The sequence below is a fragment of the Streptacidiphilus sp. EB103A genome (assembly GCF_041261405.1).
GTDB lineage: Bacteria > Actinomycetota > Actinomycetes > Streptomycetales > Streptomycetaceae > Streptacidiphilus.
Genome location: NZ_JBGCAQ010000005.1, coordinates 1 through 57,671, shown reverse-complemented (window position 1 = coordinate 57,671; position 57,671 = coordinate 1). Strand labels below are relative to the sequence as shown.

Annotated in this window: 41 protein-coding genes and 1 pseudogene (1 of these 42 running past the window's edge); 20 read left to right on the top strand and 22 right to left on the bottom strand. The window is 70.3% G+C overall.

Going from position 1 to position 57,671, the window contains the following annotated elements; translation table 11 throughout:
- Positions 1-80: the 3' portion of an SHOCT domain-containing protein gene (locus ABH941_RS09400; RefSeq protein ID WP_370128196.1), read on the top strand. 331 nt of this gene lie to the left of the window's left edge; the window shows 80 of its 411 coding nt (coding positions 332-411); the start codon falls outside the window, past its left edge; it ends in the stop codon at positions 78-80.
- Positions 81-107: 27 nt separating this feature from the next.
- Here the strand turns inward: ABH941_RS09400 and ABH941_RS09395 are convergent, their stop codons facing one another.
- The 3 genes from ABH941_RS09395 to ABH941_RS09385 form a co-directional block, all read right to left on the bottom strand.
- Positions 108-989 (bottom strand): SGNH/GDSL hydrolase family protein, encoded by an 882-nt coding sequence (locus ABH941_RS09395; protein WP_370128195.1) that lies wholly within the window; start codon positions 987-989, stop codon positions 108-110.
- A 162-nt stretch (positions 990-1,151) separates the two neighbouring features.
- Positions 1,152-1,859: a ribonuclease H gene (locus ABH941_RS09390; RefSeq protein WP_370128194.1), complete on the bottom strand. Its 708-nt coding sequence runs from the start codon at positions 1,857-1,859 to the stop codon at positions 1,152-1,154.
- Positions 1,856-3,151, bottom strand: a complete 1,296-nt coding sequence (locus tag ABH941_RS09385) for a PucR family transcriptional regulator (RefSeq protein ID WP_370128193.1) — start codon at positions 3,149-3,151, stop codon at positions 1,856-1,858. The genes ABH941_RS09390 and ABH941_RS09385 overlap by 4 nt, the downstream gene beginning before the upstream one ends.
- A 270-nt stretch (positions 3,152-3,421) precedes the next feature.
- On the opposite strand from ABH941_RS09385, the gene ABH941_RS09380 reads away from it, so the two are divergent.
- The 3 genes from ABH941_RS09380 to ABH941_RS09370 all read left to right on the top strand — a co-directional run bounded on the left by ABH941_RS09380 (position 3,422) and on the right by ABH941_RS09370 (position 6,918).
- A complete protein-coding gene (locus tag ABH941_RS09380; protein WP_370128192.1) occupies positions 3,422-4,645 on the top strand; it encodes a lipase family protein in 1,224 nt (407 codons plus the stop codon).
- Between the two features lie 75 nt (positions 4,646-4,720).
- Complete coding sequence (locus tag ABH941_RS09375; protein ID WP_370128191.1) at positions 4,721-5,704, top strand: aldo/keto reductase; 984 nt, start codon at positions 4,721-4,723, stop codon at positions 5,702-5,704.
- Positions 5,705-5,817: 113 nt separating this feature from the next.
- Positions 5,818-6,918, top strand: coding sequence for a LacI family DNA-binding transcriptional regulator (locus ABH941_RS09370; protein WP_370128190.1), 1,101 nt, complete (start codon positions 5,818-5,820; stop codon positions 6,916-6,918).
- Here the strand turns inward: ABH941_RS09370 and ABH941_RS09365 are convergent.
- From ABH941_RS09365 to ABH941_RS09335, 7 genes are all read right to left on the bottom strand, one after another.
- Positions 6,915-8,141 carry an alpha-L-fucosidase gene (locus ABH941_RS09365; RefSeq protein WP_370128189.1) on the bottom strand — a complete coding sequence of 409 codons (1,227 nt, stop codon included), beginning with the start codon at positions 8,139-8,141 and terminating at the stop codon, positions 6,915-6,917. The two genes, ABH941_RS09370 and ABH941_RS09365, sit on opposite strands and share 4 nt — an antisense overlap.
- Positions 8,142-8,152: 11 nt before the next feature.
- Positions 8,153-9,181: a hydroxyacid dehydrogenase gene (locus tag ABH941_RS09360; protein ID WP_370128188.1), complete on the bottom strand. Its 1,029-nt coding sequence runs from the start codon at positions 9,179-9,181 to the stop codon at positions 8,153-8,155.
- Positions 9,182-9,210: 29 nt separating this feature from the next.
- Positions 9,211-10,128, bottom strand: a complete 918-nt coding sequence (locus ABH941_RS09355) for a carbohydrate ABC transporter permease (RefSeq protein ID WP_370128187.1) — start codon at positions 10,126-10,128, stop codon at positions 9,211-9,213.
- Positions 10,125-11,021 carry a carbohydrate ABC transporter permease gene (locus ABH941_RS09350; protein WP_370128679.1) on the bottom strand — a complete coding sequence of 299 codons (897 nt, stop codon included), beginning with the start codon at positions 11,019-11,021 and terminating at the stop codon, positions 10,125-10,127. Before ABH941_RS09350 ends, ABH941_RS09355 begins: the two co-directional genes overlap by 4 nt.
- A gap of 53 nt (positions 11,022-11,074) precedes the next feature.
- Entirely contained in the window at positions 11,075-12,397 is a 1,323-nt protein-coding gene (locus ABH941_RS09345) for an ABC transporter substrate-binding protein (RefSeq protein ID WP_370128186.1), read from the bottom strand.
- 88 nt (positions 12,398-12,485) lie between these two features.
- The gene (locus tag ABH941_RS09340; protein ID WP_370128185.1) at positions 12,486-13,586 is read right to left on the bottom strand and encodes a LacI family DNA-binding transcriptional regulator; all 1,101 of its coding nucleotides are present in this window, start codon (positions 13,584-13,586) and stop codon (positions 12,486-12,488) included.
- A gap of 126 nt (positions 13,587-13,712) precedes the next feature.
- The gene (locus ABH941_RS09335; RefSeq protein ID WP_370128184.1) at positions 13,713-15,491 is read right to left on the bottom strand and encodes a DUF2264 domain-containing protein; all 1,779 of its coding nucleotides are present in this window, start codon (positions 15,489-15,491) and stop codon (positions 13,713-13,715) included.
- 187 nt (positions 15,492-15,678) lie between these two features.
- Between ABH941_RS09335 and ABH941_RS09330 the strand changes: the two genes are divergently transcribed.
- Complete coding sequence (locus tag ABH941_RS09330; RefSeq protein ID WP_370128183.1) at positions 15,679-17,739, top strand: carbohydrate binding domain-containing protein; 2,061 nt, start codon at positions 15,679-15,681, stop codon at positions 17,737-17,739.
- A gap of 34 nt (positions 17,740-17,773) precedes the next feature.
- Here ABH941_RS09330 and ispG read toward each other — a convergent pair whose 3' ends face one another.
- From ispG to ABH941_RS09310, 4 genes are all read right to left on the bottom strand, one after another.
- Positions 17,774-18,979 (bottom strand): flavodoxin-dependent (E)-4-hydroxy-3-methylbut-2-enyl-diphosphate synthase, encoded by a 1,206-nt coding sequence (gene ispG / locus ABH941_RS09325; protein WP_370128182.1) that lies wholly within the window; start codon positions 18,977-18,979, stop codon positions 17,774-17,776.
- Positions 18,976-20,859, bottom strand: coding sequence for a 1-deoxy-D-xylulose-5-phosphate synthase (locus ABH941_RS09320; protein WP_370128181.1), 1,884 nt, complete (start codon positions 20,857-20,859; stop codon positions 18,976-18,978). Before ABH941_RS09320 ends, ispG begins: the two co-directional genes overlap by 4 nt.
- A complete protein-coding gene (locus ABH941_RS09315) occupies positions 20,856-21,005 on the bottom strand; it encodes a hypothetical protein (RefSeq protein ID WP_370128180.1) in 150 nt (49 codons plus the stop codon). The genes ABH941_RS09320 and ABH941_RS09315 overlap by 4 nt, the downstream gene beginning before the upstream one ends.
- A 197-nt stretch (positions 21,006-21,202) precedes the next feature.
- Positions 21,203-22,522 carry a hypothetical protein gene (locus ABH941_RS09310; RefSeq protein ID WP_370128179.1) on the bottom strand — a complete coding sequence of 440 codons (1,320 nt, stop codon included), beginning with the start codon at positions 22,520-22,522 and terminating at the stop codon, positions 21,203-21,205.
- A gap of 424 nt (positions 22,523-22,946) precedes the next feature.
- Between ABH941_RS09310 and ABH941_RS09305 the strand changes: the two genes are divergently transcribed.
- Positions 22,947-23,696: a ScbR family autoregulator-binding transcription factor gene (locus ABH941_RS09305; RefSeq protein WP_370128178.1), complete on the top strand. Its 750-nt coding sequence runs from the start codon at positions 22,947-22,949 to the stop codon at positions 23,694-23,696.
- On the opposite strand, the gene ABH941_RS09300 is transcribed toward ABH941_RS09305, so the two are convergent.
- The 3 genes from ABH941_RS09300 to ABH941_RS09290 all read right to left on the bottom strand — a co-directional run bounded on the left by ABH941_RS09300 (position 23,644) and on the right by ABH941_RS09290 (position 26,733).
- On the bottom strand, positions 23,644-24,543 hold the full coding sequence (locus ABH941_RS09300) for a ScbA/BarX family gamma-butyrolactone biosynthesis protein (RefSeq protein WP_370128177.1): 900 nt from the start codon (positions 24,541-24,543) through the stop codon (positions 23,644-23,646). The two genes, ABH941_RS09305 and ABH941_RS09300, sit on opposite strands and share 53 nt — an antisense overlap.
- Positions 24,544-24,644: 101 nt before the next feature.
- On the bottom strand, positions 24,645-25,901 hold the full coding sequence (locus tag ABH941_RS09295; RefSeq protein ID WP_370128176.1) for an FAD-binding oxidoreductase: 1,257 nt from the start codon (positions 25,899-25,901) through the stop codon (positions 24,645-24,647).
- A 142-nt stretch (positions 25,902-26,043) separates the two neighbouring features.
- The gene (locus ABH941_RS09290; protein WP_370128175.1) at positions 26,044-26,733 is read right to left on the bottom strand and encodes an HAD family hydrolase; all 690 of its coding nucleotides are present in this window, start codon (positions 26,731-26,733) and stop codon (positions 26,044-26,046) included.
- Between the two features lie 230 nt (positions 26,734-26,963).
- On the opposite strand from ABH941_RS09290, the gene ABH941_RS09285 reads away from it, so the two are divergent.
- From ABH941_RS09285 to ABH941_RS09260, 6 genes are all read left to right on the top strand, one after another.
- The gene (locus tag ABH941_RS09285) at positions 26,964-29,675 is read left to right on the top strand and encodes a PKD domain-containing protein (protein ID WP_370128174.1); all 2,712 of its coding nucleotides are present in this window, start codon (positions 26,964-26,966) and stop codon (positions 29,673-29,675) included.
- Positions 29,676-29,988: 313 nt separating this feature from the next.
- The gene (locus ABH941_RS09280) at positions 29,989-30,933 is read left to right on the top strand and encodes a polyprenyl synthetase family protein (RefSeq protein WP_370128173.1); all 945 of its coding nucleotides are present in this window, start codon (positions 29,989-29,991) and stop codon (positions 30,931-30,933) included.
- A complete protein-coding gene (locus ABH941_RS09275) occupies positions 30,930-32,258 on the top strand; it encodes a cytochrome P450 (RefSeq protein WP_370128172.1) in 1,329 nt (442 codons plus the stop codon). Before ABH941_RS09280 ends, ABH941_RS09275 begins: the two co-directional genes overlap by 4 nt.
- Positions 32,259-32,365: 107 nt before the next feature.
- On the top strand, positions 32,366-33,340 hold the full coding sequence (locus tag ABH941_RS09270) for a pentalenene synthase (protein ID WP_370128171.1): 975 nt from the start codon (positions 32,366-32,368) through the stop codon (positions 33,338-33,340).
- Between the two features lie 27 nt (positions 33,341-33,367).
- A complete protein-coding gene (locus ABH941_RS09265) occupies positions 33,368-34,726 on the top strand; it encodes a cytochrome P450 (protein ID WP_370128170.1) in 1,359 nt (452 codons plus the stop codon).
- Positions 34,727-34,744: 18 nt separating this feature from the next.
- Complete coding sequence (locus tag ABH941_RS09260; RefSeq protein WP_370128169.1) at positions 34,745-35,707, top strand: SDR family NAD(P)-dependent oxidoreductase; 963 nt, start codon at positions 34,745-34,747, stop codon at positions 35,705-35,707.
- Between the two features lie 139 nt (positions 35,708-35,846).
- Here ABH941_RS09260 and ABH941_RS09255 read toward each other — a convergent pair whose 3' ends face one another.
- Positions 35,847-36,809 carry an NADP-dependent oxidoreductase gene (locus ABH941_RS09255; protein WP_370128168.1) on the bottom strand — a complete coding sequence of 321 codons (963 nt, stop codon included), beginning with the start codon at positions 36,807-36,809 and terminating at the stop codon, positions 35,847-35,849.
- Positions 36,810-36,879: 70 nt separating this feature from the next.
- Between ABH941_RS09255 and ABH941_RS09250 the strand changes: the two genes are divergently transcribed.
- Positions 36,880-37,881, top strand: a complete 1,002-nt coding sequence (locus ABH941_RS09250; protein WP_370128167.1) for a GlxA family transcriptional regulator — start codon at positions 36,880-36,882, stop codon at positions 37,879-37,881.
- 16 nt (positions 37,882-37,897) lie between these two features.
- On the opposite strand, the gene ABH941_RS09245 is transcribed toward ABH941_RS09250, so the two are convergent.
- Positions 37,898-38,122 (bottom strand): hypothetical protein, encoded by a 225-nt coding sequence (locus ABH941_RS09245; protein WP_370128166.1) that lies wholly within the window; start codon positions 38,120-38,122, stop codon positions 37,898-37,900.
- Positions 38,123-38,451: 329 nt separating this feature from the next.
- On the opposite strand from ABH941_RS09245, the gene ABH941_RS09240 reads away from it, so the two are divergent.
- Entirely contained in the window at positions 38,452-38,952 is a 501-nt protein-coding gene (locus ABH941_RS09240; RefSeq protein ID WP_370128165.1) for a GNAT family N-acetyltransferase, read from the top strand.
- Between the two features lie 67 nt (positions 38,953-39,019).
- Here the strand turns inward: ABH941_RS09240 and ABH941_RS09235 are convergent, their stop codons facing one another.
- On the bottom strand, positions 39,020-40,675 hold the full coding sequence (locus ABH941_RS09235; RefSeq protein WP_370128164.1) for a hypothetical protein: 1,656 nt from the start codon (positions 40,673-40,675) through the stop codon (positions 39,020-39,022).
- Between the two features lie 359 nt (positions 40,676-41,034).
- On the opposite strand from ABH941_RS09235, the gene ABH941_RS09230 reads away from it, so the two are divergent.
- The 5 genes from ABH941_RS09230 to ABH941_RS09210 all read left to right on the top strand — a co-directional run bounded on the left by ABH941_RS09230 (position 41,035) and on the right by ABH941_RS09210 (position 48,287).
- A complete protein-coding gene (locus ABH941_RS09230) occupies positions 41,035-41,577 on the top strand; it encodes a DUF6542 domain-containing protein (RefSeq protein WP_370128163.1) in 543 nt (180 codons plus the stop codon).
- Entirely contained in the window at positions 41,570-43,234 is a 1,665-nt protein-coding gene (locus tag ABH941_RS09225) for an LCP family protein (protein WP_370128162.1), read from the top strand. Before ABH941_RS09230 ends, ABH941_RS09225 begins: the two co-directional genes overlap by 8 nt.
- 97 nt (positions 43,235-43,331) lie before the next feature.
- Complete coding sequence (locus tag ABH941_RS09220; RefSeq protein ID WP_370128161.1) at positions 43,332-43,685, top strand: ArsR/SmtB family transcription factor; 354 nt, start codon at positions 43,332-43,334, stop codon at positions 43,683-43,685.
- Entirely contained in the window at positions 43,669-46,413 is a 2,745-nt protein-coding gene (gene mgtA, locus ABH941_RS09215) for a magnesium-translocating P-type ATPase (protein ID WP_370128160.1), read from the top strand. Before ABH941_RS09220 ends, mgtA begins: the two co-directional genes overlap by 17 nt.
- A 209-nt stretch (positions 46,414-46,622) precedes the next feature.
- Positions 46,623-48,287, top strand: a complete 1,665-nt coding sequence (locus tag ABH941_RS09210; RefSeq protein WP_370128159.1) for a protease pro-enzyme activation domain-containing protein — start codon at positions 46,623-46,625, stop codon at positions 48,285-48,287.
- Positions 48,288-48,807: 520 nt separating this feature from the next.
- Here ABH941_RS09210 and ABH941_RS09205 read toward each other — a convergent pair.
- Complete coding sequence (locus tag ABH941_RS09205) at positions 48,808-49,203, bottom strand: hypothetical protein (protein WP_370128158.1); 396 nt, start codon at positions 49,201-49,203, stop codon at positions 48,808-48,810.
- Between the two features lie 89 nt (positions 49,204-49,292).
- Positions 49,293-56,240, bottom strand: coding sequence for a polymorphic toxin-type HINT domain-containing protein (locus ABH941_RS09200; RefSeq protein WP_370128157.1), 6,948 nt, complete (start codon positions 56,238-56,240; stop codon positions 49,293-49,295).
- Between the two features lie 529 nt (positions 56,241-56,769).
- On the opposite strand from ABH941_RS09200, the pseudogene ABH941_RS09195 reads away from it, so the two are divergent.
- Positions 56,770-57,671 (top strand): annotated as a pseudogene (locus ABH941_RS09195) (LamG domain-containing protein); the annotation flags it as partial.

The window sequence follows — 57,671 nt, the reverse complement described above, 5'->3', positions numbered from 1 at the left end:
CCAGGCTCGCCGACCTCAGGTCCTCCGGGGCGCTCAGCGACGAGGAGTTCCAGAAGGCCAAGGACAAGCTGCTGGCCTGACGGCCTCCTGACCTGACGCCGATCGGCTCACACGCTGACGCACTCACCGGGGATCGAGGGCTGCGACTCCTCGGCGTCCCGCTGCCCGCCGTGCAGGCCCTCCCCCGGCCAGATGCCCAGGGCCGTGCACATGGTCGGCATCAGCGTCATCGCGGCGGCCAGGTAGCCCCGGTCGGAGGGGTGGTAGCGGTCCGAGGCGAACATCTCCGGACGGCCGGCGAACTCCGGGCCGAGCAGGGCGCCGAGCAGGACGCTGTGCCCGCGAGCCTCGGTGACGGCTTGGTCCTGCGCCGCCGCGAGCCTGCGGCTGGCCTGCCGGGCCAGCCACCGCAGCGGTCGCATGATGCCGCCGACCGCCCCCAGATCGGGGCAGGTGCCGACGACGACCTCGGCCCCGGCCGCACGCAGCCGCCGTACGGCGTCGCCGAGCTGCCGCGCCGCCTCGGCGGGCTTGACCTGCTGGGCGACGTCATTGGCCCCGACCATGATCAGCGCGAGGTCCGGGGCCGGCTCCCGCTCCAGCACCAGCCGGGTCTGCCGCTCCAGGTCCGCGGAGACGGCCCCGTTCGCCGCGACGACGGTGAGCCGCACCGGCCGTTCGGCGATGGCGGCTATACCCCCGGCGAGCAGCACCCCCGGGGTTCGGTCGGCGCGGTCCACCCCGAACCCGGCGGCAGTGGAGTCCCCCAGCACCACCAGGGTCAGGGGCTCGGCGCCGTCACTCGCCAGTTCCCGCCCGTAGCACCCGTCGGCGGGCAGCGGATCGCCCTGCAGGACGTCCAGCTTGACTGCGGCGATCTTCGCCTCGGCCAGCAGCAGACCCGCGAACCCGGCGCCGATCAGGCCGATGCCCCCGCCACCGTAGGCCGCCGCTGCCGCCACCCGCCGTGCCACTCCTCCACGCGACATCAGCGACCCCCACCCTGTCACCGTCGAATTACTTGTATGGCCCAACTACATGGGAGATACCCCGCCGCGGGCGGTGCAGAAACCCTCCGCCGGTTTCGGGCCCCTGACAGCATCGTGCACCACACCACTGACAATCCGGGGGACCGCTCCGCTCAGCCCCGCTCAGGACGGATCGGCGGTGCAGCCGGGGTGGCCCCAGCCGGCGCCGACCCTGGTGATCTGCTCTCCCTTGGCGTAGGACCGGCCGCACGGGCAGGTACCCGGGAAGCGTGCGGAGAGGGTCCGCGCACGGCTCCCGGCCCCGGCCGGCTTGGGCGTTCCGGACGGCTTGGCCGCGGCCCCCGCCGCAGGTCGCCTGCTGCGGGCCGCGGATCCGCGCACCGGGTCCGGCACCGGGAGGTCGGGGGCGGTTCCGCCGGACGCCTGCTGGAGCCGCGCGGCGTCGCTGGCGGCCTTGTCGGCGATCGCGTTCAGCGGGTCACCGTCCACCTGGTGCGCCGGAACGTAGACGAAGGTGACGTCGCGGCCCTCCAGCAGCGCGTCGATGCGCTGAATCAACTCGCGGTTGGCCACCGGCTTGCCGCCGGCGTTCTTCCAGCCGTTGCGCTTCCAGTTGGCCAGCCACTTGGTCACCGCGTCTCGGGTGTAGGTGCTGTCGAGCCGGACCTCCAGCGGCACCGCCGGGTCCGTGGCCGTCAGCAGCTGTTCCAGCGCGGTGAGTTCGCCGATGTTGTTGGTGCTGTGGCCCAGCGGTCCGGCCTGCCAGCGTTGCGGCGCGCCGGCGCTGTCCGCCACCACGAAGGCCCATGCGGCCGGCCCCGGGTTTCCCTTGGCTGCTCCGTCGCACGCCGCGACGACTCGTTCGATCATGCCCCCATGATGGCAGTTCCCCGCCCCTCCCCCGGCCCGCCCGGGTGGCCGGCCGGCCGGCTGCCGTACGCGGCCAGCGCGGCCTGGATCCTCGGCAGGTCCGGGCCGTGCGTGGCGCTGAGGCCGGTGAGCGCGGTGGTCCGGCGCAGCCGGTAGTCGACGGTGTTGGGGTGGATGTGCAGCCGCTCGGCGGTCCGGCGCCGGTCCAGGCCGGTCGCCAGATAGGTGCGCAGGGTCTCCAGCAGGTCGGTCCGGCCCGCCAGCGGCCCCAGCAGCGCGGCCAGGTGGTCGCGGGCCGGGCTGGGCAGTGCCAGCTGGTACTCCATCAGAACGTCGTCCAGCCGGTAGAGTCCGGGACCGCGCCCGCAGTCGTGGGCCACCTGGCGCACCTGAGCGGCCAGCCGGGCGGCTTCGGCGACCTCCTCGGGGCCCGCGGCGACGGCCGCGGCGGTCAGCTCGGCGCCCGACGCCCTGGCCACATGCCGCACCAGGCCGGCGAGCCGGTTCCAGTCGGCCGCGGTCAGCTCCTCGGTCCCGACCGCGACCGGGACCAGCGCGACTCCGCCGTCCGGCGACAGCGCGGTCAGCACCGTGTCCGGCACCTGTCGCTCCAGCTCCGCGCGGATCCGCCGCACCTTGCGGCGTGCCGCGATGGCGGCGTCCACTCCGGGGGTGCGCTCGTCCGGGTGCTGGGCCGCGGCGATGCTGACGACCCAGTAGCACGCGGGCAGCCGCATGCCGGCGCGCTCGGCGGCCTGCTGCGCCGGGGCGCCGTCCAGCAGCGCCGACAGCAGGGTCTGCCGGGCGCTCTGCTCCTCGCCGAGGACGGCCCGGCTCTCCTGGATGTAGCCGGCGAACACGGATCCGGCGACCACCTGCAGATAGCGCAGCAGCAGTCGCTGGGCCGCCAGCACATCGGCCAGGTCCTCGGGCCGCGCGTCGGCCATCATCCGGTCCAGGCACTCGTGCGCCCCGAGGAAGTAGGCGCCGACCACCGCGTCCAGCGGGACGCGTTCCTCCGCCCTGCGCGCGGCCGAACGGTGCATCAGTTCCAGCTGTGCGGCGTCGGGCAGCTTGCCGGTCCGCAGCACCTGCGCGAAGCCCCGGATCCCGCGTACCACGACGCCGGTGACGTCCCCGTGCAGCTGCTCGGCCGGGAGGGTGGCGTAGACCGGGAGTTCCTCGACCAGCCGGGCCACGATCTCCGCCGCCAACTCGTGCACCGAGACGCTCAGCCGCCACTCCAGCGGGATCCCGCCGATGCTGATCGGGGCATGACTGACAAGCGTCACAAGGCACCTCGCGAAGTTCCGGCGCCGGTTCGGGGGCCGACCCGGCTGCGGGTGCCCCGATGCGGCGGGGCCCTCCACTATTACCGCTCGGTAACCCTGATGGGAAGCGGCCCGCCCGGTTTTGTGACGCGTCACAGATCCAGCGGGGAAAGTCTGCGTTCCCGTCCCAGGTCCGAACCGGCCGTACCCGACTCATCATGGCGTGTCCCCGCCACCCCGGGGACGTCCCCGCCACCCCGGGGATGCCGTACCCAGCACCTGAGGAGAGCCGTGCGCAAGCCACTCGCCCTGGCCGCGACCGCCGCACTGACCTGCACCTGCATGTTCCTGCCCGGCGTCGGACCGGCGTCGGCCGCCGCCCCGGCCGCAGTCGCCCCCGGCTCGGTCGTGCCGGACCAGGACCCGTTCTACTCCGCTCCCTCCGACATCGCCCAGTACGCGCCGGGGCAGATCGTCGCGAGCCGTGCGGTGCCCGGCGTGAACCTCTTCGGGATCCCGGTCCCGGTCGACGCCTGGCAGATCTCCTACCGGACCGACGACTCCCACAACCAGCCCGAGCTGGCGGTGACCACCCTGGTCGTCCCGAAGGCCGCGTGGACCGGGTCCGGCCCGCGCCCGGTGGTCTCGCTGCAGACCCCCGAGGACAGCCTGGGCACCCAGTGCGCTCCGTCGTACCAGATCGCCTCCGGCTCGGACGTCCAGGACGCGGCGCTCGGCGCCCAACTGCTGGCGGCGAACTGGGCGGTGGCGCTGCCCGACTTCGAGGGCCCCAAGTCGGTGTTCCTGGCCGGACCGCAGGCCGGCCACGCGGTGCTGGACGGCATCCGCGCCGTGAGGAACTTCGGCCAGGCGGGCATCGGGACCGCCAACCAGTGGGCCCTGGACGGCTACTCCGGCGGCGCCGAGGCCACCGGCTGGGCCGCGCAGCTGCAGCCCTCGTACGCCCCCGAGGTCAAGCTCGCCGGCGCGGCCATCGGCGGCACCCCGTCCGACCCGGCCGCTGTGGGCCACTACATCGACGGGACCGTCTTCGCCGGCTTCGAGTTCGCCGCCGCGGTCGGCATCTCCACCGAGTTCCCCGAGGCCGGCATCCCCGCCCTGCTCAACAGCCGCGGCAGGCAGGACTTCGCGGCGGCCGCCGGGACCTGCGAGATCAGCCTGCTGGCGACATTCCCGTTCCGGAAGCTCAGCTCGGACACCACCGCCTCCGATCCGCTGAGCGTTCCCTCGGTGGCGGCCGTGCTGCGCGAGAACACGCTGGGCGCGGCCGCGCCGAGCACCCCGGTCTACGACTACCACGCCGACACCGACGAGATCGTCCCGGTCGGCCAGGACAACACCCTCACCAGTGCCTGGTGCGCCGGGGGCGCCACCGTCCAGAAGGTCCGCGACCTGCTCGGCGAGCACGCGGAGGAGATCGCCGCCCGCGCGGTGTCGGTCGAGGTCTTCCTCGCCGCCCGCTTCGCCGGGAAGTCGCCGTCCAACAGCTGCTGAGCCCGGCCGGATCGACATCGGCACGACACCGCGCGGGAGGGACGCCCCCTCCCGCGCGGTGTCTAGGATGCGGACATGGACGATCGCGTACTTGGCAGGACCGGCAGGAAAGTCTCCGTGGTGGGTCTGGGGACCTGGCAGCTCGGCGCCGACTGGGGGGCCGTGCGTGAGCAGGACGCCTTCGAGGTGCTGGACGCCGCCGTGGCCGGCGGGGTGACCTTCTTCGACACCGCCGACGTCTACGGGGACGGCCGCAGCGAGCAGTTGATCGGCCGTTACCTGCGGGAGCGGCCGGACAGCGGGGTGTTCGTGGCCACCAAGATGGGCCGCCGGGCCGAGCAGCTGCCGGAGCACTACGTCCTGGACAACTTCCGCGCCTGGAACGACCGTTCGCGCCGCAATCTGGGCGTCGACCGACTCGACCTGGTGCAGCTGCACTGCCCGCCCGGCCCCGTCTACGCCGACGACGCGGTCTTCGACGCGCTGGACACCCTGATGGCCGAGGAGCGGATCGCCGGCTACGGCGTCAGTGTGGAGACCTGCGACCAGGCGCTGGCGGCGATCGCCCGTCCCGGCACCGCCAGTGTGCAGATCATCCTCAACCCGTTCCGGCTGAAGCCGCTGGAGCAGGTGCTGCCCGCCGCGGAGCAGGCCGGGGTGGGCATCATCGCCCGCGTCCCGCTGGCCTCCGGGCTGCTGTCCGGGCGCTACACCCGGGACACCGTGTTCGGCGCCGACGACCACCGCAGCTACAACCGCCACGGCGAAGCCTTCGACCAGGGCGAGACCTTCTCCGGCATCGACTTCGAGACCGGCATCGCGGCCGCCGCCGAGTTCGCGGCGCTGGCCCCGGCCGGCGCGACCCCCGCCCAGACCGCGCTGCGCTGGATCATCCAGCAGCCGGGCGTCAGCAGCGTCATCCCCGGCGCCCGCAGCGCGGCCCAGGCGCAGGCCAACGCCGCGGCCGCCGCCCTGCCGCCGCTGACCGGGCCGACCCTGGACGGGATCCGCGACCTGTACGACAGCCGGATCCGCGCCCACGTCCACGATCGCTGGTAGCGCGCACGCTGAGGCTCTGTCCGTTCGCAGCTAAACGAAGAGGTTCGAGCGGAACCGAACCTGCGACCACTAGGATCGGATCACCAGGGAACCGTCCGACGGGGAGCAGCGCCGTGCATGCCGAGGAACGACACCAGACGATCCTGCGCCGGGTGCGCCAGCAGCGGTCGGCGCGGGTGACGGACCTCGCCGCGGAACTGGGCGTGTCGCCGGTCACCGTGCGCAAGGACATCGAGCTGCTCGCCGAGCGCGGCCTGGTCGCCCGGGTGCACGGCGGGGCGATGGTCCCCGAGGACTGGGCCAAGACCGCGCCGGTCGAGCAGCAGGCGCCCACGGCGGCGGCGCCGGACATGTCCGCCAGGACGCTGGGGCTGATCGTGCCGTCCTCCTCGTACTACTTCCCCGACGTGATCAGGGGTGCGCGCGAGGCCGTCGCGGCGGCGGGGGCGCGGCTGGTGCTGCGCATCTCCGACTACGATCCACAGGCCGAGCAGGCCCACGCGCGCGAACTCATCGAGGACGGTGTCGACGGCCTGCTGCTGGCCCCCTCCCGCGAGTCGGCCTCCTCCCCCGACGCGGCGCCCGGTCCGGGCGGACGGCAGTGGTACGAGGAGCTCGACACCCCGGTGGTGCTGGTCGAGCGCCGCCCCGGTGAGGACGATCCGACGGTCGAGCATGTCATCAGCGACCACAGTCTCGGCGCCCGCCTCGCCGTCCGCCATCTGGTCCAGAGCGGCCGCCGGCGGATCGCGCTGCTGATGCGCGGCAGTACGCCGACCTCGCCCTGGATCGAGGAGGGCTACCGGGCCGCGCTCACCGCCGCCGGCCTGGATTGCCCGACCGGCGCGGGCTACGCCGAGCTGGGCACCGGGAACAGTGGAACACCCGCCTATGACAAAGCCATGCGCGAGTTCGTCGACATGGTCGCCACCGGCGAGGTGGACGCCGTCCTGGTCCACCCCGAGCACGATGCGCTGACGCTGCTTCAGCATCTGCGCACGCGCGGGGTACGGGTGCCCGAGCAGCTCGCCGTGGTGTCCTACGACGACGAGGTCGCGGCGCTCGCCGACATCCCGCTGAGCGCGGTGGCACCGGCCAAGAGCGAGGTCGGCCGCTGCGCCGCGGAGCTGCTGATGCTCCGTCTCGATGACACCGAACGGCCGCGCCGGCGGGTGTTCATCCTGCCGGAGCTGCGGGTCCGGGAGTCCAGCTAGGCGGGCCGTTCGGACGCGCCGCCGCCGCCGGTGTCGTAGCCGTTCACCGCCTTGAGCACCGCGCCCGGACCGGTCAGTCGGATCCGGAGCTCGTCGACGGTGACCGGCTGGAAGGCGTGCAGCCGGCGGACGCCGACGGTGTGTCCGACGGCGATCCGCTGGTCGCCCGCGTGGATCTGGTGGTGCTCGATCCGCTGACCCGCGGTCAGTTCCTCGCGCAGTTCCAGGTGGTCGATGCGGACCGGCCCGGGGAACCGCACCAGCACGTCGTCGCCCTCCGCGGTCAGCCGGGCGGGTACGGGTGCGGCGAAGCGGCGGTCCAGCTCGCCGGTGAACTCCAGCAGCCGGCTGCGGTCGTGTGCGTCGATCAGTCCGCGGCGGTCGGGCGCGACGTTGAGCAGCAGTCCGGCGCCGAGACCGACCGAGCGGTACCAGATCGCCAGCAGGTGGTCGCGGCTCTTGAGGGTGTGCAGGTCGTCCGGCTGCCAGAACCAGTTGGCGCGGATCGGGACGTCGCATTCGGGCGGCAGGTAGCGGGCGGTGCCGAGCTCGGCCTGGCCGTCGTGGTAGATGCTGATATCGGTGCTGCGGGTGACGTAGTAGCAGGGGTCCTCGGCCAGACCGTCCTCGTTGCCGACCCAGCGGATCGTGGGCCGGCCCAGGTTGAAGACCATGGCGTCCGGCTGGTGCTCCTCGACCACCGCCATGATCCGGTCCCAGTCGTAGTCGCGGTTCTCGGACCCCGCTCCGTCGAACCAGAGCTCGTACAGCGGCCCGTAACGTGTGCACAGCTCGGTGAGCTGGCGCGCGTAGAAGTCGTCGTATGCCTTCGGGTCCTGGTAGCAGGGCGCATTGCGGTCCCAGGGCGACAGGTACAGGCCCATCCGCAGCCCCTCAGCGCGGCAGGCCTCGGCCAGCTCGCCGACCACATCGCCCCGGCCCTGCCGCCATGGGGCGGACCGGACCGAGTAGTCGGTGGTGTCGGTGGGCCACAGGCAGAAGCCGTCATGGTGCTTCGCGGTGAGCACCACGTACCTCGCCCCGGCCTGGACGGCGGTGCGCGCCCATTGGCGGGCGTCGAGCGCGCTCGGGTCGAAGGTGCGCGGATCGAGGCTGCCGTCGCTCCACTCGGCCCCGTTGAAGGTGTTGATGCCGAAGTGCAGGAAGAGACCGAAACCCGCTTCCTGCCAAGTGAGTTGACTGGGCGTCGGCGTGGTCGTCATCGGCGGCCCCCTCAGGCGATCCGGTCGAGGCGGTCGTCGGCGAGCGGGTGGGCGAAGGGCAGGCCCGCCGCGTAGCGGGCCAGTTCGTCCAGTGCGGCGTCGCCCAGCCGACGGGTCTCGTTGCCGAAGGATCCGGCGATATGCGGGGTGAGCAGCAGGTTGGGCAGGTCGTAGAGCGGAGAGTCGGCCGGCAGGAGGTCGGGATCGATGGTGTCGATGACCGCGTTCAGACGCCCGGAGACCAGTTCCGCGCTGAGCGCCGGGGTGTCGACCAGGGCGCCGCGGGCGGTGTTGATCAGGGTGGCTCCGTCGCGCATCAGCGCCAGCCGCCGTGCGTCGATCATTCCCTCGGTGGCGGGGAGATGCGGTGCGTGCAGGCTCACCACGTCGCTGACCGCGCACAGTTCGTCCAGTTCCACGCCGCGCACGCCCAGGTCCGCGGCCTCGGCGGGGGCGAGGAAGGGATCGTGGACGACCAGGTCCAGATCGTAGGGGTGCAGCAGCTCGATCACCCGTCGGCCGATCCGGGAGGCGCCGACGATGCCGATGGTGCGCCGGTAGTTGCCGATGTGGCCCAACTGGCCGCGCCAGTCGTGCGTTCCGCGTACCCGGCGGAACTCCTCCCGCACCGCCAGGATCTGCTTGTTGGCGAACAGCACGGCGGCGACGGTGTATTCGGCGACCGGGAGGGCGTTGGCCCAGGCCGCGGTGGAGACCTGGACGCCGCGACGGCGGGAGGACTCGGTGACGATCCCCTTGACCGATCCGGCGGCGTAGACCAGGGCCTGCAACCTGGGTGCGGCGGCGAGCAGTTCCTCGTCCAGGGGCGGGCAGCCCCAAGAGGCGAACAGCACCTCGGCACCGGCGAGGGCGGCCGACCGTCCGGGGGCGCCGGCGTCGCTGGGGCCGGCGGGGCCATGGAGGATCAACCCGGGTACCACGTCCGCCAGGTGGTTCAGTCTCGCCAGCGCCTGGGCGTCCAGGAGGCCGGGCAGCAGTGCGGGCTCCATCGCGAGCAGGACCGTGGGACGGGACGACATGCTGGGTGGCTCCTTGCTGTTGCGGCGGTTCACTTGACGCTTCCCGCCGTCAGGCCGGAACGCCAGTACCGCTGGAGGCAGATGAACAGGACGAGCACCGGGAGCACCGCGACGGTCGCGCCGGTGAGCGCCAGCGGCGTCATCGAGGGGTCCGGCACGGACTCCGTCTGCCAGATGTAGACGCCGAGGGTGACCGGGTAGAGGTTCTTGTCCGAGAGCATCACCAGGGCCAGGAAGAAGCCGTTCCAGATCGCGGAGAACTGGAAGAGCATGATCGTGGTGAAGCCGGACTTGAGCATGGGCAGGGCGATCGACCCGAAGATCCTGATCTCTCCGGCGCCGTCGACCCGGGCCGCCTCGATGACCTCGTCAGGGACGTAGCCGAGGCTGAAGACCCGGCCCAGGTAGACGCCGAAGGGGTTGACCACGGAGGGGATCAGCACCGCCCAGACGGTGTTGACCAGGTGCAGCTTGGAGAACATCAGGTACATCGGGATGACCGTCGCGGCGGACGGGACCAGGACGCCCAGCAGCACCGCGCCGAAGAGCTTCTCCTTGCCCCGGAAGTGGTACTTGTCGAAGGCGTAGCCGGCGGCGACGGAGATCAGCGCGCAGACCGCCGATCCGATGCCCGCGTAGAGCACCGAGTTCAGGCACCAGCGCAGATAGATCCCGTGGTCGGTGTGGATCAGCCCCGACAGGTTCTCGCCCAGGGCGATGTGGTGGAAGTCGAAGACGCCACTGGCCAGTCCGGTGTTGTTCTTCGTGGCCGCCAGCAGCATCCACAGCACGGGGAACAGGCTGTACACGGCGGCCAGGACGAGCGCGGTGTTGACCGCGCCCTTGGAGAGAAGACGTGAGCGTGACGGGCTGCCGGTCGGTGCGGACCGGTCCGTGGCCGGGCCGGTCTCTGCTGCTGCGTCCTTCGCCAGCGTGAGGCTGCTCATGCGCTCCTCCAGGGCTTCGAGAAGCGGGTCACGATATAGGAGAGGGCCGCGCAGAACAGCGCGAGGAGCAGCGAGCCTGCGGCGGCGCGTCCGTAGTCGTTGCCCTGCAGTGCGGCGGCGAAGTTGTACATGTTGGGCGTCCATCTGCTGCTGATCGCGCCTCCGCCCATCGAGCTGAGCAGCAGGGGTTCATTGAACAGCTGCAGCACGGCGACACCGGTGAACAGGCCGACCAGGCCGACGGAGGAGCGGACCAGGGGGATCTTGATGCTCAGTGCGGTGCGCAGCTCGGAGGCGCCGTCCACCCGAGCGGCCTCCAGCAGTTCGCGCGGGATGGCCTGCAGCGCGGCGTAGAAGATGACCATGTTGTAGCCGAGGACTTCCCAGATGCCGATGTTGGCCATCGCGGGCACCGCCGTGGACTCGCTGCCCAGGTCGAACGGAATGCCGCCGGACTGCAGCAGCTGCACCACCGGGCTGACCTGCGGGGTGTAGAGGTAGACCCACACCAGCGCGGCGATGATCCCGGGGACCACGTGCGGCATGAACAGCGTGAGCTGGAAGAACCGCTTGGCCCGGGCGAGTGTCGAGTCCAGCAGCAGCGCCGCGGTCATGGAGCCGGCGAGCATGAGCGGGACGTACACCAGGGCGTAGAGCGCCACATGGCCGAAGCCGCTGCGGAAGGCCGGGTCGGCGAGCGCGGAGGTGAAGTTGTCCAGTCCGGAGAAGACCGTGGTCGCCGGGCCGAATCCGAGCCCGGAGCGGTGCTCCTGGAACAGGCTCAGCCAGACCGCGTAGCCGATGGGCGCGAGGGTGGCCAGAGCGAAGAGTGCGAAGAACGGGGTGAGCAGCAGAGCTGCCGCAGTGCCCTTGCGGCCCCGGGCCGCGGGCATCCGACGGGATGCCCGCGACGCGGATGGCTTGGTGGTTGCCATGGGTGGGGTCCTCAGCCGGCCGTGACGCTCAGGCCGGCGGACTGGAGCTTGGCCACCGTGCTCTGCTGGGCCGCCTGGACGGCGGCGGCGACGGTGGTGCCGCTGGAGAGCTTGCTGAGCCCGTCGGTGAGGGCGGTGATGGTGTCGACCATCGACGGGCCCCAGACCTGACCCGAGGTGACAGTGGTGGCGGCCTGCTTGAAGACCGAGTACACGTCCTGGCCGCCGAAGTAGGAGGCGTCGAACGCCTGCTGGGCGATGTCGGCCATCTGCGGGTCGGCGGGCAGGGCACTGGAGGTGCCGCCGGTCACCCGGGCCTTGACCGCGGTCGCGTCAGTGGCCAGCCAGGTTGCGAACTCCGCGCCCGCGGCGGCGTACTTGCTGTTCTTGGACACGGTGGTGGTGGAGCCGCCCAGGGTGCTGGTGGCCGCGGTGCCGTCCCAGGTCGGCAGGGGGGCCACGGCCCACTTGCCGGACTGGTCCGCGTAGGAGGTCTTGAGGTAGGCGGCCTCGAACGGGGGGTCGATCATGCCGATCTGGGTGTCGGCAGTCACGTCCGCGGCGATCGAGGGGCTGTTCGACGCATAAGCGCTGACCAGTCCGCCCTTGACCAGGTTCTGCCAGTAGGCGGCCACCTTCTGCGAGGCGGCGTCGGTGAAGTTCACCGTCCACGTGCTGCCGGAGGTGCTGAACCAATGCGCGCCGGCCTGCGCGGACAGCGCGGTGATGGTCGGGTCGTTGGTGTTGAAGTTGGCCAGGACGGCCTTGGGGGCGACCTTCTTCAGTGCCTGCGCGTCGCTCTGGAACTGGGCCCAGGTAGTGGGCACGGTGAGGTGGTACTTGGCGAAGAGGTCCTTGCGGTAGTAGTACAGCTCGGGCTCGACGTCGAAGGGGACCGCCCAGCTCTTGCCGCCCAGTGTGGTCAGGTCGATCGCGGCGGAGGCGAACTTGGCCTTGGTGTCGCTGGTGACGTACTGGCTGATGTCCTGCACGTCGCCCTGGCTGACGAAGTCCGGCAGTTCCGCGTACTCGCAGTTGAAGACGTCGGGCCCGTTGCCGGCCTTGATCGCGGCGAAGATCTTGGCATAGCCGTCGGCGCCGCCCGCGATCACCGAGAGCGTGACATGAGCGTCCTTGTGCGAGGCGTTGAACGCGTCGACGACCTGCTGGGCGTTCTTGGTCCAGGACCAGTAAGTCAGGTTGGTGACCTTGGTTGCTCCGCCCGAGGCGGTGCCCGCGGATCCGGACGAGCTGCCGCATGCGGTGAGACAGAGGGCGACCGATGCTGCCACAACCGCGGCTGCGGCGGTGGTGAAACGACGGGGTGCCGTCATGACACTGCTCCTTTGAAGGCCAGTGAGGCGAGGTAAGGTGAACGCAATGATTCGATAGTTAACGTCACTAGTCAATAGAGAACGTAAGTCAAATATTCGGTTGGGTTCGCTGTGCTTCGCTCGAAGCGCGAACGTTCAGCTCAGGCAGGATGAACATCCGTCGGCGCGGGCGCTGCGGGTCGGCCAGCCGGAGCAGCAGCAGCTCCATGGCCGAGCGCCCCACCTCGTGCTTGCACGGCGCCACCGCGGTCAGCGGCACATCCGCGAGGGCCGCCACCTCGTCGTCGTACGAGACGACGGCGATCTGCCCGGGCACCGACAGTCCGCGCTCCCGAAGCCGCTGCAGCAGCGCCAGGGCGTCGTGTTCCGGGTGGACGATGACGGCGTCGATCCGCCCGGACGCCGCGGCCCAGATGAACTCGGACGTCGCGCGATCGTAGCCGCCGCTCCCCCGCACCTCCGCACCGAGGTCGAACAACGAGCCCTCGCCGGTCGCCGGGAGGCCGGCCGCCCGCAGGCCGTCGAAGAAGCCCTGCCGGATCCACGGCGAGGTGGGCGTGGATCCCCGGATGACCAGCGCGATCCGGCGCCGGCCGCCGCGGACCAGGTGCCCCACGGCCAGCCGGGCCCCGTGCACATGGTCGGTGGCCACGTGCTCGACCGCCGGGGCGTCCTCCCCGGGGCGGCGCTCCACCAGGACCACTGGTACGCCCAGGTCCTCGCACCAGTGCCGCCCCAGCGCCGTCCCGCCGTCCTGGGACGGCGCGATCAGCAGCCCGTCGACCCCGTCGCCGACCAGCTGCCCGGCCGCTGCCAGCTCCGCCTCCGGGTCGTAGTCGGAGACCCGCAGCACCAGCCTGGCCCCTGCGGCGGTGGCGGCGTCACGGGCGCCCCTGACCACCTCCGGGTAGTAGTAGTCGGCCGACGGGACGACCAGCCCCAGCCGCAGCGGGCGCCCCGCCCCCGGCGGCCCGGAGGACGCCACCGGAGGCATCGTCCCGGCGGCGTCCTCGGGGCGCATCGCGCCGCCGTGCACCCGGCTGACCAGCCCGCGTTCCGCCAGCAGCTCGACGTCCTTGCGCACGGTGACCGGGGAGACCCCCAGCTCAGCGGCGAGGTCCGTGACCCGCATCGACCCGTTCTCCCGCACCTGGCGCAGGATCGTCCGATGCCTCTCCTCGGCGTGCATCCACCCGTTCCCCTCCGTCGGCTGCTGGTCGGCTTCAGTCTAGCCAGGGAAGGCACGGATACACACGATTACTTTCGTTTTCTTTTGACTTGGCGTTTTTGGCACCACCGGTTGCTGAACCGGCGCTCATGGGTGGTTCGGGGGCCGGGTCCAGGCGTCGCGGTCGGTGGTGTCGGCGCCCAGGACCGCGGTGGCGAGTCGGTGCGTGCCGGGGGTGAGTTCGCCGCGGAGAGTCGGCAGCAGGGTGCGGGGCCAGAGCAGGTGGGAGTTGGGGTCCGGGCGCAGGAGTTCGGCGCCGGTCGCGCCGCGCAGCCGACGGATGCCGCTGATCAGGCCGCCGGACTCGGCCAGTGCGTGTCCGGCGGGGGAGGTGTCAGTGCCGGTGTCCAGGCTCGTCACGGCGACCTCGGTGTCCGGGACACAGAATCCGCCTTCGGCGGTCCACAGCCGGCGCCCGGTGGTGATCCGGTGCAGTCGTAGGTGCCAGGGACCCGCAGGCAGGAGTTCGGTCTCGACCTCCACGTCCGGCCAGGGGTTCCAGCTGATCCGGGCGCCTTCCACGTTGGTCCGCGCGTCGGTCCCGTTCTCGCGGACCCGCCAGTGCACGCCGTCGTCGCTGAGGGCCAGGGCCGAGTCGAAGCCCGCGCCCTGCAGGTCCCGGGACCGGGTGGGCACGGCGAAGCCGAAGGCGGTGCTGTAGGCGAACTTGCCGTACTTGGCTTCGCCGTGGCGGACGTAGTCGTTGGTGCGGGACACCGCCAGCGCGGTGACCTGTCCGGTCCCGGAGCGCTGGAGCAGGAGGCCGGGTGCGGGCTGCGCGCGCAGGGCCGGCCCGGCGGGCGCGGCCTGTTCGGGCGCGGTCCAGAAGGGGTGCCGCGCGGGCAGGGCGAGGGGCAGGAAGGCCTTGCAGGCCCAGTACGGCGAGCCCGGCGCGTTGTACTGCTCGCTCATCTGGAGGTTGGGGTAGGCGTAGCCGACGGAGAGGGCGCCGTCCGGCTCGCAGATCGGCTGCCGTGCCCACCAGCGCAGGTTGGTCGCCCAGAGCGCGCGGATCCGCCCCCAGGGCAGCGCGGGGGTGTCGGCGAAGGCGAGCGCACCCCAGAAGGCGGACTGGGCGAAGCGGTAGCCGAGGCTGCGCCCGAAGGGCAGGGCTGCGCCGTCGGCGGCGAACCAGTGCTGGAAGTCGGCGGCGAAGGCCGTGGCGCGCTCGCGGGCGCGAGCCGAGAGGGCGGCGTGGGGCGGTCGGGCGAGGACGGTGTGCAGCAGGGCGTAGAAGTGGATGCCCCAGGGCCCGTAGTAGTCGCAGACCGAGCCTTCGGGGCCGTCCGAGTACCAGCCGCCACCCCGGTGGAAGTCCTCCACCCGGTCGAAGGCGGCCGCTGTCACCGCCTGGTCGGCTGCCTCGCCCACCGATTCCAGGCCGAGGTTGACCAGAACCGGGAACAAGTGCCAGTTGTTGTCGGGTATCGCGTAGGCGGAGGCCGCTTGCCGCAGCCAGCCGGCGAGCCGCTCGCGCTCCTCGGCGGCCAGCGGGCCCCAGAGCCGGTCGGGCGCGAGCGCGAGCCCGAAACCGATCGCTGCCGCCTCGACCAGTCGCTGGTCCATATCGCCGGGTTCGCCCCAGTAGCGGGGGCTCGTCGGGTCGGTGCCCCGGGCCAGCGACCTGCTGATCCGTCCCCAGCCGGAGTAGTGCCCGCCACCGGCCGCGAGTGGGGCGAGCCCCCACAGCGGCCGGGCTGTCGACTCCAGCGCGGCCACCCGTGGGGTGTGCGTCGCGCCCGGGACGGCGCTGTCCTGCCCCCCGGTCACGGCGTCGAGTGGGGCGCAGAGCTGGAGCAGCGCGCGTTGCCAGTCCGCTCGGCTCCGCAGTGGGTTGCCGGGGAAGGGGAAGCGCGGAGCGGTCATGCGGGCACCCTAGCGGCCGCCCCAGGCAAACGAAACCCGATGCACGGTTACACACTCTTTCTTTCTATCAGTTGCTATCTGCATCAGATGACTTGACTCGAAATGCTTTCAGTCAGAGAGTGTCCCGGAACTCGCCGGCCCCCGCGACGGCTCGGCCGAGCCCCACATCATCCGAAAGGGAGCAATGATGCTGCCCAGAACTCTTCGCGGTGCGCTCACCGCCTGCGTCACCGGCCTCGCCCTCGCCCTGACCGCACTGGTCGCCGCCCCGGACCGTGCCCACGCCTCGTCCTCGTTCACGCTGTACGACAACACCAGCTACAACGACGCCAACCTCCAGGCGAACTACGGGCTGACGCCGTCCGGCGTCGTATACGACTCCTGGAGCATCACCTGCGCCAACACGTCGGCCTACAGTTGCAGCCTGCCGCCCGAGAGCGACTTCCAGGCCAAGATCAAGTTCATCGACGCGACGATCCCCGCGACCTCCCCCCTGGTCCTGGACTTCGAGGGCATCGACGGCACCGCAGGCACTGCGGCCGCGCAGGAGAACAACAACTACCAGGCCTGGCTGACCCTGCTCAGCTGGACTCGGGCCGTGATCCCCAGCAGCCAGCCGCTGGGCATCTACGGCTACGACTACGACCTCAGCGCCCTGGAGATCACCCACGCCACCTCGCTGCACCAGAACGGCGCGACCGTCTTCGTGCCCTCCCTCTACACCCACAGCACCACGGCGTCCGCCTGGACCACCAACCTGACCAACGCCGTCGCCAACGACCAGACCATCGCGCCCAGCCAGCCGATCTACCCCTACATCTGGCCGCAGTGGGACATCTCCGGCAAGACCAACACCTTCATCGACGCCACCACCTGGGCCAGTGAACTGTCGCAGCTCCAGGCCAAGACCCAGGGCGCCGTGATCTGGTCCGGACCCGGCGACATCGGATCGGGCAGCTGCGGCTGGATCGGCGCCACGCACGACTTCATGACGGGCCTGACCGGCACCGGCGGCTCCACCGGGTCGCTCACCGCAAGCGTCACCTTCCCCAGCACCTGCACACTCACCCGGGGCCGGACCACGTCCGTCCCGATCACCGTGACCAACTCCGGGAACAGCGCCAGCGCGGCCACCACCCTCTCGGTCACCGCCGGCAGCGGTATCAGCGGCACCCCGGCCGCGACCGCCGTCCCCGCCCTGGCAGCCGGCGGCACCTGGTCGACCACGGTCGCCATGACCGTCGGCTCCAGCGCGAGCCCGGGCGACACGGTGATCGCCTTCAACCTGGGGAGCTACGTCCAGAACCGCACGGCCGTCATCGAGGATCCCGACCTCGCCCAGGGCATGACGGCCACCCAGTCCTCGACCAACGGCAGCTACACCGCCTCGCTGGCCGTCGACGGCACCACCGATCCCGCCGTCGCGGACGGCTCGGTGAGCCAGACCGGCACCGACGCCCGGGCCTGGTGGCAGGTCGACCTCGGCTCCAGCCAGAGCATCGGCTCCGTCGCGCTGTGGAACTCGGACGCCGCCACCGCGACGAAGAACTACTACCTGGTCGTCTCCGACAGCTCCACCGCCGCCGCACCGACGACCCCGATCCCGCCCAACCAGTGGACCCAGACCTCGACCGGTGTCTGGGCGATCAACGTCACCCGGGACACCTTCCGCTACCCCGAGTACAAGACCGGCACGACCGTCCGCGGCCTGGCCACGCCCACCGTCGTGCCCGCCGCGGTGACCGGCCGCTACGTCCGGGTCCAACTCGCAGGCAGCGGACCGCTGTCGCTGGCCGAGGTCCAGGTACGCCCCTACACGACCGACAGCCCCGTGCTGACAGACACCCAGCGACTGGCCAACGGGGGCTTCGAGAGCGGCTCAGTGTCACCCTGGACCGGATCGGGGACCTCCGAGAGCGTGGTCTCCTCCCCGGCGCTCGCCGGGGCCTACGCCCTCAAGCTGGGTGCCGCCAGCTCCACCGTGGAGCAGGTCATCGCCGTGACGCCCGGCACCACCTACACCCTCAGCGGCTTCGGGCTGGTGTCGGCCACCGGTAATCAGGTCGAGATAGGCGTCAAGGGCTACGGCGGCTCCCAACTCGTCTCAGCCATCACGGCGACCGCCTGGACCCAGGGATCCGTCAGTTTCACCACCGGCTCCACGACCACCACGGCCACCGTCTTCTGCTACCACGACACCGGCACCGGCACCGCCTCCTGCGACGACCTGACGGTCACCGCAGGCTGACCGCCGTCTGCACCACCGCGCGACGAGCCGCCCATCAACCGTTCCTTCCTGGCATCGACTCCGCATCGGCGACGCCGTCTGTGGTCCGGTCGGTGAGGCGGAGGGCTTCTTCGAGGAGGCGTTCGACGATCCGGTTCTCGGGGACGGTGGCGACGACCTGGCCGCGGACGAAGATCTGGCCCTTGCCGTTGCCGGAGGAGACGCCGAGGTCGGCGTCGCGGGATTCGCCGGGGCCGTTGACGACGCAGCCCATGACGGCGATACGCAGCGGGTGGGGGAAGCCGTCGAAGGCGGCTTCGACGCGGGCGGCGAGGGTGTGGATGTTGACCTGGAGGCGGCCGCAGCCGGGGCAGGAGACGATCTCCAGCTTGCGGGGGCGCAGGCCGAGCGAGGACAGGATGTGGCAGCCGGCCTTGACCTGTTCGGCGGGGGGTTCGGACAGCGAGACGCGGATGGTGTCGCCGATGCCCTCGGCGAGCAGGACGCCCAGCGCGACGGCGGATTTGACGGAGCCCTGGAAAGCCGGGCCGGCTTCGGTGACGCCGAGGTGGAGCGGGTAGTCGCAGGCGGCGGCCAGGAGCCGGTAGGCGGCGATGACGGTGAGCGGGTCGTGGTGCTTGACGGCGATCTTGAGGTCGGTGAAGCCGTGCTCCTCGAACAGCGAGCACTCCCACAGCGCCGACTCGGCCAGTGCTTCGGGGGTGGCTCTGCCGTGCTTGGCCAGCAGGCGCGGATCCAGGGAGCCGGCGTTGACGCCGATCCGGATCGGCACGTGTGCGGCGGAGGCGGCGACGGCGATCTCGCGGATCTTGTCGTCGAACTTCCTGATGTTGCCGGGGTTGACCCGGACGGCGGCGCAGCCGGCGTCGATGGCGGCGAAGACGTAGCGGGGCTGGAAGTGGATGTCGGCGATGACCGGGATCGGGGACTTGGCCACGATGGCGGGCAGCGCCAGCGCGTCGTCGGCGGAGGGGACGGCGACGCGGATGATGTCGCAGCCGGCGGCGGTGGCCGCGGCGATCTGCTGCAGGGTGGCGTCGATGTCGGTGGTGGGGGTCGTGGTCATGGTCTGCACCGAGATGGGTGCCCCGCCGCCGACGGGCACGGTGCCGACGGTGATCTGGCGGCAGGGGCGGCGGGGGGCGAGCACGGGGCCGGCCGTCCGGCTGTCGTCCGTGGCTGGGCCGCCTGGTCGGTTGCGGCCAGGGAGGGTGGGCTGGGGGAGGTCGACGCTGGTCATGGCCTGCTCCAGGCTTCGGGGGGCGCGGGCGGGTGTGCGGGTAACAGGTCTCGGTAGGCGGGGGCCGGGCGCGGGCCGGTCCGCGAGGAGTGCAGTAGACGGCGAGCGGTGTCGGCCAGGGCCGGGCCGGTGATCCCGGCCGCGGCCAGCAGGTCGGTCCGGTCGCCGTGTTCGAGGAACGCGGTGGGCAGGCCGAGGGCGTGGACGGGGGTGGTGACCCCGGCCTGGCCGGCCTGATGGGCGGTCAGCGCGCCGACACCGCCTTCGGCCACACCGTCCTCGACGCAGAGGACCAGGGTGTGGCGGGCGGCGAGGTGGAGCAGCGCGGGGTTGACCGGGGCCACCCAGCGGGGGTCCGCCACCGTCACGCCGATGCCGTCGGCGCCGAGCAGGTGGGCGGCCTGCAGGGCGGGTGCGGCGGTGGTGCCGACAGCGATCAGCAGGACGTCCAGGGGGCGGCCCGGGGTGCGGTGCAGGATGTCGATGCCGTCCAGGGTGGCCAGGGCCTCGATGTCCGGGCCGGCGGTGGCCTTCGGGAAGCGCAGCGCGGTCGGGGCGTCGGAGGTGTCCAGGGCCTCGCGCAGCAGGGTGCGCAGCCGGGCGGGGTCGCGGGGGGCCGCGGTGCGCAGGCCCGGGACGCGGGCGAGCAGGGACAGGTCCCACAGGCCGTGGTGGGAGGGACCGTCGGGGCCGGTGATCCCGGCGCGGTCCAGTACCAGGGTGACCGGGAGGCGGTGCAGGGCGATGTCCATGAGGAGGTGGTCGAAGGCCCGGTTGAGGAAGGTGGCGTACAGGCACACCACCGGGTGCATTCCGCCCATGGCCAGGCCTGCGGCGCTGTTCAGGGCGTGGGGTTCGGCGATGCCGAAGTCGAAGACCCGTTCGGGGAAGGTGTCGCTGAAGGGTCCCAGTCCGACCGGCAGGCGCATCGCTGCGGTCAGCGCGACCACGTCCGGGCGCTGCGCTGCCAGGGCGGTAAACGCCTCGGCGAAGACGCCGGTCCAGGACGACTTGGCAGCGGCGAGAGGGCGCCCGGTGATCGGGTCGATGATGCCGCAGGCATGCATTCTGTCGTCGGTGTCGGCCTCGGCCGGCGGGTAGCCGCGGCCCTTCTCGGTGACCGCGTGCACGACCACCGGGCGGCGCAGGTCCGCGGCCCGGCGCAGGGCGTCCTCCAGAGCGGGGAGGTCGTGGCCGTCGACGGGGCCCAGGTAGGCGAACCCGAAGTCGGTGAAGATGTTGCGGGGTTGGGTGCCTGGGTCGCCGGAGCGCAGGTGGGAGAGATGGTTGGCCAGAGCGCCGGCGGTGGGGTCGTAGGAGCGGGTGTTGTCGTTGAGGACCACGATCACCGGGCGCTGGGAGGCGGTGCCGAGGTGGTTCAGTCCTTCCAGGGCCAGGCCGCCGGTCAGGGCGCCGTCCCCGATCACGGCCACCACCCGCCGGTCCGGGGTGCCTTGCAGGTGGAAGGCTTTGGCCAGGCCGTCGGCGTAGGCCAGGGCAGTGGAGGCGTGGGAGTTCTCGATCCAGTCGTGCTCGGACTCGGCACGGCTGGGGTAGCCGGACAGGCCGCCGGCCTGGCGCAGGGTGGTGAACTGCTCGGCGCGGCCGGTCAACACCTTGTGCGGGTAGGACTGGTGGCCGGTGTCGAACACGATCGCATCCCGGGGCGAGCTGAAGACCCGGTGCAGGGCGATGGTCAGCTCCACCACGCCCAGCCCCGCCCCGAGGTGGCCACCGGTCGCCGACACGGTCTGCACCAGCAGTGCCCGGATCTCGGCGGCCAGTTGCGGCAGCCGCTCGGAGGCCAGGGCCCGTACCGCCTCAGGTGTACCGCAGCGGGCCAGCAGTGCGCCGACGGCGGTGCGCGTGGTGGCCGTCACCGGGTACGCACCTGCTTGGGGAGGGCGAAGTACACCGGACTGCCGACCGGCGCCGCGTCCAGGGCGGCCTCGACCGCGGCGATGGCGCGCTCCACGCCGGCACAGAACGACTGCGGCGAGGCCGGCAGCACTGTTCTGGCCGTCATCGGCCCCACCTCATCCGTGGTCTGCGGTGTGTGCGGGATGCGTCCCGGGTGCCCGGCGACTTTCGTCTGTCCAGTAAGGGCCATACGGCGGGACCGTGGGCGCCGGGGGCGAACGGAGTTGTTGAATGACCGACGGTGTTGAACGCGTCCCGTGCGCCGACGTCGTGATGACCGGCCCGGTGATGGCGCTCCGCATCTCACAGGGGGATCCGGTCGCGCTCTCGCGTGCGACCGGAGAAGCGGCGCAACGAGCGTCGCCACTGCTCGACCTGCTGGTTCACCGCCGCCGAGCAGAGGGCCGCGCCCTCGTCCCGGAGTGCCTGATCGTGCCTGGCGGCCTCGTCCAGGCGTCCCGCCGACAGCAGCACGCTCGCCAGCCGGACCCGGGCCTGCACCGTGCTCCAGCGGTCCTCGGCCCGGCGTGAGGCGAGGGTTCGTTCGAGCGCGCGGACCACCCCGGGCGTGTCGCCCAGGGCCGACAGCGCCTCCGCCCGCCGGAGTTCGAGCGCCGCCTGCGGGGTGCCGTCGAAGGGGTAGCCGTCGAAGGGGTAACCGATGCCGTCGGCGCCGCGCAGTGCCGATTCGGCGGCGGCGAGGGCCTGCATCGCGCCCGCGCGGTCCCCGAGGCCCGCGCGGGTCACGGCCAACTGCGCCTCGGCGAAGGCGAGGATGGCAGGTGAGGTCCCCCGGGCTCCCTGGACGGCTGCCCGTGCCGCAATATCCGCGATGCGGCGGTGGCCGAGACCGTACGCCTGTGCACTCATGGTCCGGACGACCAGTACCCAGACCGCCCGGTCCCTCGACTCCACAGCCAGGTCACGGGCCATCAGGAAGCAGCGCTGAGCGGAACCGTGCCGCAGCTCGTCCGCCTCCATCAGACCCAGCAGCAGCACCAGCCGTGCCGCCTCTGCGTACAACTGCGGGCAGTCCCGGCTGTCGACGGCCTGCAGTCGTGGGGCCACCACCTCGGTCAGGTAGGCCCGCAGGGTCGCCGGTGCGTACCCGCCGCCGTGCGCGTCCAGTACCTGCGCGAAGAAGTGCACGGCGGTCCGTGCCGCCTCCACCGCGCTGGTCTCGGACAGTCGGGCCATCGCGCTTCCGCCTCTGTCCTCTCCCCCGTCCGTGACCCAGTGGCCCGGCGTGACCTCGGCGGGGCGGTACGGCTCCGGTGTCGACGGGTCCCGAAGCAGGTCGCTCAAGTCGCGTCGTGGCGGGCTCGACATCGCCTGCCGACGGTTGCCCGGCGTCTCGGATGCGAGAACTGCGAGAACGGGAAAGCCTGCGTCCTCCGGGGTGACGGCCCGCCCCAGGCGACGGCTCAGGGCCTCACATGCCAGCGGCAGCACCCGCGCGTTGGGGCGGCTGCCGGTCAACCAGTGCGCCACTGCGGTGCGGTCGTAGTACAGACGCTCGCCGACTTCGGCGCCCACCGCGTTGACCGCCTGCGCCAGCGCCTGCTGGGTCCATCCCGCTTCGGCGAGAAGGGTGCGCAGTGCGGTGTTCGGGGTTCTGGGCACAGCACTCCCTCCACAAACAGCTCGGAGAACGCATGCCGGCGCGGGGAACCAGACGTGTGCTGCGCGGTGGTGTGATCTACGCCCATGCGGGGGCCGGGCAAGCGGCGACTTCGGCAGCTGCTTCCTCGCAGCCGTCAAGATTCACAAAGTCAACATCCAGTAGCAAAAGGGATGTTGCACACTCAGGCATATTTACATAATAGGCGTTATGATCGCAACCCTCAGGGGACGTTCCCCTGCACGGGCGCGCCCCGTTCACCCCCCATTCGCTCCGTGTGCGCCCCTTCTTGCCCCCTGGCAGCATCGCGGGAACCTGTTCGATACTGATCTCGGGCCCACCCGCCTTGCCTGAGCGTGTGCTTGGACACAGCCATGGGCCGGCAGCGAGTCGGACGCTGCCCCAGAGACCCGGTCAGGGGGCTCCATGTCCAGTTCGGTGTCCAACCAGCGTCGGCGCGGTCCGATGCACGCACAGGCCGCGATCACTCGCGAGCGGGTCCTGCTGGCCGCCGCCGACGTCTTCGGCACCCGCGGCTACACCGCCACCAGCGTCTCCGACATCGTCCGCGCCGCCGGCACCACCAGCGGTTCGATGTACTTCCATTTCGGGTCGAAGGAGGCCATGGCCGCGGCCGTGGTGCAGGCCCAGTACGACCGCTGGCCCGCGGTGGTCGAGCGCTTCACCGACGCCTCCGGCCCCGGCCGGGAACTGGTCTGCCTGGTGGCGCTGTCCTTCGCCGTCGGCCGGGCCTTCCGCGACGACCCGCTGATCCGCGGCGGGGTCCGGCTGTCGCTGGAACGCGCTGTCATCCCTTTCGCGTTGCCGGTCCCCTTCGTCGGATGGATCGAGACGGTCACCGAACTCCTGGCCGCCGCCCGTGCAGCCGGGCAGGTCAGCGACACTCTGGACCCGCCCACGGCAGCCCGCCTGCATGTCGCCGCCTTCTTCGGCGTGCAGTACGTCTCGGACGCCCTGCACGGCCGTGAGGACCTGGAGGCACGGCTCACGGACATGTGGCTGGGCATGCTCCCCGCCTGGCACCTGTCCATGGACGAGCACCAACTCGTCGAGCAGGCACGCGCCCTGTGCGCACAGCTGGACGGCGAGCAGGAGGGTCCGGTCACCGCTGCTCGGGCACCCGAGGCAGACCACGGGCGGACGGGGACAGTCTGACCTGCCCATGGGCGGTCACCTGCGCGCCCTGGCGGACGACGAAGTCGACGCACTCGTCACCGGCCACGGTGCATTCCACCGCCGCCGGCAGGTCCGGCTCGGTGAACGCGGCCGAGAAGAGCTCGCAGCCGACGAGGACCCGGTCGACCCACCCCGTGTGCAGCCGTGCGGCCTGCTGCGCGGCCTCGGCCAGGAGGAGGCCGGGTACGTGGTCCAAAGGGTGGTCGTAGTAGACCGGATGGGCGGGATGCCGCGGCGAGACCAGCACGCGACCCTGGCCGTCCACGGCGACGGCCACGTCCTCCTCGCGCCGGCGGCCCACTGCGGCGGGTGCCGGATGACGCACCTCCCCCACGAACGACGCGGCCGGGTGGCCCACGGGTCTGCGGGAGCGCAGCGCGCTGTACTGAGAAGCCGTCAGGATCCTTCCTCGTCCGTGTGCTTCGGCGAAGACGGCACCCTGATGGGAGAAGGACGCCGCCACCGCGAAGCCGTCCACCGCGCCGCGCCGGCGGCGGAGGTCGGTGTAGGTCAGCTGGCAGGTGACGTCGGCGGGCGCGGTCAACGACAGCGGAGCCCTGGCGTCCTGCCAGCGATAGCCGATGTTCGCCATGACGAACTGGGCGTCCGTCGGCACCTCGTACAGCAGGTGGGCGCCGCAGATCCCGGCCTGGCGCATGGTCTCGAGGACCACAGTCGAGTCGTGTCGGCCGCGGAGGTCGCAGCCGAAGACGCTGTGCCCCCTGGGCCACTGCGCGGCCACGGCGATCCCGTCCGGCCCGGTGCGCGCGGCTGCGGTGAGCAGGACCTCGGCAACGGAGGCACGGTGGACCAGATCGCGGGACATCGTGCTCTGCCAGTAGAGCGCGGTCCCATCCTGAACAACGTGTGGCAAGGACACAGTCAGCCCCCAGGGATCAGTGATTCAGTCGCCGAAGAAGGGAGAAGTCAGGCGAAGAGCCGGTCGGGATCGAGCCGGTGCTTGACGGCCTGCCAGCGCGAACCGGCCCGTGCGGGGGGTGTCGAGGCCGCCGCGTCGGAGGAGAGATTGGCGTACGCGCCGCGGTGGGCCCAGGGCCTCGTCCGGGCGCTGACCGAGCGGACCCACCGGCTGCGTTCCCGGTCCAGGTCCGGGGTGTTCCAGCGGGCGGCAACCGTCAGCAGATAGGGTGCGGCCACCGGGCCGAATGCGCCAGCTTCGGCCTGACGATCACTCACCCTTCCGCCCAGGAGATGGAGTTGAAGCTGACTGTCGGGCGGCATCGACATTCCGATGTCCAGGAGTGCCTCCTGGGCCGAGCTGTCCAGCGGACCGAGGAAGCCGGAGGTGAAGTAGTAGCGCCGACCGTGCGGCCAGAGGGCGTCCGCCATGCGTTGCAGGTCCGGATAGGCCCGTGACTGCATTCCGTTCACCCTCGGCGGGAGACCGTCCAGCAGTCCTTCCACAGCCTGGCGACCGGTCCCGTCCAGCGCGCACACCGCCAGGCCGGCGAACGGCGTCGACTCCCCGCTGGGCGGGCGGCCCATGCCCCAGATGACGGAGACCGCGCGCGGCATCGCCGCACCCTGATCCACCAGCCGCGCGAGCAGCACCGAAGCAAGCTGGGCGTCGTACTGGCTCTGCCCGCCCCAGACCGTCGGCGGCATCGCGCGCAGCGCGAAGGTCAAGGAAGTCACTACCCCCAGGCCCCGTCCACCTCCCCGCAGTGCCCACAGCACCTCCGGATCCGTCACGGCGTCGACGGACAGGAGCCGCCCGGCCGCAGTCACCACCTCGGCTCGCACAAGATGGTCGCAGGACAGGCCGTATGCACGGCTCAGCCAGCCGAACCCGCCTCCCAGCGCTAGGCCCGCCACGCCGGTGTGCGACACCGCACCGCCCGGCACCGCCCCGCCGGCCTGCCAGGCGGCGGCGTCCAGGTCGGACCAGAGTGCTCCCCCACCCACCCGGACATGTCCTGCGGACACCTCCACCGCACGCAATCTCGACAGGTCCAGCAGCAGCGCCCCGTGTCCCACCGATTCACCGCTGACCGAGTGGCCACCGCCGCGCACCACCACCGCGAGTCCGCGCCGCCGCGCCGCGAGCACCGCCCGTGCTGCCTCTTCCGGCCCCCTGGGTTGCACGACGACCGCCGGGACTCCCTTGTGCATGGCGTTCCAGATCCCGGCAGACTCGGTCCGCAGGCAATCGTCAGCACTCACCCGTACCCCCGTCACTGCCGACCCTGACTGTCAGTCACACACTCATCAGACCAATTCGCCTTCTACCGAGGCAAATAGCGCTACACGGAAAGGATTCACCACTACCCGGCGTAACAACCCTCAGCGCCGGGTGACGGCCGTGTCAGTCGATGCACGTCCAGCCCAGGGGGCGCGCGTGACGGATGAGCGCCGGATCGCGGCCGACGACGACGGGGTGTCCGACCTGTTCGAGCAGGGGCAGGTCGGAGATGTGGTCGCCGTAGGTGTGGCAGTCCTGCGGATCGATGCGGTGCCGGACCATCAACTCCCTGGCGGCGTCGGCCTTTGCCCGTCCGATTATCGGGATCGGCAGCTCGCCGGTGTACCGGCCGCCCACCGAGTCGGGCCGCGAGCACAGGAGGGCGTCCGCGTTCAGGTACGCGGCGATCGGCTCCAGGCAGGGCGGGAAGGAGCCGGAGACCAGCACCGTCAGATGTCCGCGCGCCCGATGGAGACGGAACGCCTCCAGGCCCGAGGCGTTCCAGAACCCCGCTCCGTTCTCGGCCAGGAACCAGGCACGGCCGTACCGTTCCACCTCGTCGACGCGGTGACCCGCGAACAGCCGGTAGTAGGCGCGGTTGGCCTCACCGCGGGATTGTCCGCCAGCCGCTGAGGCCCTGAACCGCGCCACGGCATCGGCGAATTCCCGTCGGGGGCGCCCGAGGGCCTGCCAGTAGAACTCCAGAAAGCGGTGCATGGTCTTGACCGCGACCAGCGTTTCGTCGACGTCGAAGAACGCGGCCCTCGGCGGCCCGCCATCCGGACCCCGGCCTGGTACCTCATCGCCGGTCATTGTTCTGATATGTGCCCATAAGTACGGCCACCATGCCGCTGGCTGACCAGCACGCGAACGTTCAACCCGCCGATGGCGCCGCCGACAACGGTGGACGAACGCGGGATGGCTGCCTCGACAAGAGCAAAGTGGATCATTCCGGCCCTCTTGTTGTGAACCTGACCCGTCGTCACAATCCTGTGTGGTTGCTATGCATCGCGCGTAGACAGCGACTCGACACGGGAGTGCCGATGAAGAAGTCCAGATGGTGGATGGCGGGCCTGGCCGGCCTGGCCCTCCTGCTCAGCGGAGTCCAGGGCTCGGCCCAAGGGGCCGGGACGAGTGGCGCCGCACACCCGGCGACCGGCGTGGGCTCGTGCACGCTGAAGAACTGGAACGCCAGTCAGGACCCCGAGGACGCCAGGGCCCTGCCCGAGGGGCAGCGTCCCCAGTCCTACAAGCCCGACGACTTCAACTGCACGGGCGCCCACTTCGCCGCGCCGGGCGTGGAGTTCACCAAGTTCCCGCAGCCGCACAACTACCCGGCCCGCACGGCCTCCGGGGGCGCGAAGAGCACCGCCGCCGCGGCCGCGGCGAACCCGCTCGCTCCCTACTTCCCGCCGTTCACGCACTTCGTGGTGCTGACCCGGGAGAACCACACCTTCGACGACTACCTCGGCGACTGCGCCACCACCGTGCAGTCCGGGTGCAACGGCGTCGTGCAGAGCACGAACCACATCAGCTCGGTGCCCAACCTGCACACGCTCGCCAGGACCTACTCGCTGCTGGACTCCTACAGCACCGGCACACAGCCCCCGAGCGGACCCAACCACTGGTGGCTGTTCTCCGCGCAGTCGTCCTCCAGCTCGCAGCAGCAGTCCTACCCCGCCGCCACCGGCACCCAGTTCGACCGCTTCCTCAAGGGCGCCTCGGGCCCCTCGGGCGAGGGATCCAACCCCTGCGTGGCACAGGTGGGCAGCGCGACCGGGACCGCCCAGCTGTCGATGGTCACCGACGGCGACTTCTACTGGATGCTCAGCACCGGCAGCGGCTACTGGCGCAACCCCGCCACCAACGCCCTCGAAGTACTGCCGGTCAACCGGCCGGGCACCACGATCCCGGAGGAGCTCGACTACAACAACTACACGTGCAAGGCGCAGAACGACGACGACCAGGTCATCGCGAACAACTACATGAACTTCGTGACGGCCAACGGCCTGCCCGCGTACTCCTACGTCGAGCTGTTCAACGACCACCCCGGCACCTACCAGGACATCCCGAAGAACGACGCGGTCACCAAGCAGATCGTCGACTCGATCATGAACAACGCGTCCTACAAGGACAACACCGTCATCGTGGTGACCGAGGACGACACCCAGAACGGCAGCAACGGCCCGGACCACGTCAGCAACACCTACCGGGTGCCGACCGTCATCATCGCCTCACCCAAGTACATGAAGCAGGCCTATGTCAGCCACGTCGCCTACTCCACGAACAACGTGCTGGCGGCGATGGAGCGCGTCATGCAGAACGTGCACCCGGGCGTCATCGACCCCAACGGCGCCATCGGGCTGAGCACCTTCCCGATGACCGCCAACGACCAGGCAGGCCTCGGCGACCCGCTGGAGGACCTGTGGATCCAGGGCGCCACCCCCCTGTCCGCGGTCGCCGGCGCCTCCCCGACCACGGGCAACGCGCCCCTGGCGGTCAACTTCACCGGCTCGGCCTCGGGCGGGACCGCACCCTACAGCTACAGCTGGAACTTCGGCGACGGCTCCGCGGCCGGCACCACGCAGAACCCGACCCACACCTACAGCGCCGCAGGCACCTACACGGCAACACTGACAGTCACCGACAGCGCCTCCCCGGCCCACACCGCCACCTCGACGGTCGCCCTGAACGTGAGCGCGGTCGGCAACCCGCTGGCGGCCAGCGCCTCGGCCACGCCGACCTCGGGACAGGTACCGCTGAACGTGTCCTTCACCGGCACCGCCACCGGCGGGACACCGGCGTACTCCTACAGCTGGAACTTCGGTGACGGCTCCGCGGCCGGCACCACGCAGAACCCGACCCACACCTACAGCGCCGCGGGCACCTACACGGCAACGCTGACAGTCACCGACAGCGCCGCTCCCGCCAAGACCGCCAGCTCGACCGTGACGATCACAGCTTCGCCCATCGCGGGCGCGCCGCCGAGCGCCCCGACAGGCCTCACCGCCACGCCCGCCGCCGGGCAGGCCACGCTGACCTGGCAGGCCCCCTCCAGCAACGGCGGCGTCAACATCACCTCCTACAAGGTCTACCGCGGCACCTCCAGCGGCACCGAGACCCAACTCACCTCCGGCGGCTGCAGCAACCTGGCCGTCACACTCTCCTGCACCGACACCGGACTCACCAACGGACAGACCTACTACTACAAGGTCACCGCCGTGAACCCGATCGGCGAGAGCACCCAGAGCAACGAGGCCAGCGCCACGCCCGGCGGCTGCACCGCGCAGCAACTGCTCGGCAATCCCGGCTTCGAGACCGGCACCGCCTCGCCCTGGTCCGCGACCACCGGCGTGATCAGCAAATCCTCCACCGAGCCCCCGCACTCCGGCACCTGGGACGCCTGGCTGGACGGCTACGGCAGCACCCACACCGACACCCTGTCGCAGACGGTGACCCTGCCCACCGGCTGCTCCTCGGAGCAACTCAGCCTCTGGCTGCACGTGGACACGGCGGAGACCTCCACGACCACCGCCTACGACACCCTCAAGGTGCAGATCCTGGGCAGCTCCGGCACCGTGCTGGCGACCCTGCACACCTACTCCAACCTCGACCACCTCACCGGCTACGCCCAGCACACCTTCGACCTGTCGGCCTACGCCGGCCAGACGGTGACGCTGAAGTTCACCGGGAGCGAGGACTACACCAAGCAGACCTCGTTCGTGATCGACGACACCGCCATCAACACCAACTGACCCCACCACGGGAACAGTGACGGCCGGCCGGGTGACAACACCCCGGCCGGCCGCGGCCGTTCAACATGGCCGAACGTTCAACACACCGGCGGGCAGTCCCCGCTTGGCGTGCTGCCGCGGATCGGGCCGAATGGGTAGCGACAGAAGCTGTCCGGCTGACCGAGCACCTTCCGGCCACGCAAGTAGGTGATGCCCCGTGACCGCCCTTTCTCCAACTGCCCGTCGCGTAGAGCTCGCAGACATTCCCGCCCGGATCGATGCCCTCCTGCACACCTTCCTCGATCACAAGAGCCGGTCCGCAGGACGGGAACGCATGCCCGGTGACGTGGCGTCGGTGCTGCGGAGCTTTCTGGACAGCGGCGGCAAACGGCTGCGCCCCGTCATGTGCGTGCTCGGCCACCGGGCGGGCGGCGGGCACGACGACGACACGGTGCTGCGTGTCGCGGCCGGGCTGGAGATGTTCCATGCCTTCGCCCTGATCCACGACGACATCATGGACAACTCCGCCACCCGCCGCGGCCGCCCCACGGTCCACCAGGCCCTCGGCGCCACCTACAACGACTCCGCGCTGGGAGCCGGTGCGGCGATTCTGGTCGGCGACATGGCCCTGGTCTGGTCGAACGAACTCCTCTACGCGCACAGTCCGTTGGCGGACAGGGCAGCAGAACTGCGCCGGATCGTCGACGCGATGCATCAGGAGGTCATCTACGGCCAGTACCTCGACCTGACCGCGCCGCTGCGGCCCCTCGCCGATCTGGAGGCGGCCTGGCAGGTGATCCGCTACAAGACGGCCAAGTACACCTGCGAACGCCCCCTCCACGCCGGAGCAGCTCTGGCCGGAGCCGATACGGCACTGCTGGCCGCCCTGACCCGTTACGCGCTGCCGCTGGGTGACGCCTTCCAGCTCCGCGACGACCTCCTCGGCGTCTTCGGCGACCCGCAGCACACCGGAAAATCCACCCTGGACGACCTGCGCGAGGGAAAGCGCACCGTCCTGCTCGCCCTCGCCGCCCAGCAGGCCACCACCACCCAACAGCGCCTCCTTGATGGGACGGTGGGCAACCCGCACCTGGAGGCGGAGGACGCCGCCCGCGTCCGTGAGGTGCTGGAGGCCACCGGCGCCCGCAGCACCGTCGAGGCCATGATCGCCCATCGGTATGAGGAAGCACTGGCCGCACTCGATGCCGTCCTCCTCCCGACACACGCCACCACCGCCCTGCGCACGATCGCTGCCCTGGCCACGGAGCGCACGTCATGAAGACAATCGCCGATCTCCCCGTCGCCCCGAACCGCCTGCCGTGGCTGGGGCACAGCGTCGCCGCCATGCGCGATCCGATGGGATTCCTGGAGCAGCTCCGTCCGTTGGGGCCGATGGTGCGGTTCTCGATCGGGCCGCGCGAAGCCGTCCTGGTCCTGGATCCCGACCTGCTGCACGAACTGCTGATCGCCAAGGCCGACCATTTCGCCAACGGCCGCCTGGCCCGGCACGCGGAGCCTCTCGTCGGCAGGTCCGTGCTGCTGCTCACGGGCGAGGAGCACAGCTACCGGCGCCATCTGTTCTACCCGTACCTGCACCGGGACGCCCTGGAGCCCTTCTCGGTGCTGGCGGCACGAACCGCCGAGGAGCGCATCTCCTCGTGGCAGGACCGCACCTGGATCGATGTGCCGCGCGAGATGCTGGCGCTGGAGTTCCGGCTGATGCACGAGTTCATCTTCGGCCGTCGCATGTCCGAGGACCGGGAAGCCCGCTTCCAGGAGCTGTTCGACGAGACCTTCCGGCGCCTCGGCCCGCGCACGCTCATCCCGCAGTGGGCGGACCGGTTGCCCCTGCCGATGAACCGCAGATTCCACCGGGCCTGCCGGGAGATCTTCGCGATCATCCGGGACGAGGTCGACACCTCGCTGCAGGCCCCGGACGAGGGAGCCGGATTCATCAAGCGCGCCGCCGCGGCGAGCGCGAAAGCGGGCCGTCCCCTGTCCGCGTACGAGGTCACCGAGGAAGCCATGGGCTACGTCGCCGCGGGTATCGAGACCTCGGCGTCACTGTCCTCATGGCTCTGGTACGAGCTAGGCCGGAACCCCGAGGTCCAGGAGAAGGCCCGCGCGGAGGTCGACGAGGTCATCGGCGACCGCGCTCCTCGGCTGGAGGACATCAGGCGGCTCAGCTACCTGGGCAGTGTCGTGAGGGAGACGATGCGCCTGTACGGCCTCCCGCTCTACGGACGGGAGTGCATGCGCCCGTGCGACATCGGGGACGTCCACATCCCGGTCGGTACCCAGGTGTTCTTCTCCCTCTTCGCCACCCAGCGCAACCCGATGCTCTACGACCGGGCGGACGAGTTCCTGCCCGAGCGCTGGCAGGAGAACTCCGGCAGGCCGCCGCACAAGCTCGCCCACATACCGTTCAGCGCGGGCGACCGGCGCTGCCCGGGGGACGCCGTCAGCATGCTCAAGATCCCGCTCATCACAGCGGAGATCCTCCAGCGGTGGCGGCTCAGCATCGACCCGAGCGTGCGGACCACGGCGGCCCTGGAACTCGTCGTGCGCCCGTCGAACCTCCACATGATCGTCCGTGAGCGATGAACGAGGAGTCCACCGTGACCGGGTGAACGCGATCGCCGACCTCTTCAGCGCAGCCGACCCGGCCTGAACCGGCGGTCGGCGCGCGTGGCACGACAGGAAGGAACGCCATGCCGCGCGGAATAGACCTGCACTACCCCTTCCCCAGCCGTATCAGCCCGGACTATGAGCGGGCCCGCTCCGCGCACCTGCGATGGCCGCGCCGTTTCGAACTGCTGGAGACCGTCTGGGCAGCCGAACGGCACACCCGAGCCGACTACGCCGGACTCGCCGCCCGGTTCTACCCCACGGCCGTCGGCGCCGACCTGGATCTGGGCGTCGACCTGATGAGCTGGTACTTCCTGTTCGACGACCCCTTCGACGGACCGCTCGGCGAGGATCTGCACCAGGTCCGGCGGCTGACCCGGGCCATGGTGCACGCGCTCGACCGCGACCCGGAGCCGTCGGCGGAACCGATTGTCAGGGCCTTCGCCGACCTGTGGGAGCGCAGTTGCGCGGGCATGTCGCGCACCTGGCGCTACCGCGCCGCCGGCCACTGGCGCGCCTACTTCTCCGGCTACGTCACCGAGGCCGAGCACCGCATCCACGGCGTGCGTCTCAGCGCCGACGGGCACCTGCGGCTGCGCCGCGACACCATCGGTGTGCAGCCGACCATCGACCTCGCCGAGCGGCTGGGGCACTACGAGGTCGCCTCACGGGTCTTCTTCAGTGAGCACCTGACCGCGATGCGCCTGATCGCCGCCGAGGTCGACACCCTGCACAACGACGTCTGCTCGGTCGAGAAAGAGGAGGCGATCGGCGATCTGAACAACATGGTTCTGATCGTCGAACGCGAGCAGGGCTGCGACCGTCCGACGTCGGTGGCGGTGGTCAGCTGGATGCTCCGGGAGCGTGTTGAGCGCTTCCTCGCTCTGGAGTCCGGCATCCCGGCGCTGTGCTCCGAGTTGCGCCTCTCCCCGGCCCAGAGGCACGACGTGGATCGCTATGTCGCCGACGCCCTGCGCACGGTGATGCGCGGCGACCTCGACTGGGCCGAGCAGTCCGGCCGCTACGACGCCGAACAGTCCGCCCTGCTGCCGGACTGACGCTCCGACCACGACCCAGGAGACCCGATGACGGCCACGACGACCGCACCGAGGAACATCCCGGTAGCTCCCGGAGCAGTGCCGGGTCTGGGACACGCCCTGCCCATGCTGCGCGACCCGCTGGGATTCCTGACCCGGCTGCCCGAGCACGGCGACGTGGTGCGCCTGCGCCTGGGCCCCGCCCATGTGCTCGTGGTCTGCGATCCGGACCTGTTCCACGAGGTGATGCTCAACTCACGGGTCTTCGAGCGGGGTGGCACGTTCTATCAGCGTTTCGCCGAGGCCACCGGAAATAACATCGGGACCTGCCCGTACGCCGACCACCGCCGTTACCGGCGGTTGACCCAACCCGCCTTCCGGGTAAGCCGGTTCCCCGGCTACACCAGCATCATGGCCGACCGGCTCGACGAGCTCGCCCGTGGCTGGCAGGACGGAGAGAGCTTCGAGATCACGTCCGCGATGATGAACATGACCGGCTCGCTCTTCGTGTCCGCCATGTTCGGCACCGGACTTGATCCAAAGATCGTGGACGGCGCCGTCACCAGCATCAAGGACCTGCTCGCCGGTCTCTACCAGCGCATCTTCCTGCCTTCGGCCCTCGCGCACGCCCCGCTTCCGGCCAATCGCCGCTGCGAACGCGCCATGCGCACGCTTCGCGCGATGTCCGAGACCATCGTCGGCGAACGCCGCGCCAGTGGCACGACCGACCAGGGCGACCTGCTGTCCATGCTGATGGCCGGTCAGGACGAGCTTGAGACAGCACAGTTCGCGCCGCTGACCGACGTGGAGATCATGGAGCAGGTCGTCGCCTTCTTCATCGCCGGGGCCGAGACGACCGCCAACGCACTGGCGTGGGCGCTGATCGAACTCAGCCGACACCCCGACATCGAGCGCGAAGTCGCCGCCGAGGCGCGCTCGGTGGTCGGCGACGGCGTCGTCCGCCACGAGCACCTGGAGCGGCTCACCCTGTGCGGCCAGGTCATCCTGGAATCCATCCGGATGTATCCGCCCGGTTGGATCCTGACCAGGCGCGCCAGCGAGGACACCACCCTCGGGGGCTACGACGTTCCGCGCGGCACGACCGTCGCGGTCAGCCCGTACCTCCTGCACCACCGCCCCGACCTGTTCCCACGTCCCGGGGTCTTCGACCCGTACCGCCCCGAGATACTCGCCCGTCGTCCGCGTGGACCGTTGGTGCCCTTCGGCTCCGGTCCGCACAAGTGCATGGGAGACGAGTTCGCACTGACGCTCTCGCCACTCGCCCTCGCCGCGATCACCGCACGCTGGAGCCTGACCCCCGCCGACGCCAATCCGGCCCGCCCCATCACCGGGATGCTGCTCGCACCGCGCGACCTGCGCATGACCGTCCACCGCCGTGCCGACTGAATGCAGGAAGAGGAACTGATGGAGCGTCAAGACATGCGGTTCGAGGGTCGCGTCGCCCTGGTGACCGGAGCAGGCCGCGGGCTGGGGCAGCAGTACGCGAAGCTCCTCGCGGAACGGGGTGCCCGGGTGGTCGTCAACGACGTGGGCTGCCAGGTGAACGGCGCGGGCCGGTCCCCGCACAGCGCCGGCGACACGGTGGAGGCCATCGTCAAGGCGGGCGGCAGCGCCATCGCCAGCGCGGACGACATCAGCCGCAGGGAGGGAGCGCGCGCCGCGGTTACAGCGGCGCTGCGGGAGTGGGGACGGCTGGACGTCATCGTCAACAACGCCGGCATCTTCATCCCGCAGTCCTTCTCGGACCTCACCGACGACGCGTGGTCGCGCACGCTCGACACCCACATCGGGGGAACGTTCCAGGTCGTCCGGGCCGGCTGGGAGCACATGCGGGACGCCGGGAACGGCCGGATCGTCAACACCTGCTCCGCCACCGTCTACGGCCTGCCGGGCACCGCCGCCTACGGCGCTGCCAAGGGGGCCGTTCTCGGCCTGACCAAGACGCTCGCGATCGAGGGAGCCGAACACGGCATCAAGGTCAACGCCGTGATGCCGTTCGCCGCCACGCGGATCACCGACCAGACCGTACCCGAAGGCGAATTCCGCTCCATGTTCGACCGCATGTTCCCGGCGGAGAAAGTCGCCTGCGTCGTCGCCTGGCTGGCCCACGAGGACGTTCCGTGCACCGGAGAGATCTTCGAGACCGGCGGCGGCTACGTGCGCCGGGTACTTCTCACCGTGACAACGGGTCAGGCCTGGGACCGACCGACCCCGGAAAACCTCCGCTCCGCCTACACCACCATCGCCGACCCTTCGCACACCTGGGCGCCGAAGGACAGCAACGACGCACTCCGGTCCATCACCCAGCACCTCCAGGACCAGGCCGCCGACATCCCCGACTGGATCGACACCGCGCCGGCACCGTGACGGCACGCGTCGGGCGCTCGCAGCGCCCCGACGATGCCGCCCGGCCCTCCGGGGACTTCGGGGGCACCGGTCACCACGTCCAGATCTCGAACTCTCCCCGGACAGGCCAGGTCGGCCGATGGCGGGCCTGGAGCCCTGTCTACCGGCGGGCGGTGAGTACCAGTTTGCCCGTGGCGCGGCCGGCCTCGGCGTCCGTGTGGGCCTTGGCGGCCTGGGCGAGCGGATAGGTCCCGGCGACGTGCGGGCGCAGCCGAGCGGCCTCGGCGAGCGCGGCGATGCCGACCATGCCGGCCTGGTCGTGCTCGACCACGATGTTCGTGGCCCGGACTCCCAACTCGGCGGCGCGCTCGGTCACTTCGTCGAAGTCGACGGGCAGGCTGGAGACCAGGACACCGCCCGGCCTGAGGGTGTCCAGTGAGCGCAGCCGGTCGGCGCCGCCGACCAGGTCGAGGACCACGTCGATGTCATGGGCCTCCTTCGCGACGTCCGCGCTGCGGTAGTCGATGACCTCGTCCACGCCCAGGCCCCGCAGGAAGTCGCGCTTGTCCGCGGAGGCCGTGCCGATGACATACGCGCCGCGCGCCTTGGCGAGTTGCACCGCGACATGCCCCACCCCGCCGGCCGCCCCGAGCACCAGCACCCGCTGTCCGGGTCGCACGTGCGCGGTGTCGACGAGCGTCTGCCAGGCGACGAGCGCCACCATCGGCAGCGCCGCGGCCTCGACGTGGCTCAGCGCGGCGGGCTTGGCCGCGAAGGCGCGGACGGGGCCGGTGACGTACTCGGCGTAGGCGCCGGCTCCGTACGGGTACGGCAGCATGCCGAACACCTCGTCGCCGGGCTGGAACAGCGAGACGCCGAGGCCGACAGCCTCGACGACGCCGGACACGTCCCAACCGAGGGTGAACGGCGGCTCGCCCAGGAACAGGCCGAGCCGGCGGTGCTGCCAGTCGGTGGGGTTGACGCCGGCGGCGTGGACGGCGACGAGGATCTGGCCGACGCCGGGCTCCGGGCGCTCGCGCTCGACCTCCCGCAGGACGTCCGGCTCGCCCAGGGTGTCCTGGCTGATGGCCCGCATAGTGTCCGTGTTCGTGTTCGTGGTCATGGATCAAGCCTGCGGCAATGCCTCTGACCTCGCCAATGGCAGGATGGTCAGGTAGCGATAGAATCGTGCCATGCCCGCGTTGGAGTCCCGCACCGTCCTTGATCAGCGGCCGCACCGCGTCGTCGTCCTCGCCCTCGACGGGGTGTACCCCTTCGAGCTGGGCGTCCCCGATCGGGTCTTCGCCGGGGTCGAGGGGGCCTACGAGGTGGTGACGTGCGCGGCGACAGAGGAACGCACCGTCGTGACGGGCGCGGATTTCACCCTCACCCTCCAACACGGGCCCGAGGCGCTCGACAGCGCCGACACGGTGATCGTGCCGCCCTGCGACATGCGTCGCTTCACAGCCGACCTGCCCGAGCCGGTGCGCGCCGCGCTCGCCCGCATCCGCCCCGGCGCCCGCATCGTCTCCCTGTGCACCGGCGCGTTCACCCTGGCCGCCGCCGGGCTGCTCGACGGGCGGCCCGCGACCACGCACTGGGCGTTCACCGACCGGTTCCGCCGGTTGTTCCCCGAGGTCGCCCTGGACCCCGAGGTGCTGTTCGTCGACGACGGCGACGTGCTCACCTCGGCGGGCGTCGCGTCCGGGATCGACGTGTGCCTGCACCTGGTGCGCTGCGACCACGGCAGCGCCGTCGCCAACCGGGTCGCCCGGCTGTGCGTCGTGCCGCCCTGGCGCGACGGCGGCCAGGCCCAGTACATCGAACAGCCCATGCCCGCGGAGGGCGCCAGCGGCACCGGCGCGACCCGCGCCTGGGCGATGGAACACCTCGACCGGCCGCTCGCCCTGCGGGAGCTGGCCAGGCACGCCCGGATGAGCCCGCGCACCTTCTCCCGCCGCTTCCAGGAGGAGACCGGCACAAGCCCCGGCCGCTGGCTGATCCAGCAGCGGGTGCAGCGCGCCCGCCACCTCCTGGAGACCAGCGACCTCCCAATCGACCGGATCGCCGCCGAAGTCGGCTTCGCCACCGGTGCATCATTGCGGCAGCACCTGCACGCGGCGATCGGGGTGTCACCCCAGACGTACCGGAACACCTTCCGAGGCCGCAGCGGAGTGTCCGACCGGGAGGCGTAGCCGGACTCCGTCCCGGTCAGTTGATGAACGGCTTGGAGCCGAAACGGCGCCAGAGCGTGAAAGCGGCCAGGACGATGTAGACCAGGTCCACCACCATAAGAGTGAACTCGTGCCGCCGGATTCGGGTGATCGCCGCTCCGGTCATGAGCAGCACCAGGTCGAGAGCGACCAACGGCAGCGCGGCCAGCGTGCTCGAGCCGGAGATCGCCGATGACGCGATCCATGGCGTTGACTGCGTCATCGAGACGCAGAGGGTCGTAGTCGGCCAGTAGGGGCGGTGATCCCTTGGCAGTCGCGACCGTCGCAAACCGGCGTTGGTCTATCGGCGCGGCTCCCGCGCAGCGCTGGCTACCCCCTGCTCGGCCGTCAGCCTCTCGGCGCTGCAGAGGGCATGGGCTGGCCTCGGCCGGCGATAGGCGCGGGGAACCACCATTCGGCGCCTTCACCGGCGGCTGCCTCGTCGACCGGACCGGCTCCAGTTCCGTCTTCTGGCCGTGTGTGGTCTTCGGGTGCGCCGTCCTGATGGAAAATCAGGTGGCCTCGGCACGCCCTCTGGCTAGTGTTGCGCAGGTGCCCGAGCTGAAGCAGCTGGATGCTGGCCATGCCCCGGCGGTCCTGGCCTTCGAGCTGGAGAACCGTGCCTACTTCGCTGCCTCGGTCTCCGACCGCGGCGACGAGTTCTACAACCACTTCGCCGACCGGCACCGCGCCTTGCTGGCTGAGCAAGAAGCCGGCATCTGCGCCTTCTACGTGCTGGTCGCCGAAGACGGCTCGGTGCTGGGCCGGTTCAACCTGTACGACATCGAGGACGGCACTGCCAACCTCGGCTACCGGGTCGCGCAGCACGTCGCCGGCCGCGGCGTGGCGACCGCGACCGTCCGAGAGCTGTGCCGGCTGGCGGCGGCGCGGCACGGGCTGCACACACTGCGGGCAGGCACCGCCGTCGTCAATGCCGCGTCCCAGAAGGTGCTGACCAAAGCCGGGTTCGTCCCAGTCGGACCGGCCGCCCCGGCCGACCTCGGCGGTAAGCCAGGCACCTGGTATCAGCGCGATCTGGCACTCCAGCCGTAGACCGTGATCTTGCCAGTGGACCGGGGACGGGACGGCAGCGGCCACCGCTGACCTGGTGGGACCCCGGCTATTTCTTGGGAGTCAGGGTGCCGCCGCCTTTGAGGGTGTAGGTCTTGCCGGCCAGTGCCTTGTTCGCGGTCAGGTTCGGGTCGTAGGTGACGCTGTGTCCGTTGCCGACGATGTTGCCGATGCTGCTGCCGGAGATCGCGGCGGCGTCGGTGAGGGAGGTCAGGGTGGAGTCGGCGGTCACCGTCCAGGTGGTGCCGGACGCCAGGGTGAGCGCGGCGTTGGTGAACGTGCCGGTGAGCGTCGATCCGCCGGTCAGCGAGACTGCGGCGGAGCCGGTGCTGTCGCAGGTCACGTTGCCGGTCAGCGTCTCGCCGTCGGCGGTCAGCACGGCCTTCCCGTTGGCTGTCGCCGCGAGCAGTACCCCAGTGCTCGAACTGAGTGCGGCGCCGCCCTTCACCGTGATGGCGGCGGCCGTCTTCTGCACCCCGAAGACGGGACCCTTGGTGGCGGTCAGCGAGCCTCCGCTCACCGCCAGCGCACCGGTGCCGACCTCGGCGTCGCCCGAGCCGCTCTGGTAGAGCAGGCTGCCGTAGCTGGTCCCGGTCAGCCTGCTGTCGTTGAGGGAGACCGAGTTGGTCCCCTCCACGGTGACGGCCTCCGCGCCGGTGGAGGTGCCGGTGACCTGGTTGAGGGTCATCTTCCCGGTCGAGTAGACATCGGGCGAGTACTTCCCGGACGTGGACAGGGTGCCTCCGTTGACGACCACGGTGCCACCGCCGCGGTCCGTCGCCACGGCCCCGGCGTGGCATCCCGAGGTGGTGACGGCGACCTTGTTGAGCGTGATCGAGCCGCCGTAGCTGGCGATCACACCGTGGCCGAACTCCCCGGTCGCGTTGAGGGTGCCGCCGTTCATGGTGACCGTGGCGGCGGTCCCGTAGGCGTCCAGCAGGTTGCCGCCGGAGCCGGTAGTGCTCACCGAGCCGCCGTCGATGGTGATCTGCCCGCCGGCGTGGGCACTGACAGCGGCATTGAGGCCGTAGAAGCTGGTGTCGTCGGAGGAGGTGGTGCCGCCCGAGGTGTGGATCGTCGGACGGATCAGGGTCAGCTTCCCGCTCTTGGACGCGACCACGGCGGAGGTGTCGTCGGCGCCGACGGTGAAGCTCTGACCGGTCTTGGCCACGCTCCCGCTGGAGAGGGTGTACAGGGCCGAGCCACTGTTGCCGGTGCTGCTGGACGATCCGCCACCGGCAGCACTGCCTGCGCCGCCTCCCGCACCGGGCGCGCCACTGGGCGCTGCCCCCTGCCCGCCCTGCCCGCCACCGGGAGCGGCTCCGGTCGGGACCCCACCGCTCGGGGGCGTCCCGCCCGGGCCGCCGCTCCCCCCGGCGGCCCCACTCGGGACCGCACCGGCGGTGCCACTCGGCGGGGTCCCGCCCGCGCCGCCTGCGGCAGCTCCGCCGCTCGGGCTTCCGACGTTGCCGGTGCCACTGCCCGAGCCACCGGTCACCCCGGGCGCGGAACACGACGAGGCCGCGATCACACCCGCCGAAGCTGTGGCTCCCGAGGAGGCCGCTGATGCGGCCCCCGCAGGTGAACCCGGGCCGCCGGACGCGACGGCGGAGGCGGAGGAACTCCCGGACGAGCAGCCGGACATGGCCAGCGCCGCCATGGCCAGCGGCGCGGCGATCAGAATCCGCGATGAGTGCACCCGCATGCGTCTGCCTTTCAGGAAACGTGGAGGAAGATCCCAGACTCCGCGGAAGCTATAGCGCCTGGCTGTGACGAACCCATGCGAAGGCCGCAGATCTGTCGCAGATTCGGTGGTGACGGAGTGCAGAGGCCGACCGCGACCCGACATCACCTCTTTGTTTGCTGATTTGCGCGACTGTGCAACTATTCTCACGATCACGGCGTCGTATCGCTGTGAACGAGGGTGACGTCGTGCGCATCCTCGATGCGCGTGTGAAGGGTGGGGCTATGACCGACTCCTGGGGTCGGCCGGGCGGTGCCGAGCCAGGCGGGGCAGGTGGGCACCAGCGGCCGGTTGGCCGGATCGGTCAGCCGGTGGCACAGATGAGCGGACCGCTGTTCGCCGACGAGTATCCGGACGACGCTGCGCGCCCCCCTGCGGCCGGCCCCCGCGGGAGCACCGAGGAACGTCCTCCGCTGGAGTCGCAGGCGCCCCGGCCGGGCCGCGCGCAGGCGCGGCGAGCGGCGGCAGAGGCCGGACCGCAGGCCGGGGTGCCGACGGCGGTCGGGATGCTGGTGCTGATCCTGGTGCCGCTGCTGGGCGCAGTGGTCACCGGCAGTGGTCTGGGTCTGCTCTTCACCGTCAGCGCGGTCCTGGCCGCGGCGGCGTCTGCGTCGCTGGTGGCGCGGCGCGCGTTGTGGTGGATCGTGACGGCGACCCCCGCCGTGGTGCTGCTGGTCGCGCTGGTCGCCCGCGAGGCGGGGGCCTCGGCCGGCTCCACGACCACCGCCAAGCTGGCGACGAACCTCCTGGGGTGGACCGCACACGCGTTCCCGGTGATGGCGATAGCCACCGGCGCGTCGATCGCGGTGACGGTGGTCCGAGCGGTACGGGACAGGCGTACGAAGGAGCAGGGACATGGCTGACCCACGGGCGGGACAAGGACGGGGACGCGGACGCGGACGGGCGGCGCCGCCCCGCAAGGCGCGCGGGCATTCCAAGCTGCTCATGGTGGGCCGGGCGGTCGCGGTCGCGTCCTCGGCCGGGGTGCTGCTGACATCGGGCGTCTCCTGGTACACCTACCATGCGCTGACGACGGGGATGAAGACCTCGGACGCCCTGTCGGTCACTCAGAAGAACGCCCCGCCGAAGGCGTTGGACAACTCGGTCAACCTGCTGCTGATCGGTCTGGACAGCCGCAAGGACATGAACGGCAACAACCTGCCCAACTGGATAGTCCAGGACGAGCTGCACGCCGGCGGGTCCAGCGATGTCGGCGGCTACAACACCAACAGCCTGATCCTGCTGCACATCCCGGCCGGCGGCGGGAAGGTGCAGGCCTTCTCCATCCCGCGTGACGACTACGTCGAGACCCTCAACGGCGACGGCTCCTCGCAGGGGATGCACAAGATAAAGGAGGCGTACGGGCTGGCGAAGGCCGCCGCCGAGACCAAACTCCAGGCCCAGGGCGTCACCGGGGCGGCGCTGGAGCAGCAGAGTCGCGAGGTGGGACGTGAGGCGACGATCACCACCCTGCAGGCCTTCCTGGGGGTGCGGATCGATCACTTCGCCGAGGTCAACCTGATCGGCTTCTACGACATCGCGCAGGCGGTGCAGCCGATCACGGTGTGCCTCAAGCAGGCCACTTCGGACCCGGCGATCAGCGGCCAGGGCTCGGGGGCGAGCTTCCACAAGGGGTTGAACACGCTCAACGCGGCCCAGGCTCTCTCCTTCGTGCGCCAGCGGCACAACATCGCGGCCACCGCGGCCAACGGCGGCGGGTCCGACTTCGCGCGGACCCACCGTCAGCAGGCGTTCATCTCCTCGGTGGAGTACAAGCTCAAGAAGGAGGGCCTGTTCAGCGACCTGGGCAAGATGCAGAGCCTGCTGAACGTGGTCAAGAAGGACATCGTGCTGGACAACCAGTGGAACATCCTCGACTTCGCCCAGCAGGCCCCCAACCTGACCGGCGGCAAGGTGGTGTTCAACACCCTGCCGATCACCGGGTTCGCCACCCGCAACCAGGAGTCGGTCAACCTGGTCAGCCCCGACCAGATCAAGCACATCATGCAGCAGCTGATCGGCCACGACCCCGCACCGGCGGCCTCCGCCTCGGCGTCGGGCGGTTCCGCCCCGGCCTCGGCCAATACCGCCCCCGCGGTGGTGGACGTGCTGAACGGTTCCGGAGTCACCGGCGGCGCCGCCGCCGAGTCGAAGGCCCTGGTGGCACAGGGCTACACCGCCGGTCTGGTCAGTTCGCACAGCGCGCGCTCGCACACCACCGTCCTCTACGGCACGGGAGCCGACACCGCGGCTCAGCAGATCGCCGCGAAGCTGAACGCCGGCACCCCGACCGCGAGTTCCACGGTCAGGGCGGGGCACGTCGAGGTCATCCTCGGTGCCGGATTCACCCTGCCGACGTCAACCGGATCGGGCGGCGGAAGCGGCTCGGGCACGGGAAGCGGCTCGGGAAGCGGCTCAGGCACCGGCACGGGCAGCGGTTCCGCAGGTTCCGCCACGCCCGTGAGCGTGCCCATGCAGGGGGACGCCGTGACGGCCGGCGGCATCCCCTGCGTCGACTGACCCGTGGCGGAATACCAGTCCGGATGTCGGTGTACGCAGCCCCGCCCTCGGGTCCGTACTCTGATGCGGTGACAGAGCCCACCACAGGGAGACAAAGGTGACCGGAAGCACCGACCCATCGGCCCCCGCACCGCAGGTGCTGGCCGAGGCCGCGGCCTCCTTCGGCATGCTCGCCTCGCCGGTACGGCTGCACATCCTGTGGATCCTGGCGTCGGGCGAGTGCGACGTGACCGGGTTGTCGGAACAGGTCGGCGGGGCCCTGCCGGCGATCAGCCAGCACCTGGCCAAACTCAGACTCGCCGGCCTGGTGCGCTCCCGGCGCGAGGGTCACCGCCAGGTCTACCTGGTGGACGATCCGCACCTGGTCGCCCTGGTCCAGTCGATGATCGACCACCTCTCCGACACCAGCCCGGCGCAACGCCAGGCGGACCGCCGTGCCCGGGCTCTCTGAGGCATCCCGGGACTTCCGGCGTCCACTCGAACCGGGCCGCTCCGGCAGCCCGGACCCGGCGGCAGCCAGCGTCCCACCAGCCATAGCGGCGACGCTCAGCGAGCTCCAGGTACTGCGCCGACTGGCCAGCGGCCCCCGCGGGCTCCAGGAGGCCCAGGCCGAGAGCCGACTGGCAGCCTGGGGGGAGAACACTCTGGCACCGGCACACTCCCCGCGCCGGCTGCAGCGGCTCGCACTGGCCCTGCGCGATCCGTTCACCCTGCTCCTGTGCTTCCTCGCGGTCATCTCAGCCGCCAACGGCGCCCGGTACAGCACCACCGTCATCACCGTGCTGGTGGCCGTCAGTTGCGTCCTTCGGGTGGTCGCCGAGCGAGGAGCGGATCACGACACCGCCGCGGTGCGCGAGATCAACTGGGCCGGGGGAACCGCGACCGTGCTGCGCCGAAGCGACTCCACGGCAGCCCCGCTCGCCCGCGAGGTGCCGCTGGACGAACTGGTGCCCGGTGATCTGGTGCGGCTGTCGGCCGGCGACCCGATCCCCGCCGACCTGCGCCTGCTGAGGACCGCCGGTCTCGCCGTCGACCAGGCCGCCCTGACCGGCGAGTCCGCACCAGTGCCCAAGACGGCGCACTCCGATCCGCGCGCCGTGGCCACCCTTCCACGAGCCCTGCTGGACCAACCCCATCTGTGCTTCCTCGGCAGCCGGGTGACCACCGGCACCGGCACCGCCGTGGTGCTGGCCACGGGCAGCGACACCCATCTGGGCGCGGCCCACCGCCGACCGGCGACCGCGCGGCCTCCCTCCGGCTTCGAGCTCAGTGTGCGCGCGGTGGCCGGACTGCTGATCCGGTTCATGCTCGTCTCGCTCGCGCTGGTGCTCGCGGCCGGCACCCTGGTGGGTGGACGCGGCTGGGAGACCGTGCCGTTCGCCATCGCCGTCGCGGTGGGGCTCACCCCGGAGATGCTGCCGGTCGTGGTGAACACCGTCCTGGCCCGCGGGGTGGTCGCGCTGCGCCGCCGGCGCATCGTGGTCAAGCGGCCGTCGGCCCTGCACGACCTGGGCGCCATGGACGTGCTGTGCGTCGACAAGACCGGCACCCTGACCCGGGACCGGCTCACCGTCGACCGGGCGCTGGATCCACAGGGCGAAGCGGATCCGCAGGTGCTGCGCTGGGCGGCGGCCAACAGCCTGGTCTGCCTGGAACTCGGCGACCCGCCGGTCCTGGACGGCCTGGACGAGGCCCTGCTGGAGGGCGCCGAGGGGCTCGACCCCTCCTGGGCCGACGCGGTGGTCGGGATCCAGGCCATCCCCTTCGACCCGGTCCGCCGCCTGGCCACCGCGGTGCTCCGCGGCGACCGGCGCACGGGCACCCACACACTCCTGGTGAAGGGCGGTGTGGAGGACGTACTGGAGCGCTGCACGGCACTGGCCGCCCCGGACGGTCACCCGCGCACCCTCGACGCCGATCAGCGCGAGCGCTTTCTGAACCTCGCCGCCGAGCAGGCCGCCCGAGGCCTGCGGCTGCTGGCCGTCGCCGTCGCCCACCGCGCGGCCGGCGCCCGCCCCTGCACTCCGGCGGACGAACACGGCCTGACCCTGGTCGGGCTGGTCGCGCTGCGCGACGAACCCGAACCCTCCGCCGCGGCAGCCGTCGCCGATTTGCGTGCCCACGGCGTGCAGGTGAAGGTCATCACCGGGGACCACCCGCAGACCGCCGCCCGGGCCTGCACCGACATCGGCATCGACCCCGGAGACCCGGTCCTGGCCTGCGACCTGGACCTCCTGGACGACGCCGCACTGGCCCAACTGGCCGCGACCACCACCCTGTTCGCCCGCGCCACCCCCGCCCACAAGGCCCGCATCGTGCGCGCACTGCGCTCGGCCGGGCACACCGTCGGCTTCCTGGGCGACGGCGCCAACGACGTCCCGGCCCTGCGCGCGGCCGACCTCGGCATCTGCCCCCAGGGCGCCGTCGACACCGCCCGCGAGCACGCCGACGTCCTGCTCACCGGCTCCGATCTGGCCGCCGTCAGCCGCAGCCTGCCCGAGGCCCGACGGTCCCTGGCCAACATCGGCGCCTACCTGCGCACCACGCTGTCCGCCAACCTCGGCAACGTGATCACCATGCTCACCGCCGGAGTGTTCCTGCCGTTCCTGCCGATGCTCCCCGCCCAGGTCCTGGTGCAGAACCTGTGTTTCGACGCCGCCCAGCTCACCCTTGCCTTCGACCGGCCCCGCATCTCCGGCGTGCACCTCCCCCGACTTCCGGACCGCCGCACACTGGCGGGGTATGTGCTGTTCTTCGGCGTCCTCAACGCCCTCGCCGACCTGGTGACCTTCGCCGCGATAAGCCACCTCACCCGCGGTCTGGGCCCGGCAGAGACCCAGATCGCCTTCCACACCGGCTGGTTCACCGAGAACCTGATCTCCCAGGCCCTGACCATCCATGTCCTGCGCGCCTCCTCCGTACGCCCTCGCACGCCGGCACCCTGGCCGGTGCGCGTCGGTAACGCGGCGCTCGCCGCCACCGGCCTGCTCCTACCGCTGACCCCGCTGGGCGCGGCCCTGGGCCTGGGCGCCCTGCCGGCCGGCTACTACCCGCTGCTCGCGGCGATCCTCGGCGGCTACACCCTGCTCCTGCTCGCCGCCCGCGAGCTGTGGCACCGCGCCGGCAACCGCAGTCGGGGGAGGCGGTTCCCGCATCAAGGTTTCAGTCCTGCGCAATAATGCATTCCCCGGCCGCGGACGCGGAACGCCGAGTACGGGCACGGGGCCGACCGCTGAGGGCACAAGAATTTCACAGGGGTTGCAAGGGATACCCCGCTTACGAACGGACCCCGACCTTCCTAGCGTGGACACGTCAAGTACGGCAGATTTCGGACCATCCGCCCAGGATGCGCCCGGACGATGCCCAACTCCGCGCTCCAGGAGGAACGTTGAAAACCCCCCTGAAATCCCTGGTCGGCCTGCTGGCCGCACCGCTGCCGATCATCGCGATCGGCGCGTCCCCCGCCACCGCCCAGACCACGCCGGCCCTCACCCAGCAGGTCGCGGTCCACGGCGACGTCGTCCCCGCGGCCGGCCACTCCACCCGGCTCGGCGCCGTCGCCTCCGACAAGCGTATATCGGTCGCCGTCAGCCTCGCGCCGCGTGACCGGGCGGGACTGAACGCCTTCCTCGCCCAGGTGCACGACCCCAAGTCCCCGCAGTACAAGCACTACCTGACGGTCAAGCAGTTCGCCGCCCGCTTCGGCGCATCCGCCGCGAGCATCGCCGCCACCACCGCCTACCTCAGCTCCCAGGGGCTCTCCGTCGGCAAGGTCTACGGCGGCCACCTCGTCATCGACGCGACCGGCAGCGCGGCCCAGGTCGAGAAGGCCTTCCACGTGGCGCTGTCCACCTTCCGCGACAGCCGCACCAAGCGCGACTTCTACGCCAACACCACCGACCCGACCCTGCCCCGCGGCCTGGCCGCGAACATCGTCGACGTCTCGGGCCTCAACAACTACGCCCAGCTCAAGCACTTCGAGCAGCGCAAGACCGCGGCGGCGCACCAGAGGAGCCACGCCAAGTCCCACGCCGTCTCCGGCCTGACGCCCACTCAGGCGCTGGCCGCGTACGACCTCAGCTCCGAGAACAGCAACGGCTACACCGGCTCGGGCCAGACCATCGGCCTGGTCGAGTTCTCCAGCTTCGACCAGTCCAACATCGACACCTACGACAGCACCTTCTCCCTCAGCCCCTCCACCCCCTCCGTCGTCAGCATCGACGGCGGCACCACGGACACCTCCGGCGAGGGCGAGGTGGAGCTCGACATCGAGGTCATCCAGGCGCTCGCCCCCGGCGCCAGCATCAAGGTGTACGAGGCCCCCAACAGCACCGCCGGCGACACCGACCTGTACGCGGCGCTGGTCAGCGCCGACGTGCCCATCGTCTCGATCAGCTGGGGCCAGTCCGAGTCCAGCACCACCAGCTCCAGCCGCTCCTCGGACGAGAACGCGTTCAGCGAGGCGTCCGCCCAGGGCCAGTCGGTCTTCGCCGCCTCCGGCGACAACGGCTCCGACGACGCGGGCGACGGCACCACCTCCGTCGACTTCCCCGCCAGCGACCAGTACGTCACCGGTGTCGGCGGCACCACGCTGAGCACCGACTCCTCCGGCAACTACAGCGGCGAGACCGCCTGGTCCGGCAGCGGCGGCGGCACCTCGGCCCTCTACGCCCAGCCCAGCTACCAGTCCGGCGTCACCAGCGACACCAACCGCGACGTCCCGGACGTGTCAGCAGTGGCCGACCCCAGCACCGGCTGGGCGATCTACACCTCCGGCGCCTGGGCCGAGTACGGCGGCACCAGCGCCGCGGCCCCCAACTGGGCGGCGTTCACCGCGATCTACGACCAGTACGCCGCAGCCAAGGGCGGCTCCGCGCTCGGCTACGCCAACTCCTCCATCTACGCACTGGCGACCGGATCCAACTACAGCACCGCCTTCCACGACGTCACCAGCGGCAGCAACGGCTCCTTCAGCGCCGGCACCGGCTACGACCAGGTAACCGGCTGGGGCTCCTACGACGGCGCCAACTTCATCACGGCCAGCCTCGGCTGACAGCGGGGTGGCCCGCTAGCGAGGGGCCCGCCACGGCGACCCAAGCGCCGCCGTTCCCCTCCGCGGACCCGATGACCGCATCGTCGCCGGCCACATCCGCGCTCCTGGTCCGTGGGCGGTCCACAAATTTTTGACCGCGGAGAAGAACGGTCGGACACATAGCGTCACTCCGAACAGGGCCCGGCGCTCGATAGCAAAAATGGCCCCCCATCTGCGATTCCGCTGGTGGGGGGCCGTCCCGTTCCCCAGTAGCGTGTACAGGGTTCGAACCTATGCAGGTAGAGCCAGCAGATTTACATCCGGCCCGACAGCGCCGATTGGTTCCTGTGTTTGGTATACCGCCCCACCGCCGACCACCTTCTGCTCCCGCGGCCTGGACGATTCAACATCGGATCCAGACTGTGAACCGTCCGCCAAAGTGGTTGGGTTCAGGTCTGTCACCGCCCACCGCTGCACACTCCATGATCCAGCAACAGCACGACGATCACGATCTGTCAGCATCCAGCGTGCAGCTACGATATCAACCCGAGTAACCCATAACCTGGATCGCCATCGGACGCATATCATCATTCGCAACCTCAGCCTGAAACCCAGCCGAATTGAGAATTCCGACAATCGCATCGCGCATATGTGAGGCAACCGTTCCGGAATGGCGAATGACCGGCGCTTCGAGCTCACGACGCAGGACACTTTCAGCGACAGACTGGGAAAGAGTTGGATCGGGGCGCCATGACACGAAGACGCCCCCCGCCTCGTCGTCGCCGGCGTCAACCTCCACCTCTGCCCCGGCTGGACCCACCACCTCGACCATTCGGAAGGCTGGGATCCCAGCCAGTTGGAGTTCACGGCAAACGTGGTCAGCCAACTTGTTTCGGCTAGCGAGGACATCGTCGGAAGCGTTGACGTAGTCAAACATGCACGAACACCCGGCTTGTAGTTAGTAGTTGATCTGGTTGAAGAGTATGACGGGTACCGTAAGGGCCACCACCCGCAACGCATCTCAGGCTACCGCGTCCCCAAATCAGCGACCGCCAGCTGCGGCGATCGTCTGTCTGAGTAGCTCGTTGGAGGCTGCGTTCGCTGTAGCGTCATCCCCCAAGGAACCGACCAGTTAATTGGGGTACCCGGGCTCAGGGCGCCATCCAATATAGGCCAACAGACCGAGCAAGGTTGGGGCCCACTGTACAGTTCGGTGATTTGACTCGGCTCGAAACTCCGCGCCTTCAGCTGGTCTAGAATATGATTCTCAGAGTGGTAACCATTCACCTTGCTGAAGCCATATACAAGGTCCCCGATCTTGGGGTCATTCCAACCCGGGACACGCGCGACTGCAACATTTCGCCCTGGACTCACTCCCGCTGCGACACGACCATTGTAAGCGGCATTGCTCAGCTCATTGCTGTTGTACGGAATTCCTCCGCACGTATTGTGCACCAGCACGGGCATATTGCCAGCCAGCACATAGTACGTGTGGAGTTGCGCGACGGTCAGGTTCCAGCGGTTGGCGGCACCGGGGGTCGTCTTGACGTTCAGGACGGTGGGGTGGTGCCCCGTGGTGCTGGCGAGTTTGTCGCCGGCTTTGAGATGATCGGCTCGGGTCCAGGTGCGGGTGGTGTCGTCCCAGAAGGGGTGGTTGGCCGTGGTGTGGATGACGGACGGGTGTCCGTTGCCGGTGTTGACCGTGACGTCGAGGAGGTCGTTGTCGTGGTTGATCCACACATGTTGGACGGTTCGGCCACCGACGTCTTTACCAGTGCCGGGATCGGCGGACTCTACTGTGTCGCCGGCCTTGATCTTGCCGATCGCCTTTTGGGTCCCACCCGCCAGGAGGACTGGGGTAGTGGGAGCGAAACTGCACCCCCCCAACGCAAGCGCGGCATCGTCTTCCGCGCCCGCTTCTGGAGCAGCCAGCAGCATCCCCATGGTGGCGAGGAATCCGCCGGCTTGGTAGGACTTCCGGCTGGTGTTGATGCCCAGCGAGGTTGCCAGGGGGTGGGCGTCGAAGGCTACGGACCAGCCTGAGGGCCTAAAGTTCCCGCTCGTTGCGTAGTTGTACGCCGACGAGACGGCCTCGGCCATGTAGTTCGATCCCGGCAGGAGCGACTTAGCTCCCTCCGCGAGGGTGTCGGCAAAGCCGACAGCAGCGTTCCCCACGTCGCCAGCCGTGATGTTGCCCACGCCTCCGCAAGAACCATTGCTATCGCCGCAGTCCCATGTGAGGAGAGTCTCGGTGTGGCCACCGATGTCCTGGTGCATCTGCCCGGAGGGGTCGCTGCCCTTGATGGGGTTGCTGTCCGCGTAGGCGTAGCCGCTGAAGGACTGCGGGTCTGCCGTGTTGAGGAGCGGGTCGTCGCTGATGAAGCGGCCGATGGTGGCGTCGTATTTACGCGCGCCGATGTCGGCGTATCCGGTGCTGGCGTCCTGAGGTTTGTCGAGGTAGGAGTGTGTGGCGTCGGGCCACAGGGTGGTGTTGGCGCTGGCCCGTTTTTCGCCGTAGGGCTTGTACTGCTGCCGGGCCACCTGCTGCGTGGTGACGTCCATGGCCATGGAGGGTGTGCCGTGGAGGTCCGTGAACAGGTAGTCCAGGCCCCCGCCGGACATGCTGGATCGCATGGCGATCGGGGTACCGGCGAAAGTGTAGGTGCGGATGGCACCGATGAGCTTGTGGGTGGTAAGCGCGGTGTTGACGACCATTTCGGTGTCGCCGGCGAAGAAGATGGTCTGCCCGGGGTCGCGGCGCAGGAGCTGGTTGCCGTCGGCGTCGTAGACGTACGAGGTGCTGGTGGTCCCGGTGGTGACCTTCTGCAGGTGACCTTGATCATCCCAGGTCAGCGTCTGGGCTGTGCCGGTGGTGGGGGTTCGGGTCAGCAGGTTGCCGTCGGCGTCGTAGGTCAGGTTGGTGGGGTTGGCGCCGGTTGTGGCGGTCAGGGTGTGGGGCTGGGTGCCGTTGGCGCAGGTTCCGGTGCAGCCGTCGGTGTAGGCGGTAGTGGTGTCGCTGCCGGTGCCGGTGGCGTGGTCGATGCTCTGGACGCGGTCGCCGATGACGTCGTAGCTGAAGGACTGCCAGTAGGACCCGGCAGTGGTGGACACCGTGCTGGCCGCGGGTGTGCTGGCGCCAGTGGGACATGCGGTGCTGCTGGTGGTCCAAGCACTGGTCAGGCGGTCCAGGGCGTCGTAGGCGAAGCACTGCCGGTCGGTGACGGTGCTGCCGGTCTCGCTCTGCAAGTCGGTGGCCGAGGTGGGGTTGCCGGAGGCGTCGTAGGTGTACTGGGTGTCGTCGACCAGTGGCCCGGGTGCCAGGGTGCGCGAGATCTGACGATCACTCAGGTGCAGGGTCTGCGTGTCGTAGGAGTTGACGATGTAGGCCGGGTCGGTGGAGGCGCCGAGGGTGATCCGCAGTGGCTGGCTGAAATCGCTGTAGACGGTCGAGGCCGCATAGATGTCGGTGGCGGTTTCGTTGCTGATGGGGTTGCCGAGGGCGTCGTAGCCGTATTGCAGATTCTCGGCGGACATCCCGTAGGCCTCGGGGTCGGACTGGGTGGTCAGCAACTGGTCGTTGGTGGTGTAACCGTAGGTGATGGTGGTGGTGGTCGGCAGAGGTGCCTCGGCGGCGGGCAGTGTGATCTTTGTGCCGCTGGGCTTGCCCAGGGTGGTGTAGCCCAGGGTGGCCACGGTGTAGCCGCCGGTGGTGCCCTGGACATAGCTGGTGGAGGAGGTGGGCTGGCCGATGCGCAGGGTGTCGTAGAGCCACGACGCGAACTCGAAGTTGCTCTTGGACTTGTCTGTGCCGGTGAGCTTGCGGCCCATCAAGTCGTAGGTGTAGTCGAGTTCGATACCGCGCGCGTCGGTGGCGGAGGTCTGGTTCCCGGCGTCGTCGTAGCCGTAGGTGCTCGCGCCGACGTCCGGGTCGCTCTGGGAGGTCTTGCGTCCCATGAGGTCGTAGGCGAACGTCCAGGCGCTGTTGTCGGGGCTGGTGACGGTGTGCTGCTGTCCGGCCGGGGTGAAGGTGTAGCTGGTTGTGGTGCCGGCGCCGGTTCCCGCGCCGATGGCGAAGCCGGCGGTGGGGCTGCCGGTCAGGGTCGGGGCACTGGTGTACTGCTCCAGGGCGGTCTTCTGGCCGCGGGCGTCGACGGTGGTCGTGGTGGCGACGCCGCCGGTGGGTGGGATGACGGTGGTGGTGTCGTTGGTGTAGGCGGTGCGAGTGGTCCAGGTGGTGGCTTCGGCGGCTTCCTCGGAGACCTGGGTCGCGCGGCCCATGGCGTCGTGGTCGGTGACCGTGGTGTCAGGGATGGAGACCTGCGAGACGCTGACCAGACTGCCGCCCGGGGTGCCGGAGACCGAGTAGGAGTTGTTCGTCACCACGGTCCAGCCGTGGGAGTCGTACTCGGTGTCCGAGACCGTCACCGTGCCGTTCTCGGCAGTCGCCTGGGTCTGGATCGGCTGGAGCATCGCGTCGTACAGGGTCTCTGAGGTGCTGTAGCTGCCGTTGTCCAGCAGCTTGTGCGTGGCCACCACCGACGGGGCGCTCGCGGAGAGGGTGTAGCTGTAGGTAGTGTTCGCCGGTGCGCTCGAGGCCTTGCTCTCGTTGGGCAGCCAGACTGCGGTCATCCGCCCCAGGGCGTCGTAGGTCAAGGTGGTGACCAGGCCCGCGACATCGGTCTTGGTGACGGGCAGCGCGCGTGCCGCGTCCAGGACGATGGTGGCGACCTCACAGGTCTTGGACGTCGCCGTGGCGGTGGTGCAGGTCGCGCCAGGGGTGACCTGGGTGGCCGTCACGACGCTGGTCGGCAACGCCCCGGTCGCCGGGGTGTAGGAGGTGGCGACGCTCTGGGCCAGGCTCGCGCCGCTCGCGCTGGTGGAGTTGGGTGTGCGCACCGTCTGGGTGACGCGCCCGTAGCTGTCGAAGGCCGACGAGCTCTGCGCGACGTAGGCGGTGGCGGCCGCCCCGGAGGCTGCTGACGCCTTCTCGGTGAGGCTGATCTCGCCCTTGGTGGGCGCGGTGCCTGCGGGCGTGGCTCCGTCGTAGGTGAAGGCGTGGCCGTCGAACGAGGAACGGGTGTCCGAGATCAGCGTGCCGGAGGCGGTGGCGTTGGCGCTGGTGCAGTCCTGGGTGGTGACGGTGGTCTGGGCGAGGACGACGAGCAGTTCGCTGCTGTTGGTCAGGTAGCGGGTAAAGGTGCACCGGGTCACGTTGCCGGTGGCCGTGGGCTCGCCCCGGTCATCGCTCTGCACGGGCATGCCGGTGGTGGGCTGGCCCAATGTGGTGTTGTAGAAGGTGTCGGTCTCGGTCTTGCGCCATCCGTAGGAGACGGCCTGGCGGGTGAGGATCTTGGCGGTGCGCACCATCTGCGCGGTCAGGTCCGGCAGACCGGTGCGGGTACGGGTGGCGGTGGGACCGAGAATGGTCGGGACCGTGACCACGGCCTTGTCGATGGTGGTGCCGGTGGCGTCGGTATAGGTGTCGGTTTCGAAGACCTGTCCGGCCAGGGCGTTGTCGTCGGCGACGCTGACGGTTCCGTCCTGGCTCGCGAGCGGCGACACGCTACGGGTGCCAGAGGGCATGGTGTCGCCGTTCATGCCCAGGAAGTAGTGGGCCTTGGACAGCGTCCGCTGGTCGAAGACCTGCGCCTTGTTGGTCAAGTGGAACGTCGTGGTGGTTCCGGTGGTGGTGTCGACCTCGGAGAAGCCGCGGAACTGGCCCCAGGTGCGATACTTGGCCTTGACGGTCTCGTTGTCGTCGTAGTGCCAGCCCGGCGTGCCGTAGGTGTAGGCGGTGGTCTGGGAGGGCTCAGTGCCGTCCTGGTAGCTGTTCTTCAGGTCCAGGGTCTGCACCTGCTTGACCGGGTGCAGGTAGAACCAGTCCATCATCGGATTCGGCTGGCCGGTGGGCGTCCAGTACACCGGGAAGCACCACAGCGTGTTGGTGGACGCGAAGCCCTTGGCCGCGGCGTCGGTGGGATCGTTGGGGTCGCTGGCCGGGGCGCTGGAGCAGTCCGGTTTGTCGTTGTAGGTGACGGTGGTCTGGGCGCCGGTCTCCGAGGTGATCGTGCCGATCCGGTCATGGTCCAGGGCCGGCATGCCGGGGATGGTGCCCACCCGGTTGATGAGCTGATAGGGCGTAAAGCTGACGGTGGGAGTGGGGGTGGTGCTGGTGTCGCCGCCGCCGGTGTCCAAGCCAGTGTGGGTGATGGAGTCCAGCCACAGGTCGCCGTCGGGGAAGTGCTGGGCCAGGGTGTACTGGTCGACCTGCTTTGTCGCTCCGGCGACCTGGACCTGCGTGGTGATCGTGGTCAGCCGCTTGCGGGACCAGAACGTCGGTGCGTGGTTGGTGCAGGACGAGCCGCTGGCGCAGTTCTGGTCGATGGGGGTGTCGGGCCAGTACTGAGGGTTGGCGACGGTGAACTGAGTGTCGGTGCAGCTGTTGCCGCTGGGAGTGCCGACGATGCAGCGCTCCGCAGAGGCGTTGAACACGATCTGCTCAGGTGCGGTCGCGGAGTAGATCGTGGAGGAGGTCATGCCGTAGTCGATGCGGGCCAGGGTGCCGCCGCGGGTGTAGGCGACGGCGGTGTTCTGGGCGTCGGCGCCGTAGTAGTTGGCCTCCGGGTTGTAGTAGTAGGCGGTCGCGTTGCCGTGCAGGTCGACGGTGTAGTCGAGGTTGAAGCGGTAGCCCAGGGTGCAGGAGGTGCTGGCGAAGGAGCCGCTGGGGCAGGCGGAGATGCCGCTGTGGGCCTGGTAGACCGGTTCGGTCCAGGCCGACTGGGTGGTCGCGTCACCGGTGGCCCAGCCGGGCAGATGGTTCAGGCCGAAGAAGTACTGCGTGCCGCCTTCGGTGACCTTGAAGTATTCGCCGTTGGTGGTGCCGTTGGTGGCCCCGGTCAGGTTTTCGACCTTGGTGGTGCCGTCGTCGGCGGCCAGGTGGAAGGGGTTGGTGGTGTTACCGGCGTCGTAGACGATGGCCGTGGTCTTACCGCCCAGGGACATGGTCAGGATCTGCCCGTTCCAGCATTCGTCGCCGTCTCCGGTCGGTGCCCCGGAGGAGGTGTCGTCGCTGCAGGACCGGTAGGTGCGTTCGATGTAGCTGTCGTTCGTCGACCAGCCGTCACCCACCCATGAGGACTGGTTGTTGGTGCCGGCCGTGCGGGCGTCCTGGCTGGATGAGTCGTAGCTCAGGGCGATGCTGGGGGCGGCGCCGCCGATAGCAGCCGGTGTGGGGATCGGATAGCTGTACGTGAAGGCGCCGGTGTTGCCCGCCGTTGACCAGCTGCCCCCGGGCGTCAGGCTCGTTGCGGTGTAGTCCCCGGTCGAGCCGCTGGCTCCGGAGGTCGCCGCCAGCGTCACGACGGCCGACGCAGTAGCCGCCCTGGCGGTCCGTGTGGCAGCGGTGGGCACGGGGTCCGGAAGTGACACCTGGGCGGTCAGCGGCGTTGCGGCCGAGACACTGCTGACAGGAGTCTGCTTCTGGCAACTGGCCAGCTGGGGCGTCGTCAGTGCACAGGCAGGAAGCTGCACCAGGTGCAGTCGGGCGGCGTAGTTGCCGCCATAGGCCTCGGAGAACGTGGAATCGTCCACGCTGACCTGCACCGGACCGCCAGCTGAGCCGGTGCTCTGGGCGGTGAACAGCATGCCGTGGATACCTGCGGCCTGCGCCGTCGCCTGGGAGGCGACACTTACTTCCACCTGGGAAGGGCTCGTAGTCACAGGACTGGAAGCGGCTCCCGTCGACCCGGTGGTCGAGGTGCCCGGAAGAGTGATTCGGGCGATGGATATCGGCGTGGTGCCGGCGCGCACGGGACCCGTTGCCGCGACACCCACTGTCGTGTGCTTCGTCGATGTACCGGAGGAGGTAGTGCCCGTGGGCAGGGTGACGGTGGCGGAGGCGGCGCCGGGCAACTGGTCGTGTCCGGCCGAGTTGAACCGCTGGACGGTCTTGGGCAGCGCAACGGTTTTCGGCACGGCCAGGGAGTGCGCCAGGGGGTGTTCCGCGGGAACCGCTGGAGCGGCGATGTGACGCTTGGTCGCAGATGCTGTCAGCGCCTGGTTGGCAGGCGCCAAACCGGTGGCGACGACCGCAGCTGCCGCAACCAGCGCTACGCGCCGCGACAGCGCACGGGCACGATGGCGTGACAGGCCGACAAAACGCACCATGGCGCGCAGATTCCTCCCCATTCGCGCCCGCAGCAGGCATACAAACCCCACCAACCGTCTGCGGGCGTACACAAGCCAGGCTATGGAGATCCACAGCCCCGCATCGGCACACCGTAAGACGTGACATGCCCCCGGCGGGCCGACTCCCTGGTAAGAGTCTCCCCAAAGGCGCTTCTTAACCTTCACATAGCCTATTCAAATAAGACATGTCGTTCCGTCACGATGCTTCGCCTGCGCATTGCTGATGGACCGCTGTCACATCGGCCACGCACAATGACGCGGACGCGGAGCCCACCGGGGGGACCTCCGCCGCCTCGCGAAGGGCCCGATCATCCACATGCGTCTCACCGCCCCTACCCGCAGGCGACGGCGGCGCGGCCGGCCTCTCGCGGCGTCACTGTCCGCTCTGCTGGCCGCGACCGCACTGGGCGCGGCCGTGCCTGCGCACGCCGCTGCCACCCCTGCCGCGACACAGGCCTCGACGCGCGCCTCCAGCAGCGCGGCCGCTCTAGACGCGAAGTCGACTGCTGCGCGGTGGACCGCCTCGCAGCAGGCCCAGGCCTCCGGGCAGCCGGTGACGGTGGCTTCCGCCACGACCGAGTCCTCGCAGTTGACGGCCAATCCGGACGGCACCTACACGGAGTCGATGTCCTCCAGCCCGCAGCGGGTGTGGAAGAACGGTGCCTGGACGCCCGTCGACACCACGCTCACCGCGCAGAGCAACGGCAGCCTGGTGCCCAAGGCGGCCGATACGAGTGTGGTGTTCTCCGCCGGCGGCAGCACCACGATGGCGACCCTCAGCAGCGGGATCGAGTCGCTGACCCTGACCTGGCCCACCGCACTGCCGCAGCCGGTGGTCTCCGGCGACACCGCCACGTACCCGAACGTTCTTCCCTCGGTGGATCTGCAGCTGACGGCTGACGCCAGCGGGTACTCCACCGTCCTGGTGATCAAGGATGCCCAGGCGGCGTCCAATCCGGCGCTGCAGACCCTGACGCTGGGTACCGAGACTACCGGCCTGAACGTCGTCGCCACCCCGGGCGGCGGCGCGCAAGCCGTGAATGCAGCCACGGGCGAGACCGTGTTCCACAGCGACACCACCACGATGTGGGACAGCAGCTCCAACACTTCCTCCTCCGCCAGCGCTTCGGCTTCGGCTTCGGCTTCGGCTTCGGCTTCGGCTTCGGCTTCGGCTTCGGCTTCGGCTTCGGCTTCGGCTTCGGCTTCGGCTTCGGCTTC

Coding starts and splice junctions, on each gene's coding strand:
- ABH941_RS09395 (WP_370128195.1), bottom strand. CDS start 989: ATGTCGCGTGGAGGAGTGGCACGGCGGGTGGCGGCAGCGGCGGCCTAC.
- ABH941_RS09390 (WP_370128194.1), bottom strand. CDS start 1,859: ATGATCGAACGAGTCGTCGCGGCGTGCGACGGAGCAGCCAAGGGAAAC.
- ABH941_RS09375 (WP_370128191.1), top strand. CDS start 4,721: ATGGACGATCGCGTACTTGGCAGGACCGGCAGGAAAGTCTCCGTGGTG.
- ABH941_RS09365 (WP_370128189.1), bottom strand. CDS start 8,141: ATGACGACCACGCCGACGCCCAGTCAACTCACTTGGCAGGAAGCGGGT.
- ABH941_RS09360 (WP_370128188.1), bottom strand. CDS start 9,181: ATGTCGTCCCGTCCCACGGTCCTGCTCGCGATGGAGCCCGCACTGCTG.
- ABH941_RS09355 (WP_370128187.1), bottom strand. CDS start 10,128: ATGAGCAGCCTCACGCTGGCGAAGGACGCAGCAGCAGAGACCGGCCCG.
- ABH941_RS09350 (WP_370128679.1), bottom strand. CDS start 11,021: ATGCCCGCGGCCCGGGGCCGCAAGGGCACTGCGGCAGCTCTGCTGCTC.
- ABH941_RS09345 (WP_370128186.1), bottom strand. CDS start 12,397: ATGACGGCACCCCGTCGTTTCACCACCGCCGCAGCCGCGGTTGTGGCA.
- ABH941_RS09340 (WP_370128185.1), bottom strand. CDS start 13,586: ATGCACGCCGAGGAGAGGCATCGGACGATCCTGCGCCAGGTGCGGGAG.
- ABH941_RS09335 (WP_370128184.1), bottom strand. CDS start 15,491: ATGACCGCTCCGCGCTTCCCCTTCCCCGGCAACCCACTGCGGAGCCGA.
- ABH941_RS09330 (WP_370128183.1), top strand. CDS start 15,679: ATGCTGCCCAGAACTCTTCGCGGTGCGCTCACCGCCTGCGTCACCGGC.
- ispG (WP_370128182.1), bottom strand. CDS start 18,979: ATGACCAGCGTCGACCTCCCCCAGCCCACCCTCCCTGGCCGCAACCGA.
- ABH941_RS09315 (WP_370128180.1), bottom strand. CDS start 21,005: ATGACGGCCAGAACAGTGCTGCCGGCCTCGCCGCAGTCGTTCTGTGCC.
- ABH941_RS09305 (WP_370128178.1), top strand. CDS start 22,947: ATGTCCAGTTCGGTGTCCAACCAGCGTCGGCGCGGTCCGATGCACGCA.
- ABH941_RS09300 (WP_370128177.1), bottom strand. CDS start 24,543: ATGTCCCGCGATCTGGTCCACCGTGCCTCCGTTGCCGAGGTCCTGCTC.
- ABH941_RS09290 (WP_370128175.1), bottom strand. CDS start 26,733: ATGACCGGCGATGAGGTACCAGGCCGGGGTCCGGATGGCGGGCCGCCG.
- ABH941_RS09285 (WP_370128174.1), top strand. CDS start 26,964: ATGAAGAAGTCCAGATGGTGGATGGCGGGCCTGGCCGGCCTGGCCCTC.
- ABH941_RS09280 (WP_370128173.1), top strand. CDS start 29,989: ATGCCCGGTGACGTGGCGTCGGTGCTGCGGAGCTTTCTGGACAGCGGC.
- ABH941_RS09275 (WP_370128172.1), top strand. CDS start 30,930: ATGAAGACAATCGCCGATCTCCCCGTCGCCCCGAACCGCCTGCCGTGG.
- ABH941_RS09270 (WP_370128171.1), top strand. CDS start 32,366: ATGCCGCGCGGAATAGACCTGCACTACCCCTTCCCCAGCCGTATCAGC.
- ABH941_RS09265 (WP_370128170.1), top strand. CDS start 33,368: ATGACGGCCACGACGACCGCACCGAGGAACATCCCGGTAGCTCCCGGA.
- ABH941_RS09260 (WP_370128169.1), top strand. CDS start 34,745: ATGGAGCGTCAAGACATGCGGTTCGAGGGTCGCGTCGCCCTGGTGACC.
- ABH941_RS09255 (WP_370128168.1), bottom strand. CDS start 36,809: ATGACCACGAACACGAACACGGACACTATGCGGGCCATCAGCCAGGAC.
- ABH941_RS09250 (WP_370128167.1), top strand. CDS start 36,880: ATGCCCGCGTTGGAGTCCCGCACCGTCCTTGATCAGCGGCCGCACCGC.
- ABH941_RS09245 (WP_370128166.1), bottom strand. CDS start 38,122: ATGACGCAGTCAACGCCATGGATCGCGTCATCGGCGATCTCCGGCTCG.
- ABH941_RS09235 (WP_370128164.1), bottom strand. CDS start 40,675: ATGCGGGTGCACTCATCGCGGATTCTGATCGCCGCGCCGCTGGCCATG.
- ABH941_RS09230 (WP_370128163.1), top strand. CDS start 41,035: ATGAGCGGACCGCTGTTCGCCGACGAGTATCCGGACGACGCTGCGCGC.
- ABH941_RS09225 (WP_370128162.1), top strand. CDS start 41,570: ATGGCTGACCCACGGGCGGGACAAGGACGGGGACGCGGACGCGGACGG.
- ABH941_RS09205 (WP_370128158.1), bottom strand. CDS start 49,203: ATGTTTGACTACGTCAACGCTTCCGACGATGTCCTCGCTAGCCGAAAC.